The sequence below is a fragment of the Caloramator sp. genome (assembly GCF_020054765.1).
In the GTDB taxonomy this organism is placed as follows: domain Bacteria; phylum Bacillota; class Clostridia; order Clostridiales; family Caloramatoraceae; genus Thermobrachium; species Thermobrachium proteoclasticum.
The window spans coordinates 1-57,671 of record NZ_JAIHAO010000008.1; the positions used below are offsets into that span (position 1 = coordinate 1).

Annotated in this window: 53 protein-coding genes, 2 pseudogenes and 3 riboswitches (1 of these 58 running past the window's edge); of the genes and pseudogenes, 39 read left to right on the top strand and 16 right to left on the bottom strand. The window is 31.0% G+C overall.

What is annotated here, in order from left to right; genetic code table 11:
- Positions 1-134 precede the first annotated feature (134 nt).
- From JG776_RS04270 to JG776_RS04280, 3 genes are read right to left on the bottom strand one after another with little or no spacing between them, the layout of a single operon-like run.
- The gene (locus JG776_RS04270) at positions 135-1,298 is read right to left on the bottom strand and encodes a hypothetical protein (RefSeq protein WP_291965011.1); all 1,164 of its coding nucleotides are present in this window, start codon (positions 1,296-1,298) and stop codon (positions 135-137) included.
- On the bottom strand, positions 1,295-2,407 hold the full coding sequence (locus tag JG776_RS04275; RefSeq protein WP_291965013.1) for a DUF58 domain-containing protein: 1,113 nt from the start codon (positions 2,405-2,407) through the stop codon (positions 1,295-1,297). Before JG776_RS04275 ends, JG776_RS04270 begins: the two co-directional genes overlap by 4 nt.
- Before the next feature lie 11 nt (positions 2,408-2,418).
- Positions 2,419-3,351 (bottom strand): MoxR family ATPase, encoded by a 933-nt coding sequence (locus JG776_RS04280; protein ID WP_027307569.1) that lies wholly within the window; start codon positions 3,349-3,351, stop codon positions 2,419-2,421.
- A 276-nt stretch (positions 3,352-3,627) separates the two neighbouring features.
- On the opposite strand from JG776_RS04280, the gene JG776_RS04285 reads away from it, so the two are divergent.
- Positions 3,628-4,512 carry a MerR family transcriptional regulator gene (locus JG776_RS04285; protein WP_291965017.1) on the top strand — a complete coding sequence of 295 codons (885 nt, stop codon included), beginning with the start codon at positions 3,628-3,630 and terminating at the stop codon, positions 4,510-4,512.
- 72 nt (positions 4,513-4,584) lie between these two features.
- Here JG776_RS04285 and JG776_RS12410 read toward each other — a convergent pair whose 3' ends face one another.
- The 6 genes from JG776_RS12410 to JG776_RS04310 form a co-directional block, all read right to left on the bottom strand.
- On the bottom strand, positions 4,585-4,965 hold the full coding sequence (locus JG776_RS12410; protein WP_366934188.1) for a hypothetical protein: 381 nt from the start codon (positions 4,963-4,965) through the stop codon (positions 4,585-4,587).
- Positions 4,966-4,970: 5 nt separating this feature from the next.
- Complete coding sequence (locus JG776_RS12415; RefSeq protein WP_366934189.1) at positions 4,971-5,351, bottom strand: PHP domain-containing protein; 381 nt, start codon at positions 5,349-5,351, stop codon at positions 4,971-4,973.
- A gap of 423 nt (positions 5,352-5,774) precedes the next feature.
- The gene (locus tag JG776_RS04295; protein ID WP_291965020.1) at positions 5,775-6,419 is read right to left on the bottom strand and encodes a deoxynucleoside kinase; all 645 of its coding nucleotides are present in this window, start codon (positions 6,417-6,419) and stop codon (positions 5,775-5,777) included.
- 104 nt (positions 6,420-6,523) lie between these two features.
- Complete coding sequence (locus JG776_RS04300) at positions 6,524-15,007, bottom strand: glucoamylase family protein (RefSeq protein ID WP_291965022.1); 8,484 nt, start codon at positions 15,005-15,007, stop codon at positions 6,524-6,526.
- 17 nt (positions 15,008-15,024) lie between these two features.
- Positions 15,025-17,469, bottom strand: a complete 2,445-nt coding sequence (locus tag JG776_RS04305) for a sugar phosphate nucleotidyltransferase (RefSeq protein ID WP_291965024.1) — start codon at positions 17,467-17,469, stop codon at positions 15,025-15,027.
- Positions 17,470-17,541: 72 nt separating this feature from the next.
- Positions 17,542-17,985: a DMT family transporter gene (locus JG776_RS04310; RefSeq protein ID WP_291965026.1), complete on the bottom strand. Its 444-nt coding sequence runs from the start codon at positions 17,983-17,985 to the stop codon at positions 17,542-17,544.
- Between the two features lie 67 nt (positions 17,986-18,052).
- Between JG776_RS04310 and JG776_RS04315 the strand changes: the two genes are divergently transcribed.
- Positions 18,053-18,586 (top strand): M15 family metallopeptidase, encoded by a 534-nt coding sequence (locus JG776_RS04315; protein ID WP_291965029.1) that lies wholly within the window; start codon positions 18,053-18,055, stop codon positions 18,584-18,586.
- Positions 18,587-18,670: 84 nt separating this feature from the next.
- On the opposite strand, the gene JG776_RS04320 is transcribed toward JG776_RS04315, so the two are convergent.
- Positions 18,671-18,835, bottom strand: a complete 165-nt coding sequence (locus JG776_RS04320) for a zinc-ribbon domain-containing protein (protein ID WP_027308107.1) — start codon at positions 18,833-18,835, stop codon at positions 18,671-18,673.
- 206 nt (positions 18,836-19,041) lie between these two features.
- Between JG776_RS04320 and JG776_RS04325 the strand changes: the two genes are divergently transcribed.
- From JG776_RS04325 to JG776_RS04380, 12 genes and pseudogenes are all read left to right on the top strand, one after another.
- Positions 19,042-19,641, top strand: coding sequence for a CoA pyrophosphatase (locus tag JG776_RS04325; RefSeq protein ID WP_291965033.1), 600 nt, complete (start codon positions 19,042-19,044; stop codon positions 19,639-19,641).
- 167 nt (positions 19,642-19,808) lie between these two features.
- Positions 19,809-19,907: riboswitch (glycine riboswitch) on the top strand.
- Positions 19,908-19,975: 68 nt separating this feature from the next.
- Positions 19,976-21,016, top strand: a pseudogene (locus JG776_RS04330) (PTS sugar transporter subunit IIC).
- Between the two features lie 38 nt (positions 21,017-21,054).
- On the top strand, positions 21,055-22,203 hold the full coding sequence (locus JG776_RS04335) for an amidohydrolase (protein ID WP_291965037.1): 1,149 nt from the start codon (positions 21,055-21,057) through the stop codon (positions 22,201-22,203).
- A 155-nt stretch (positions 22,204-22,358) separates the two neighbouring features.
- On the top strand, positions 22,359-22,616 hold the full coding sequence (locus tag JG776_RS04340) for a hypothetical protein (RefSeq protein WP_291965039.1): 258 nt from the start codon (positions 22,359-22,361) through the stop codon (positions 22,614-22,616).
- 48 nt (positions 22,617-22,664) lie between these two features.
- Positions 22,665-23,549, top strand: coding sequence for an ABC transporter ATP-binding protein (locus JG776_RS04345; protein ID WP_027308103.1), 885 nt, complete (start codon positions 22,665-22,667; stop codon positions 23,547-23,549).
- Entirely contained in the window at positions 23,536-24,297 is a 762-nt protein-coding gene (locus tag JG776_RS04350) for an ABC transporter permease (protein WP_073249071.1), read from the top strand. The genes JG776_RS04345 and JG776_RS04350 overlap by 14 nt, the downstream gene beginning before the upstream one ends.
- A gap of 19 nt (positions 24,298-24,316) precedes the next feature.
- Positions 24,317-25,027, top strand: a complete 711-nt coding sequence (locus JG776_RS04355; protein WP_027308101.1) for a tetratricopeptide repeat protein — start codon at positions 24,317-24,319, stop codon at positions 25,025-25,027.
- A 216-nt stretch (positions 25,028-25,243) separates the two neighbouring features.
- Positions 25,244-25,597 (top strand): 6-carboxytetrahydropterin synthase QueD, encoded by a 354-nt coding sequence (queD, locus tag JG776_RS04360; RefSeq protein ID WP_291965043.1) that lies wholly within the window; start codon positions 25,244-25,246, stop codon positions 25,595-25,597.
- A 3-nt stretch (positions 25,598-25,600) separates the two neighbouring features.
- Positions 25,601-26,371, top strand: a complete 771-nt coding sequence (gene folE2 / locus JG776_RS04365) for a GTP cyclohydrolase FolE2 (protein WP_027308099.1) — start codon at positions 25,601-25,603, stop codon at positions 26,369-26,371.
- The gene (gene folP / locus JG776_RS04370; RefSeq protein ID WP_291965047.1) at positions 26,368-27,204 is read left to right on the top strand and encodes a dihydropteroate synthase; all 837 of its coding nucleotides are present in this window, start codon (positions 26,368-26,370) and stop codon (positions 27,202-27,204) included. The genes folE2 and folP overlap by 4 nt, the downstream gene beginning before the upstream one ends.
- On the top strand, positions 27,201-27,668 hold the full coding sequence (gene folK, locus JG776_RS04375) for a 2-amino-4-hydroxy-6-hydroxymethyldihydropteridine diphosphokinase (protein ID WP_291965049.1): 468 nt from the start codon (positions 27,201-27,203) through the stop codon (positions 27,666-27,668). The genes folP and folK overlap by 4 nt, the downstream gene beginning before the upstream one ends.
- A gap of 145 nt (positions 27,669-27,813) precedes the next feature.
- Positions 27,814-29,682 carry an LTA synthase family protein gene (locus JG776_RS04380; RefSeq protein ID WP_291965051.1) on the top strand — a complete coding sequence of 623 codons (1,869 nt, stop codon included), beginning with the start codon at positions 27,814-27,816 and terminating at the stop codon, positions 29,680-29,682.
- On the opposite strand, the gene JG776_RS04385 is transcribed toward JG776_RS04380, so the two are convergent.
- Complete coding sequence (locus JG776_RS04385) at positions 29,679-31,349, bottom strand: FAD-dependent oxidoreductase (RefSeq protein ID WP_291965054.1); 1,671 nt, start codon at positions 31,347-31,349, stop codon at positions 29,679-29,681. The genes JG776_RS04380 and JG776_RS04385 overlap by 4 nt on opposite strands.
- Before the next feature lie 124 nt (positions 31,350-31,473).
- Here JG776_RS04385 and JG776_RS04390 point away from each other — a divergent pair, with 124 nt between their 5' ends.
- Both JG776_RS04390 and JG776_RS04395 read left to right on the top strand, forming a co-directional pair.
- Complete coding sequence (locus JG776_RS04390) at positions 31,474-32,295, top strand: amidohydrolase family protein (RefSeq protein ID WP_291965056.1); 822 nt, start codon at positions 31,474-31,476, stop codon at positions 32,293-32,295.
- 35 nt (positions 32,296-32,330) lie between these two features.
- Positions 32,331-33,062: pseudogene (locus JG776_RS04395) on the top strand (amidohydrolase family protein); the annotation flags it as partial.
- Between the two features lie 50 nt (positions 33,063-33,112).
- On the opposite strand, the gene tyrS reads toward JG776_RS04395, so the two are convergent.
- Positions 33,113-34,333 carry a tyrosine--tRNA ligase gene (gene tyrS, locus JG776_RS04400; RefSeq protein ID WP_291965149.1) on the bottom strand — a complete coding sequence of 407 codons (1,221 nt, stop codon included), beginning with the start codon at positions 34,331-34,333 and terminating at the stop codon, positions 33,113-33,115.
- Positions 34,334-34,398: 65 nt separating this feature from the next.
- A complete protein-coding gene (locus JG776_RS04405; protein WP_291965058.1) occupies positions 34,399-35,556 on the bottom strand; it encodes a cation diffusion facilitator family transporter in 1,158 nt (385 codons plus the stop codon).
- 150 nt (positions 35,557-35,706) lie between these two features.
- On the opposite strand from JG776_RS04405, the gene JG776_RS04410 reads away from it, so the two are divergent.
- The 11 genes from JG776_RS04410 (at position 35,707) to JG776_RS04460 (ending at position 44,785) form a co-directional block, all read left to right on the top strand.
- Entirely contained in the window at positions 35,707-35,901 is a 195-nt protein-coding gene (locus tag JG776_RS04410; RefSeq protein ID WP_035165806.1) for a hypothetical protein, read from the top strand.
- Between the two features lie 112 nt (positions 35,902-36,013).
- Positions 36,014-36,181, top strand: a riboswitch (Lysine riboswitch).
- A gap of 69 nt (positions 36,182-36,250) precedes the next feature.
- On the top strand, positions 36,251-37,441 hold the full coding sequence (locus JG776_RS04415; RefSeq protein ID WP_291965063.1) for an aspartate kinase: 1,191 nt from the start codon (positions 36,251-36,253) through the stop codon (positions 37,439-37,441).
- Positions 37,442-37,614: 173 nt separating this feature from the next.
- Positions 37,615-37,926: a thioredoxin family protein gene (locus JG776_RS04420; protein WP_291965066.1), complete on the top strand. Its 312-nt coding sequence runs from the start codon at positions 37,615-37,617 to the stop codon at positions 37,924-37,926.
- A gap of 8 nt (positions 37,927-37,934) precedes the next feature.
- A complete protein-coding gene (locus JG776_RS04425) occupies positions 37,935-38,237 on the top strand; it encodes a metalloregulator ArsR/SmtB family transcription factor (protein WP_291965068.1) in 303 nt (100 codons plus the stop codon).
- 75 nt (positions 38,238-38,312) lie between these two features.
- Positions 38,313-39,350, top strand: a complete 1,038-nt coding sequence (arsB, locus tag JG776_RS04430) for an ACR3 family arsenite efflux transporter (protein WP_291965070.1) — start codon at positions 38,313-38,315, stop codon at positions 39,348-39,350.
- A gap of 86 nt (positions 39,351-39,436) precedes the next feature.
- A complete protein-coding gene (locus tag JG776_RS04435) occupies positions 39,437-39,676 on the top strand; it encodes a thioredoxin family protein (protein ID WP_291965071.1) in 240 nt (79 codons plus the stop codon).
- 10 nt (positions 39,677-39,686) lie between these two features.
- The gene (locus JG776_RS04440; RefSeq protein ID WP_027308086.1) at positions 39,687-39,923 is read left to right on the top strand and encodes a 4Fe-4S dicluster domain-containing protein; all 237 of its coding nucleotides are present in this window, start codon (positions 39,687-39,689) and stop codon (positions 39,921-39,923) included.
- Positions 39,924-40,104: 181 nt separating this feature from the next.
- A complete protein-coding gene (gene glpK, locus JG776_RS04445) occupies positions 40,105-41,601 on the top strand; it encodes a glycerol kinase GlpK (protein ID WP_291965075.1) in 1,497 nt (498 codons plus the stop codon).
- A 129-nt stretch (positions 41,602-41,730) separates the two neighbouring features.
- On the top strand, positions 41,731-43,155 hold the full coding sequence (locus tag JG776_RS04450) for an NAD(P)/FAD-dependent oxidoreductase (protein ID WP_291965077.1): 1,425 nt from the start codon (positions 41,731-41,733) through the stop codon (positions 43,153-43,155).
- 14 nt (positions 43,156-43,169) lie between these two features.
- On the top strand, positions 43,170-44,432 hold the full coding sequence (locus JG776_RS04455) for an FAD-dependent oxidoreductase (RefSeq protein ID WP_291965079.1): 1,263 nt from the start codon (positions 43,170-43,172) through the stop codon (positions 44,430-44,432).
- Positions 44,429-44,785 (top strand): DUF1667 domain-containing protein, encoded by a 357-nt coding sequence (locus JG776_RS04460; RefSeq protein ID WP_291965081.1) that lies wholly within the window; start codon positions 44,429-44,431, stop codon positions 44,783-44,785. The genes JG776_RS04455 and JG776_RS04460 overlap by 4 nt, the downstream gene beginning before the upstream one ends.
- Positions 44,786-44,803: 18 nt before the next feature.
- On the opposite strand, the gene JG776_RS04465 is transcribed toward JG776_RS04460, so the two are convergent.
- On the bottom strand, positions 44,804-46,006 hold the full coding sequence (locus tag JG776_RS04465; protein WP_291965083.1) for an FAD-dependent oxidoreductase: 1,203 nt from the start codon (positions 46,004-46,006) through the stop codon (positions 44,804-44,806).
- 59 nt (positions 46,007-46,065) lie between these two features.
- A complete protein-coding gene (gene uvsE / locus JG776_RS04470; protein ID WP_291965085.1) occupies positions 46,066-47,298 on the bottom strand; it encodes a UV DNA damage repair endonuclease UvsE in 1,233 nt (410 codons plus the stop codon).
- 111 nt (positions 47,299-47,409) lie between these two features.
- On the opposite strand from uvsE, the gene JG776_RS04475 reads away from it, so the two are divergent.
- From JG776_RS04475 to JG776_RS04505, 7 genes are all read left to right on the top strand, one after another.
- Entirely contained in the window at positions 47,410-48,741 is a 1,332-nt protein-coding gene (locus tag JG776_RS04475) for a DUF445 family protein (RefSeq protein WP_291965086.1), read from the top strand.
- 13 nt (positions 48,742-48,754) lie between these two features.
- Positions 48,755-50,443: an N-6 DNA methylase gene (locus JG776_RS04480; protein WP_291965088.1), complete on the top strand. Its 1,689-nt coding sequence runs from the start codon at positions 48,755-48,757 to the stop codon at positions 50,441-50,443.
- 46 nt (positions 50,444-50,489) lie between these two features.
- The gene (locus JG776_RS04485; RefSeq protein WP_291965090.1) at positions 50,490-51,248 is read left to right on the top strand and encodes an SDR family oxidoreductase; all 759 of its coding nucleotides are present in this window, start codon (positions 50,490-50,492) and stop codon (positions 51,246-51,248) included.
- 145 nt (positions 51,249-51,393) lie between these two features.
- Positions 51,394-52,641, top strand: a complete 1,248-nt coding sequence (gene dinB / locus JG776_RS04490; protein WP_291965091.1) for a DNA polymerase IV — start codon at positions 51,394-51,396, stop codon at positions 52,639-52,641.
- A complete protein-coding gene (locus JG776_RS04495) occupies positions 52,638-52,877 on the top strand; it encodes a hypothetical protein (RefSeq protein WP_027308076.1) in 240 nt (79 codons plus the stop codon). Before dinB ends, JG776_RS04495 begins: the two co-directional genes overlap by 4 nt.
- Before the next feature lie 57 nt (positions 52,878-52,934).
- On the top strand, positions 52,935-53,360 hold the full coding sequence (locus JG776_RS04500) for a nucleoside recognition domain-containing protein (RefSeq protein ID WP_291965094.1): 426 nt from the start codon (positions 52,935-52,937) through the stop codon (positions 53,358-53,360).
- 12 nt (positions 53,361-53,372) lie between these two features.
- On the top strand, positions 53,373-53,849 hold the full coding sequence (locus tag JG776_RS04505; RefSeq protein ID WP_291965096.1) for a nucleoside recognition domain-containing protein: 477 nt from the start codon (positions 53,373-53,375) through the stop codon (positions 53,847-53,849).
- Positions 53,850-53,862: 13 nt separating this feature from the next.
- On the opposite strand, the gene speE is transcribed toward JG776_RS04505, so the two are convergent.
- Positions 53,863-54,699 carry a polyamine aminopropyltransferase gene (speE, locus tag JG776_RS04510; RefSeq protein WP_291965150.1) on the bottom strand — a complete coding sequence of 279 codons (837 nt, stop codon included), beginning with the start codon at positions 54,697-54,699 and terminating at the stop codon, positions 53,863-53,865.
- Positions 54,700-54,856: 157 nt separating this feature from the next.
- Between speE and JG776_RS04515 the strand changes: the two genes are divergently transcribed.
- From JG776_RS04515 to sigF, 5 genes are all read left to right on the top strand, one after another.
- Positions 54,857-55,249: a secondary thiamine-phosphate synthase enzyme YjbQ gene (locus JG776_RS04515; RefSeq protein WP_291965098.1), complete on the top strand. Its 393-nt coding sequence runs from the start codon at positions 54,857-54,859 to the stop codon at positions 55,247-55,249.
- Positions 55,250-55,286: 37 nt separating this feature from the next.
- A riboswitch (yybP-ykoY riboswitch) is annotated at positions 55,287-55,416 on the top strand.
- 38 nt (positions 55,417-55,454) lie between these two features.
- Entirely contained in the window at positions 55,455-56,120 is a 666-nt protein-coding gene (locus tag JG776_RS04520) for a TMEM165/GDT1 family protein (RefSeq protein WP_291965100.1), read from the top strand.
- Between the two features lie 258 nt (positions 56,121-56,378).
- Entirely contained in the window at positions 56,379-56,714 is a 336-nt protein-coding gene (gene spoIIAA, locus JG776_RS04525; protein ID WP_027308070.1) for an anti-sigma F factor antagonist, read from the top strand.
- A gap of 13 nt (positions 56,715-56,727) precedes the next feature.
- Positions 56,728-57,153 (top strand): anti-sigma F factor, encoded by a 426-nt coding sequence (spoIIAB, locus tag JG776_RS04530; RefSeq protein WP_291965103.1) that lies wholly within the window; start codon positions 56,728-56,730, stop codon positions 57,151-57,153.
- 16 nt (positions 57,154-57,169) lie between these two features.
- A protein-coding gene (gene sigF, locus JG776_RS04535; protein ID WP_291965106.1) for an RNA polymerase sporulation sigma factor SigF crosses the window boundary here: on the top strand, positions 57,170-57,671 show its 5' portion. It continues 251 nt past the right edge of the window; 502 of the gene's 753 nt are visible here — the first part of the coding sequence; its start codon is at positions 57,170-57,172; the stop codon falls past the right edge of the window.

The following is a 57,671-nucleotide window of genomic DNA, read 5'->3' on the forward strand; positions in this document are numbered from 1 at the left end:
TTTTTATATGGAAAGAATTGGGGGAATAGGGTTAAGGTGAGAAGGGGCAAGGGTTTGATGAGGGTGGGGGTTTGACATGAGTTTTTTATTTATATACATCAAGATGGAACTTTTTTACTTGGAAACAGAGATATTTACTTTTTAAATATTTTATCCACCAATTCCTTATCCATACCAGTATTATTATACCTTGCTTTAATATAAATATTTCTTATTTCATCTAAATTATCCCATAAACCTTTGGCCTTATTATTTATGTCAAGGCTTGTATCAGATGAGAGTATATCAATCTTATTCTTCTTTAAGCTCTTTAAAAATTTAAAATACTTAAATCTGATATATTCAACCTTATCATCAAGGTTATATTTTTTTTGTTTCTTTTTTACTTCAGTAATCTTTATAGATTCTTTTAGTTCAACAAATTCATCATCAGAATTGCTGCTTATGCTTATTCTTTTTAAAATTGTGACCACAATCCAAATAAATATTAAAAATAATATAGCCTTTATAATAAGGCCTATAATATGTGAATTTAAAATAGCATCTATTAGAGTATTTTTGTTAGGTGCAAGTTTTATAAACTCATTAGATGAGTTCTTAATATTAGGCATATTATCTAAATTAAACTTAATATTTACTTCCCCAAATATTAATGTAAATATCTTAATAAAGGAAAATATAAAAAAGGCCAACACGTAGGCTATGGTTAATGTGGCATAATAGTATAAATAAAACAGCATTTTAAAGATAAATCCTCTTATCTGTGGAATTGATAAAATAATTGAGAAAGAAAGTAGAGAGGACATTAATATAGCATTAAGTTTATTTATTTTAACATCCCCTTCAATTTTAAAAACCCGTAGCATTCTTAGTAGAAGAACAGATGTTACTGTATAAAAAATTAAGAAAATACTACCGTAGAAGGTTATATCCTTAAAGGACATATAAATAATAATGTGAATAAAAATTGCAGTCCCAATTAATTTATTGGCTGTTTTAAAGTAGTCTTTAAAATAGTAATAGTCAAAAAGGCTTTTTCTATTTCTAAAAAGCCAATATAGCATTATTGTATAGGATAGTACAAATAAAAATATTTCACTACTTCTATAAAAAATAGCGGGTATAATAAGAAAAAGATATATATAAAAAGAATCTAAATCCATAATTGTAAAAATACTAACTGTTAATAACGTATATAAAAATAGTATATCTACCTCTTTTATAGTAAAAATAGAAAACAAAACCAAAAACACAAAGGAGACTCTGTTTAATACATTATTTAATAAAATCAATTTCAATTAAAATCGCCTCCTATTACGTAGGTTTCAATGTTGTTTGAACTTAAAAGCTCAAGATTATCCCTTGAGGCTGCAATTATTATAAGCTTGTTTACTTCTTTTGATATTTTTTCAATATTTAAAATATATTCCTCAAAAACCTTCGGAAGAATTAGGACAAATGAGCTGTAGTTTGAACATATAGGTATTAAATATTCTAAATAATCCTCAAAGGGCATTGATATATTATAATCTGCCATTCCAAGCAATTTTAAAACCCTGAACTTGTGGTGTTCAGTAAGTCCATAGTGAATTATTTCATTGTTTGAGCTTGTAATCTGTGAATTGATTGAAATACCATAGGGAATTTTACTATCGTGAAGTTTTTCACATATATCCCTTGCAATGGATATGCAGTCTTCGATTTTCTTAGAGTCAATGCTATAGTAAAAGGGCTTATAGCTTTCTACATTAACAACAATCATAACTGTACTATCTGTGGTGTAATCAAAATTTTTTACCATAAGCTTGTTTAATCTTAAGGAAGTAGGCCAGTGGATGTTTTTTTGAGGTTCAAAGCCTGTGTACTCCCTAAGTCCTACAATCATTGTTGGATCATCTAATATAAACCTTTTAACCGATATATTTCCCATAGTACTTCCATAAGGTATAAGAACCTCCTCAAAATTTAATTTATTCGGCAATACAATTACAGATTTATTTATATAAAAGGATATTTCCTTTGTAGAGAGGCCTAAAATATCTCCAACCTGCAGATACGCATTATTTATTACATAAAGTCCTCGTCTTTTAAAAAGGATAGTATATTCCCTAATCCTTCTTTGATAGGGCAAAAGTACTGTATGGAAGCTGAAATACATTTCATTTGTTATTTTATTTTTTTTATTTTTAAAATACATACCCTTTGGCACTTCTAAAAAAGCTTCAAGGAAGGTTATGGGTAGTTTTTTTCTATTTTCTAATTGAAAAACTAATTTAACTTCTTCACCAAACTCAATAACTTCCTTTGAAGGGTATATATTATAGAATAAATTCCGATAAATTATTTTTTGCATAATATTGTTTACAAAGAAAAAGAGGATTAATAAAAACAAAAGTACATAAAGCATATGAGTTCCTCCTAAATTTCCTCAAGTGGAACTTTAATATTGTCTAAACATTTTAAAACAAAGGAATACATAGACTTAGATTTTGTTTTAGTTATTATTCTATGGTTTAGGACATAGGGAGCAAGGAACTTTACATCCTCAGGAATAATAAAATTCCTTCCATTTATTGCAGCATAGGCTTGAGATGCTTTAAAAAGGCTCAAGGTTGCACGGGGACTTGCACCAAGTATAACTTCTTCAGAATTTCTAATAAACTCAATTAAATCAAGTATGTAGTCTAAAACTTCATCGGATGCCTTCACATATTTAAAATTTCTTTGAACATATTCTATTTCATCCTTAGTAACAACTTGCTTTAATTCCTCAAGAGGATTTTCTTCTTTGTATCTTTTTATTATATCCTTTTCCTCCTCTTTAGTTGGATATCCTAATGAAATTCTCATTAAAAACCTATCAAGCTGTGCCTCAGGGAGAGGAAATGTACCAAAGGATTCAATAGGATTTTGAGTTGCAAGAACCATAAAGGGCTTCTCAAGAATATATGTAATACCATCAACTGAAACCTGCTTTTCTTCCATAGCTTCAAGAAGGCTTGACTGTGTACGAGGTGTAGCCCTATTTATTTCATCTGATAGAAGTATGTTTGTAAAAATAGGGCCTCTTTTAAATTCAAATTCCATAGATTTTTGGTTATAATAATTTATACCAGTTAAATCAGAGGGCATAAGGTCTGGAGTAAATTGAATTCTTTTAAAATTAAGTCCTAAGCTTCTTGAGAAGGCCTTAACTAAAGTTGTTTTTCCAAGACCAGGGACATCCTCCAAAAGTATATGCCCACCACATATAAGGGAAACCGTCAAAAGGTCAACTATTTCCTCCTTGCCAACTATAACTTTACATACATTTTCCTTTATTCTATTAGAAAAATTAACAAATTCCTTCATTTGTTACCACTCCCTTCAGTAATATAATAACATATACATATAAATCATATCCACATTATTTAATTAATTTATTAATGGAGTGGGGAAATGAAAAAAGTAGTGGATTAGAAACAGCTTACTTCTATTTAGAGTGTTTAAGTTTTCAGAAATAATAACAGTAACTTTCAATAAAAAATAAATTATATGAATAATAGAATATTTATAATATATTACCAAAATAGGTATTGACTATCACCTTAGGGTTTAGTTTATGATATATTACAAGAGGTGATGGTTATGTATATAAAGGAAGTTTGTAAAGAATGTAAATTAACTAAAAAAGCAATTGAGTATTATGAACAACAAGGATTGATTTCTCCAGCAATAGAGGACAATGGATATAGAAACTATACAGAAGATGACGTGTTTATTTTAAAAGAAATAGGGGTTTTAAGGAAGATAGGTTTTAGTGTTAGAGACATTAAAGATATACTTGGTAGTACCAACAAAACTGCCACTCTGGAAAAATGTAGATATAAAATGGAGTTAGAAATTGAAAAGTCGTTGGCTAAGAAAAAATGTTTAGAAGATCTAATAAGGGATTATGATATAAATCAAGCTATGAAGTATATTGAAGAAAATATCGAAAAAAATTTTACAATTAGAGAGAAGTTGTTGCAATCATTTCCAGGAAGTTTTGGATTGTATTTAAGTATACACTTTGGACCATTTTTAAATGAGAAGATTGATACTCCTGAAAAGGAAGAAGCATATAAAAAAATTATTGAATATTTAGATACAGTTATAAATTTAGATTTCCCAACTGAACTGGAGGAGTTTCTAATTCAGGGACTTCAAGAGATGAAGGAAGAAGATATGCAAAGAATAAATAAAACAATAATGGATTTGATAGAAAATACAGATGAATATTTAGAAAAGAATAAAGAAGATATAGTTAAATATTTAGAAATTAGGAATACAGATGAATATAAAAATTCTTTAGGATATAAGATGCAGAAATTATTGTTGGAGTTTCAGCAGCAGAGTGGTTATTACGACATATTTATAGAAAATCTTAAAATATTAAGTGATTCCTATAGAGAGTATTTTGAAAAATTACAAGTTGCAAATGAAAAGTTTTTAAAAAATTATAACATTCAGGTTGAAAACTATTATAAGTAATAAGGCTTACAAATATTATCTAAAATTGAAGCCTTAATTTCAGGTAATAGTTACCTAAAATTAAGGTTTTTTTTATACATAATTAGGTTGTCTATTTTTGAAGTAAACTACACTTAAATCCGCTCTGTTTGCAAGGTCTATTGCTATATCAAAATTTGCACCTATTGAGTCAATATTATGGGCATCAGAGCCAACAGTAACATATTTTCCTCCAAGCTCTTTAAACCTTTTTAATATATCGAGCATATTAAGTGCAGCTATCTTATTCTCAAGTCTTCTTGTATTAATTTCTACAGCCTTTTCACGCTGTGCAATAATTTTTAAAATTTCATCTATTATTTCTTTAAAATCGTTATAATATAGTTCAGTATCCTGATATTTTGCATACCTTGTTACATAGTTTATATGACCTAAACTGTCAATGAAGTCACATTCCTTAATGCATTTATACATAAAATTTAGATAATGAAGATATGATTCTTTTTTTCTCTATTTTCGTAAAAGCCTGGTTGAAAAATATCCACTCCATCAACAACGTGAATTGATCCTATTACATAATCAAAGGTATATTTTTTAATTAATTCCCTGTTTTCATTAATGCAGTCATCTCTAAGTCCAAGTTCTATTCCTATTAAAAATTCTTTAGAACGATATTTTTCATATTCATTAAAATACTTTTCACAATCAAATATGAAATTACCTTCTAAAGGATAGTTAATATCCATATGGTCTGTTACAATAAGCCCAATTTCTTTTTCCTTTGCCTTTTTTATTGCAGCTTCAATTTGCATTTTAGAATCTGTTGAAAAGGTTGAATGTATATGACAATCATATATCATTTTTCTTACCCCCTAAAAAATACTACAAACAATATAATTATATCACATTTGTAGTCTATAAAGATAAAAATAAATTTTATTAAAAGATTAAAAAGATGAGGAGATATAATCCTCATCAAGATTGTTTATAAACCTACTTGTTAGATAAAGTATGAAAAAGCCCCATGAAAGGATTTCAATAGGCTCTTTCATGAGTTTTAGCAAATCTTGCTTTTCGGCTTTCAAAAAGTCCGTAATTCGGCACAGGACGTGCCGAGCCGAGCAGTCATCAGGACGATGACATTGCGAGGGTAGGACTTTTTGAAGCAAAGAAAAGCTTAGATTTGCTTAACGAAATGAACCGATGCCAAAGAAATCCTTCATGGGGCTAATCAATATATAACTTTTTCAACAGCCTGAGATAATGAGATATAATCCTCATCTTTATCTTAAATTTTGCTTTATTAAATTTATAATGTATTCTCTATCCTTTAAATTATTTTCAAAGTCAAGATTGTCCACATTTATTTTAAGAATAGGTGAAATAGAGTATTGTTCAAAATAATCCTGATAGTGCTTGTTTAGTCTTTCCCAATAAGCTCGTTCAACAACTTTTTCGTATTCTCTACCTCTTTGATATATTCTTCTAATGGCCTCATCTACTGAAACCTCTAAATAAACCATAAGCTTTGGAGGATGACAATGTTCAAGCATATTTTCAAATAATTCTATGTATAAGTCGAACTCTTCCCTTGACATTTCTCCGCTTTCCATAAGCATTTTTGCAAATATAACATCTCCATAAATACTTCTATCCATAACTGCATTTTCAATAAGGCTTGCTTCCTTTATATGTTTAAATCTTTTATTTAAAAAGAAAATTTGAAGTGGAAAACTATATCTATGTCTATCATAGTAAAATTTTTCAAGAATAGGATTGTTATATACTGGTTCTTCAAAGGGAATAAATCCTTCATTTTTTAATATATTCATCAAGGTAGTTTTTCCCGCACCTACAACTCCATCAATTACTAACATATTCCAAAATCCTCCTTTGTCTATCTTGCTGAGGGCCTGTTGATAAAACATAATATTCTCCCCTTTAAATTTAGTCAGTCTTTAATAGTATAATTTAAATATAGTATAAATTTCAAGGGGTAGAATTTTACAAAAAATTAAGGGGCATATGCCCCTTACATAAATACTATTATTTTATGTTCATTTTTATCATCAAGCAGAGGAATATAGTTAAATTCTAAAACCTTTCCATCAAGTTCAATTTTTTCAATTCCAGAACATTTTCCATTATTGTTTATAACTTTTATATTATAGGTAGTATCGTTGTAGGTGTAGGATATTTCATATTCCTTCCAGGATTTTGGGATACAAGGATTTATTACAATTCTATCTTGGAGTTTATTAAACCCTAATATACCCTCAAGGCCTACTTTATACATCCAGCCAGAAGAACCAGTATACCAAGTCCAACCACCGCGTCCAATGTGGGGTTCAACTGCATATACATCTGCCGCCATAACATAGGGTTCTACTTTATATTTTGAACATTCAAGTTGTGTAGTTGTGTGGTTTATAGGATTAATCATACCAAACAGTTTAAATGCTTTATCACCTAAACCTAATTTTGTGTAGGCAAGTATAACCCAAGTGGCAGCGTGGGTATATTGACCACCATTTTCACGAACACCAGGCACATAACCTTTGATGTAACCTGGATTTAAATCGCTTTTGTCAAAGGCTGGTGTAAAGAGTTTAATTATAGCGTCATCGTAGGAAATTAGGTATTTTTCAACTGCATCCATTGCTTTAAGGGCTCTTTCTCTATCTCCAGCATTTGATATCAAAGCCCAAGATTGTGCAAGGGAATCAATCTTGCATTCTTGGTTTATGCTTGAGCCAAGAGGAGTTCCATCATCAAAATATGCACGCCTATACCATTCTCCATCCCAAGCATTTTCTTCGATTGCATTTAATATCCTTTGCATATGTTCTTTGTATGTTTTAGCTCTTTCATAATCATTTAGCTTTTCGCAAATAGGTATAAATCTATTTAGTATGTCAATCAAAAACCATCCGAGCCATACGCTCTCACCTTTTCCTTTGTTTCCTACGGTATTCATCCCGTCATTCCAATCGCCACATCCCATAAGAGGTATTCCGTGTTCACCATATCTTAGACTGCGTTCTATTGCCTTTATGCAATGTTCATAAACACTTCCTCTTATTTGTGATGTTCTTGGTATACCATATCTCTCGTCAGTTTTTTCATCAAGTGGTTCATCCTCTAAATAGTTAACTTCAATATTTAGAATGTCGTAATCTCCTGTTTTGTAGATGTATTCAGCTGTAACATAGGGTAGCCATAACAAATCATCTGAGAACTTGGTTCTTATTCCTTTGTCGTGACTTCCAGGATGCCACCAGTGTTGAACGTCTCCCTCTACAAATTGGTGTGCACAGTGGAGTAGAATTTGTGTTTTAGCTATTTCAGGCTTAATATTTATAAAGCTTAAGACGTCCTGTAGCTGGTCTCTAAATCCATATGCACCACCAGACTGATAGAAGGCTGATCTTGCCCATATTCTGCAACATAAAGTTTGATATAACAACCAAGTATTCATTAGTATGTTAAATGGTTTGCTTGGGGTAGAGACTTTAATGGTGTTTAGTAATTTATTCCACATAGATATTGTTTCGTTGAGCTTTTGCCTACATATACCAACATCTTTGTACCTATCAATAATGTTACTCAAATCTTCAAAGTTTAGGCAATTACCTAAAAACAGGGATATTTCTTTTTCTTCATTTTGTTTTATCTCTAATTTAAGTTGAACTACTGAACAAGGATTAAAACCGGCACCAGTAGTGTTACTTAAGGTTTCGTAATTTAGCCCATCAGGGCAATCAAGTTTATTTTCGTCATTAAGAAATTCATTTAAATTACCAGTATAGCTAACTATTTTTTCTGAGGATGAAACAAACATCAACCTGTTTGTAAAATCTGTGTTGTAGCTGTTCTTAAATATAAATGAGTTAAGGTCTTTATTAAATTGACTAACGATAAATTGATTGGTTAAATAATGGGTTACTCCCATAACAGGTCTTACGTAATAGAATATAGATAATTTTCTTTTTGTGCTACTAATATTTTTTAAATTAAGTAAAGATACTTTTAGCATATCATCCTTTGGAACAAAACAGTTTAGTTCACCAATTAACCCATTATATTGATGCTTATATCTGACATAACCAGTACCATATGTTATAACATATTCAGTTTGATGTCTTATAGGCTTTGGAGTTACAGTAAAGTAATCTCCAGTATCATCATCGCGTATAAATATAGTTTCGTATATTGGATCAATAATAGGGTCATTACTCCAGGGAGTTAATTTGTTTTCACGGCTGTTTTCAGCAAAGATATATCCGCCGCCAGATTCTGTTGAAATAAACCCGAATCTATTATTTGCCACAACATTTATCCAAGGCATAGGGGTGTGGGTATTGTCGTTTAATTTAATTACATATTCGCGACCATCTGTATTAAACCCACCATATCCGTTGAATATTTGTAGTGGTTCATTGTAAATAGGTAGTTCCTTAAACTCATAAACCCTATTTACTTTATTAAGCTTTACTAAATTTAAAGGAGTTTCTTCTAAACTTAGTTGCTTGTGTATACTGCCTAAATCTGCATCTATACATATTCTTGCAACTGAATAAAATAGGTCTATGTCTTCCTTTGGCATTGAATTTATGCTTCTTATAAATATTCCTCCGAATTTATCAAGTTGATCTAAATTGTTGTTGTATCTTATTAAATCCCTTATTTGAGATTGTAGAGGTTGTAAATATCCACCTTCCTCTTTAACTAAAATTACAAGGTCGGTTAGAAGACCTCTAACTTTAAAATATTCGTGGCATTTTACTAATGTCTCAATTATGTCAATATAGTCAGATTTACTTATCTTAACAAGCATTATAGGCAAATCTCCAGATATTCCATATGCCCAAAGTGAAGATTGACCCTTTTGATTGTTCTTAATATGTTCTTCATACCTTCTTCTAATTTCTGTTACAAAAAGTATGTGATTCAATATTTCTGAAAAAATTTCCTTTTCATTTAATGTGAGGGATAAATATTTATCCTCCATTTGTGCCCTAAGGTATGCAGAACTAAAGCTTCTGTCAATGTTGTAAAATTCTGAGTACTTTTTACATAATTCAATGCAATGTTCTTTGCTGTCAGCAATTCCTGTTATATATGCAAGTGTAACAGAAGAATTTGGCTTCAATATAATTCTTTTTCTAATGCTGAATATTGGGTCTAATACAGCACCAGTTGTATTAGTAAGAGGCGTATTCAATGCTTTAGGATTTAAAAGAGTGTTGCCTCTTCCAATAAATTTAGAGCGGTCAGTTTCGACTTCAATATTTTCAGAGAACTCACCTGTACATAAGGTATGGAATGCCCATACTGTCTTTTTACCGTGTTCTCTTGGCCTTCTTGATGCAATAATACTGTTGTATTGTTCTAAAAATTCAGTTCTAATAAATAAATTATTAAAGCTTGGGTGAGCGATATCTGCCATTAAACTTGATAGTGTGATTTCCATATAACTTGTTACTTCTATTGTTTTTTCATAATTTGATAGATTGCTTATTATGATTTTTTCAACTTGGCAGTTATCTTCTGCACTTATACATACTTCTGTTGTAGTTTCAATATCTTTATCAGCTCTTGAAATTTTTACATTGTCATCATTAAAAACAATTTCATATTTATCAGGTATTTTTGATGTAGGTTCGATTGTATTTGACCAAATTACATTTTCGTTTACATCCCTTAGATAGACGAACAAACCATATTTTTTGTTTGTTAGGCTATCTCTCCATCTATTTAAGTATATGTCTTTAAATTTTAAAAAGTTGCAGCCGTAGTCGCTAAGCATAGCGGAAAAGTCACCATTTGTAATTAAGTGGCATTTAGGAATTATACTATCTGGCATACCAAGCTTTTTAGTAAAGTCCACGTGCATAAATTGTGGTTTTTCAAGTGGTTTTATTTCTTCCTTAATATTTTTAGTGATTATTGTTCTAACTGGTATCTTTTCTTGTAGTAGAAATTCACCTGCAATTACTTTTGGATTCGAATGAAATCTTTCAATTAAAATATTTTTATTTAAATAGTTGTTTATAGATGTAAGTATCATACCTTGGTGGTGTGCCATAAAGCTTTGGACTATACCATAGTTTGAAGTTTTATCAGTTCTATCAGGTGTAAAATCAATTGCTTCATATAGTCCATATTTTCCTAAAAGATTGTACTTTAGCAATTCCTTTATATTTTCTATGGCAACACGTGGTTTAAAGGGTAGAGCAAGTATAGTAGAGTAGGGAGATATAACCATATCCTTAGATAAACCACGTTTTAAACCAAGTGCTGGTACCCCAAAGGCTTTGTATTGAAAATTAAGTAATATATCAAAACCATAAAATCCCGATTCTGATGTTCCCCAAGGAACTTTTCTATCCCTACCATAATTTATTTGAGCTCTTATTACAGTTTTATATGTTTCATCAATTAAGCTGTTTGTATAATTTTTCATAATTATGGCGGGCATAAAGTATTCAAACATAGTTCCAGTCCAGGAAACAAGACTTAGATATCCATCAATTTCTGTTAAAGACCTTCCAAGCTTAAACCAGTGATTAACAGGAACTTCACGGTTTATTACAGCAAGATAACTTGCTATTCTTGCTTCTGATGCAAGAAGGTCGTAGTAGGAATTGGTTAGACTATTATTATCTGCATCAAATCCTATAGAGAACAGACCACGTTTTTTATCGTATAAAGGAGCAAATTGTGTATTTGATACGAAGTTGTTTAGTCTTTCTCTTAAACTATATAATGAATTTATTAAAGACTCCACATCTTGTCTACATAGGTTCAGTTCTTCATTAAGTAATTTAAGTATTTCAAATTCAATATTACTAATTTTATCTTTTAGATGAGATATTTCATAAGATATATTTTTGTACAAAAGAGGAAGTTCTGCCAATTTTGCAGTCTTTATTTCTTCAATAAGATTTAATAATTTTTTATATTCATCCTTGTGATTTAAGAACTCAAGCTTATTTGTATTTATTAAACTTGGATAAATTTTAGTAAATTGTACTAAATCCTTTATACAGTCTGATATATGTTCTTCGTTAATGTTGTTATTTAGCTTGTTTAATAGGGTAAAGATGTCAAAATCCTTTGAAATGTCATAGTTGTATTCGTAGTAATCCATTATATCTTGAAGTCCGCTGATAAAATCATATGATAAAGGATTTTTGCTTAAAAATTCATCAATTGAGGATGATGCAACCATAAGGTATGCAACAAGGTTTCCACTATCTACTGTTGATACATATTTTGGATGAAGTACCTGTAGAGTTCTTGTATCGTACCAGTTGTAAAGATGTCCGTTCCATTTATCAAGCTTTTCTAAAGTAGACATTGTTTTATCAAGCATATATACAAATTTTTTAAGTGATATATATCCAAGGTCAACAGCACTACACATAGATAGTATCAAAAATCCTATATTTGTTGGAGATGTTCTATGTGCTATTTTAGTTGTAGGTACTTCTTGAATATTATCAACTGGTAAGTAGTTGTTTTCTTCATTAAAAATGTCTTCATAGAATTTCCAGGTTTTTATACCTATCTTTCTTATTAGTTTAATGTCTTCTTCAGGTGCCTTATAAATTGGCTTTAAATCGAGTTGACTTATTTTATAGGCAACTATAGGAGAAAGTATCCACAGCAATATAAATGGTACTGCTAAAATTAAGTTATTTATATTGATAATTATACTTAATAAAGTGATTAAACTTAAACTTGCAGCAGAAGGCAACATAGTCTTAATATAACTTTCCAAAGTGTTTTTAGTATTTCTTTCAACATCAGCAGCAGTTACCCACTCAAGAAGGTTTTTATGTGATATATATACCCTATAGATAGTTTTTAAAATAGCGTGGAGGGATATATAAGTAACATATGGTAAAAAGATAATTGTTAAAATAGCTTGACATAAAATATTTTTGAATCCATAAATAATGTTGTTATTTAATCTTCTGTTTATATTTTTGTAGTATTTAAGTTTAATATAGTCAAAGAAATTAAATATTACAGGAAGAAATACATCAAACAATGCAAGAAGGATAAAATAAATTGACTTAAAGCCAAAGAGGTAAAGAGACAAAATGATAATCAAGCTGTAGTTTATTGGAAGAAGACTTCTTCTTAAATTATCAAATATCTTCCACTTAGATATGGAGTTAATAGGGTTCAAAATCCTTTTACCATAGGAATTTTTCACAAACCTATTAAGCCAATGGATTGTTTGCCAATCTCCTCTTATCCATCTGTGCATTCTTAATATGTATGAATTGTATTTTTGTGGGAAACCATCAATAAGCTCTATATCCGTTGCAAGTCCTACTCTTAAGTAGCTTCCTTCTATAAGGTCGTGGCTTAATAATGTATTATCTGGAATTGCTGTATCGAGTGTTTCCATAAAGGCATCCACATCATAAATACCCTTTCCAGTAAATATACCCTCTTTAAACAAATCCATATAAACATCAGATATAGCACCACTGTAGGTATCTATACCACCTTCAGAAGCATATATTCGAGTAAATTTAGATTTAATACTGCTCTCTATATCAATTCCTATACGTGGTTGAATTAAGCCATAACCATCAATAACAACTTTTCTTTCGTGATCAATAAAAGCTCTATTAAGTGGATGAGAAATTGTTCCTATGAGCTTTTGGGCATAGTTAATTGGTAGTTTTGTATCTGCATCGAGGGTTATTACATATTTTGCATCCATTATTTTTTCAATATCACCCACTATAACATTAAAGGTGGTGTCATTAAAGCCTCTAATTAACCTATTAAATTCACATATTGCTCCTCTTTTTCTCTCATATCCCATATACCTATTTTGTGATGAATTAAACACCCTTTTTCTACATAGAAATAGGAACTTATTATCTTGATATTTTTCATTAAGATTTTTTATCAATTTAACAGCAGTATCAATTATTTCTTCATCTTTTTCTTCAACTTCTTTTTCACTGTCCTTTAAATCTCCAAGAAGTACAAAGAAGATGTTGTCACTATTATTAGATACATAAGTTATTTCAAGATTATTAATTAACTCCTTAACCCTGTTAACGTTTGGTATTAGTGTTGGAACTATTACTACTGTTTTACATTCGTCTGGAACACCTTCTGTGAAATCAAGCTTTGGCAAAAAACTTGCTTCAACGTTATTTAAAATATATCTGTTTACAATGTTTATAGATAAATTTAATGCTATTGGTAGTGTTATTAATATTGATATTATTAAATACAAGTTTTCTAAATCAATTGGTGAGTTATTGTAGGCAAATTTAGAGTATAAAATAGCTATTAACATTGATAAAGAGAATATAGGGAGTAGATAAGAGGTTAAACCTATCTTTGATATTTTCTTATGTATACCCAATCTATTTAACAGTTCTTCAAGGCCATCATCAATTAAATAGTAACCTATATGATTATGCTTAATATTATCTTTCTCAACATCACAGCATTCAAGGGCAGTTTTAGCAACAAAGGTTTCTGATAGGTTGTATTTTTTAGAAATCTGCATTACTTTTTTACGGTAGTAACTTCTTGTTTCAAAATCCTGTTTAGGGTAGAAACCTGATGGATCCTGCCTTAATATTCTTTCTACATATGATAGTTCTTCAAATAAATCTTCAAAATTTAGAGCTATAACAAATCTTAAACTACAAATTGCATTTCCAATAGACATCTGTAGTTTTGCCTGTTCTTGATGTTCGTGATGGATAATATCATCGACAGTTATGTCGTATTCAAATAGTTTATCATTAATAATTTCCATTATGGATTCATTTGATTTGTTTGATTTTTTCAAGTAAATCAAAACTCTTTCTAAAAAATGATAGTCAATACTTTCCATATTATCAAGGTGCTCATATAAAATTTTAACTATTTCTTGATTATCTAAATTATTAAATTGACTAACCTTATCCCAAGTCTTTTGAATTGTATAAAGTTTAATACATAAGGAGGATATATATTCTATTAAAGATAACTTAAACATTGGTTCAAGGCACCAAAGCTCCTGCATAGTAAGTGGTGCAACTCTTTGGTATGATTCAATAAAGGATGTTAAATTTTTTTTGTCTAATCTACCATCAGTATGACTTATCAATTCATAGCAAACTGCAAATATTCGAGGAAGACCTTTAAATATACTATTTTTCAAGTATAAAAGCTGTTTAAAAAAATTTTTATCTAACTGATGTGTTAATATTTTATATTGTTCCTCAATTACATAATAATTGTCTAAAATCCATTCTGAAGCAGAACATATAGGAACATTACTATTAGATTTTTCATAGAAATATTTATATACATCGGTTATGCTTTTGAAGTTATTATTTAATCTTGTTAAAAGTATATCATTGTGGTTTGGAGTTACTTTATGTTCTTTGGCAATATCAGTTGCATGCCTATTAAGTTCATCTGAGGATAAAATGCCTCCTTTAGTGGATAGTGGTTGAGTTTTGTCAAGATACAAAGCCACACTATCGCTCCTTTCCATTATGGATTTTTGAGCATTCTGTTTAATTTGTTTATTACATCCTCTGCAATATCATCAGCAAATTCTTGATTATAACCTTCAATGTAAATTTTAAGTACTGGTTTATGGTCATCAGGAAGAATTATTGCATAACCTTTATCTGAGATAAGCTTTACCCCTTCGTAAAGTTCCATATTGTCTTGTTTATTCTGTTCAATTATTTGTCTTATAATTCTTCCTCTATCAGAAAATGCACATTTAATTTCGTGGTGTTTAGTATAGAATTTTGGTAGTGTATCAACTGCTTCACTTAAGGTAATATTATTTTCAATCAAAAATGCGGTAATATAAGCAGTTGATAAAATAGCATCAAAGTTTAATATATATTGAACATTTAAATATAGATTATCTGTTTTGCTAAGCATTTGATTTAAAATTTCAGCATTATTTGATTTTACTCTGGTGATTTTAACATTATATTGCTTTGCCATATTATCAACAGCAAAAGAGGTTGTATATGGAACTATTAAGTCTTTTTCGCCAGATTTAATTGAAATTAAATAAGATAATAATTTATAAATATCCTGTTTTATTAAGTTGCCCCTTTCATCTATTAAAATAAAGTTTTCACAACTGCTGTTGATTATAGCTCCTAATAAAAAGTTAGACTTAACTTGTTCAGAAAAATATTTTATATATCCATCTATATTTGAAAATTTGTTTATGTTGTAGTCTACAGATACTTTACATCCGATTGATTCTAATAAAAGCGAAGCAATTAAAGCACCTCTTTCATCTAAGGCTGAAATAAGTATTCTTGGTGATTTTGTTCTTATTTTTTCAATTCCTTTGATGTTATTTAAGCAATTTTGTATGTATAATTCATAAAAGTTTTTTATGTTTATAATGTTTCCTATGTTGTAAGAACTACACCTTTGAAAATCTTCACGAATAAAAATCTGATCTATTTTCTTTTCGGATTTTCTATCTATATTAGCTCCATATTCATTAATAAATTGTATGTTTACTAAGTTATCTGTATTTTTAGATGAAATGTATATTCCGGCACTACCTTTATAAAATCTAACTGCATATCTTAATACATTTAATGGTTCGTGCTCTAAATCTAATACTTTGTATCCAGATGCTATAATTCCAGCAACAATAGACTGTTTAATTGCAATTGCTGAACGAGAACCATTTGTACAAATAAGTATTGGTAACTGTTTTTTACAAGTTGAGGCATATGCAGAGCCAATTAAAGATGCAGTTTCTGGTGTTATCTCTATATTAAATTCTCCCTCTATGCCATTTTCAGTAAATTTTATTCTTTGGGGCTTTGTTCCCCAAATTATATTTCTATTTACTATAGATGAAGAGGGGATTAGCTTCTCAGGCCAAATTTTAACACCTGGCTTTATGGTTGAATTTTTTTCAATAAGCGTATCTTTTCCTACAACTGTTGCCTCGTAAATATGTACAGAATCCTGTATTTTTGTAAAATCACAAATAATACTTCCTCTACATTCAACGGATTTTCCAAGTCTTACATTGTTCCATAATATTGTTCTCTTTAATGAAGTAAAGGCATCAATATAACAGTTATTGCCTATTATTGTGTAGGATTCAATTTTGCATCCTTCAGATATATAGGTATTGTCGCCAATTATACAAGGAGGTTTTAATATAACTTCTTCAGGTATAAACGTATTTTGGCCAACGTATATTCCTTCTTTAATTTTTGTATATTTATTGGATGAGAAGTTTTCAATTACATCAAAGTTTGTTTGCCTGTAGGAGTTTATATCTCCAATATCACACCAATACTCGTTTGTTATATATCCGTACATAGGTACATTGTCTTTTAAAAGTCTTGGGAAAAGATCTTTGCTAAAATCAAAGTTTTCTCCTTTTTTATAATAGTTAAATACTTCAGGTTCAAGTATATAAATGCCTGTATTTACAGTATCACTAAAAACTTCACCCCAAGACGGTTTTTCTAAAAATCTAACTATTCTACCTTCTCCATCTGTTATGACTATTCCATATTCAATAGGAATATTCTGTTTTTTAAGTATAAGTGTAGCCTTAGAGTTTTTAGATTTATGATATTCAACTGCTTTAGTTAAATCTATATTTGTGTATGCATCTCCACTTATTACAATGAATGTTCCATCTAAAAACCTATCTGTGTTTAAAACACTTCCTCCAGTACCAAGAGGAGTTTCTTCAATAAAATATTGAAGATTCACTCCAAATTTTGAGCCATCTTGAAAATAGTCAACAATACTGTCAGGCATATAATATAATGTAGCTGCAATCTCGTTTATGTTGTGTTTTTTTAGAAGATTTATAATGTGTTCCATAACGGGTGTATTTGCAATTGGTACCATAGGTTTAGGTATATGACAAGTTAGTGGTCTAAGCCTTGTTCCTTCACCACCAGCCATTATTACAGCTTTCATTAAAGTCACCTCGCAGTTTTTGTAAAATAATGTCTATATATTAGTTTTTAAATTAAAGGGGTAAATTATTCATTACCCCTTTAATTTAAAAATTATTATCCCCGCTACCATCAGAATGACTCCAATTATTTTAGTATAGTGAAATGGTACTTTTTCAGTTCCAAAAAGTCCGAAAAAGTCTATAGCAGCAGCCGTTATAAGTTGAGCTATAAGTATGGTTGAGATTGAATATGTTGGGCTAAGTTCAGAAATTCCTCTCATTACAAAATAGATAATTAGAACTCCAATAACACCACCAAGTAAATACAGCTTATTAACCTGGGTGATTTTTTTAAAATCACCATTACCAACTATAAGTAGAATAACAAGAGTAAAAATAAAACCCGTTATTTGTACTACTATATTTGTTTCCCAAAGTCCTATTTTTTCACTACAGCGGGTATTAAATACTCCCTGTATACTCATTAGAAAACCAGCTAAAATTGAAAAAACTATACCAAGTAAATTGTTTTGCATAACGTCACCTCAAAATATATTATTCCCAAAGATTTGTAATTTATTTATAATAAAAAGGGGTGATGATATGAGAAGTGATTTTGATTTAGTTGATGTATCGATTTTAACGGATAAAATCATATTTGATATTAGATATGCGACAGAAAGAAATTTTTTTAAAAGGAGATTTTATATAGATGACAGATGTTTATTAAGATATGCAACAGCTAAAAAATTAATTAAAGCTAATGAATATCTATTAAAATTAGGTTTTAAACTTAAGGTTTGGGATGCATATAGACCTTTGTCTGTTCAAAGGATAATGTGGGAAGCTGTAAAAAATGAAGACTATATTGCACCACCTTGGAGAGGTTCAATTCACAATAGAGGAGCTGCAGTTGATGTCACTTTGGTGGATATAAATAATAAAGAAGTAGAAATGCCTTCGGATTTTGATGATTTTTCTGAAAGAGCAAGTATAAATTATAGCTACTGTTCAATTGAAGCCATAAATAATAGAGAAATTTTAGCAGAAGCAATGATGAAAAATGGATTTAGAAGAATAGAGAGTGAGTGGTGGCACTTTTATGATGAGGAATTTAGTAAGTATGAGATTTTATAAAAATAGAGAATAGAGTACCGAATAGTTGTTTTAATCTATAAAAATGTAATTAATTAAAAAAGAAAAGGAGAGGTAAACTCTCCTTTATCTTCTTTCGAAGCTTCTTTTTTGTTGTTTTCTTGCTCTTCTGCAGTCAGGACATCTCTTTGGTTCGTTTTCAAAGCCTTTTTCTGCATAGAACTTTTGTTCACCTTCTGTGAAAACGAACTCTTTGCCACAGTCTTGGCAAACAAGTGTCTTATCAGCCATTGAACACACCTCCTATAAATGATAGGATTTAACGACTCAAAGACACAACCCTACCGATTTATAGGGCAGTGGGTCTTGATGGTTAAATCTTTTTTCTTAGATAATTATAACATTTATAATTATATTTGACAATAATATTATGTTTCGTATATTTTAAAATTATACATAAAATTTTTGCAATTCGGCAAAATAGGAGGAGAATTTAAATGAATATAGATTACTTAAAGGAAGTTTTAAGTAAAAGAGAAGTAAATATAATGGGACAGGATGAAGAATATAAAAAATATTCCGTTGTTATCCCAATTGTATATGATGATGAATACAAAATATTATTTGAGGTTAGATCCAAAAAATTAAAATTTCAACCCGGGGATATTTCGTTGCCAGGTGGAAAGATAGAAGAAGGAGAGATACCAAAACAGGCTGCTATAAGGGAACTTATTGAAGAACTTGGTATAAGTGATGAGAATTTTGAGTTTATAGGACAGTTTGATACATTAGTAACTTATCACGGAAAGATTATATATGTGTTTGTTGTTTTTTTAAAGGAATTAAATTTTAAATTATCAGTTGATGAGGTTGATGAAATATTTTTAGTTCCAATTTCCTTTTTTAAAGAAAATGTTCCAGATATGTATTATGCATCAATTAGTGCACGTTTTGAAAAAGAGAATAAGTATATAAATATGAACCAAAGGCTTTTATCATCAAGGAGTCCTATTTATTTTTATGGATATAACGGGCAACTCATATGGGGAATTACTGCTAAAATTATTTACAATTTTATTAAGAATATATTTGAATAATTTAAATTTTAAAAATATTGATGTTTTGGTAAATTCAGCATATCATATAATTAGAACAAAATATTGGTGGATGAAGGCTGTTGGAGACACCAGATTTGGTGACCGAAGAAGCAAAAAGTATTCTTTTCTCGGGAAACTTTGAAACTTTCAGGTTATGTACAATAGCTGGACACAACCCTGGAGAGACCTATTTTAGGCATCGAAGGAGTAACTTGCAAATAGTTTGTTTGCAAGAAGCTTTCAGATAAAAGGACAGGGGAAAGAGAAGCTTTTTTGTAGTGCTTCTTTTCCCCTGTCCTTTTATTTTTTAACATAAATTAGAGGAGGGGTATTTATGACAATTATAAAGGGGGTTTTATTACTAATTTTAGTTCTTGTGGCATTTTCGTTGTTTACATTTAAGGCACCTAAGGGTGAGGCAGCTATGTCTGGTCTTGCAGGTGCAGCAGTTGCTACATTTTTTATTGAAGCAATATTTAAGTATATACTTGGAGATTTTATAGGAATTGCTTTTTTAGGAGAAGTTGGCGAGGCAGCAGGAAGTATGGGAGGACCAATAGCAGCTATTTTAGTTGCTATTAATATTGGAGTAAACCCAATATATGCGGTTGTAGCTGGTGCAGTTTCTTTTAAATTGCCTATATTACCAGGTTTTGCAGCAGGATATATAGTGGGACTTTTTTCAAAAAAATTAGAAGACAAAATTCCGAGTGGGTTAGAAATAATATTTGGTGCGATGATAATTGCACCTATTGCAAGATCAATAGGTGTAATAACACAACCTGCTATAAGTAACACTTTAGTATCAATAGGAGAAGTTATAAAGGCAGCATCTGAACAATCGCCATATTTAATGGGTATGTTGCTTGGTGGAATAATAAAGATAATATGCACATCACCACTAAGTTCAATGGCTTTAACTGCAATGTTAAATTTAAAGGGTCTTGCTATGGGTATATCAGCTATAGCTTGTTTTGATGGTTCTTTTACAAATGGAGTAGTTTTTAAAAGGTTTAAAATAGGAGACAGGGGAAATTTAATAGCTGTTATGCTGGAACCGCTTACTCAGGCAGATCTTGTTACAAAAAATGCATTTACAATATATTTTTCAGATTTTATAGGCGGTGGGCTTGCTGGAATTGGAGCAGCATATTTTAAAATAATAAATAATGCACCAGGTACTGCATCACCAATTCCTGGTATGCTTGCACCCCTTTGCCTTTAATTCACTTTAAATGTTTTGAAGGCACTTATTTTTGGAGCAATAGGTGGCATAGTAGGAGGAGTGGTTGGAACACAAATAATAATTATGTATAACAAAATAAAAGGATACAAAAAGGAAAATAAAAAAGAACAAAAACTTAGTGTTAGTTGAAAGTGTTTGCTGTATAATAAAGAAAGGGGGTGGTATTTTTGAAAATACTTATTAAAAATGGTTATATTTATCCTATTGAAACAGAACCTTTTAAGGGCGATATTTTAATTGAGAATAGTAAGATTGTAAATATTGCTGAAAATATTGAGGACAAAGATGCACAAGTTGTGGATGCAGAGGGTAAGTTCGTACTTCCTGGATTTATTGATGCCCATAGCCATATAGGATTGTTTGAAGAGGGTGTTGGGGGAGGATATCAGGATGGTAATGAAGCTACAAACCCATTAACTCCTGAAGTTAGAGCAATAGATGCCTTTAATCCAGATGATGTTGCAATAAAGAGAGCTCTTGAGGGTGGAGTAACCACAGTTATGATTTTACCTGGTAGTGCTAATGCTATTGGAGGACAAGGAGCTATCTTAAAGCTAAAGGGGAATATAGTTGATAATATGATTTTAAAGGAACCTGCAGGACTTAAAATGGCACTTGGAGAAAATCCTAAAAGGGTTTATGGTGGTAAAAATCAAACTCCTTCAACAAGGCTTGGTACAGCAGCATTAATTAGAGGATATTTTATGAAGGTTCAGGACTATATGAACAAGAAAAGGCAGTGTGAAATTGAAAAGAAGGAGTTTGTTGATAGAGATATTAAATTAGAAATAGGAGAAAGAGTATTAAAGGGTGAAATACCTGCAAGAATACACTGCCATAGAAGGGATGATATATTAACAGCTATAAGGATATCAAAGGAGTTTGGTTTTAAACTTGTCTTAGAACACGCTACAGAAGGATATAAAATAGCTGATTATATTAAGGAAAATAATATACCATTAGTTATTGGACCATTATTTGGTTTTAGAACAAAATTAGAATTAAAGGACAAAACCTATGAAGCGGTTAAAATATTGAGCAATAAAGAAATATTAACATCTATAATGTGTGACCATCCGGTCATTCCTTTAGAGCATACAAATGTTCACGCGGGAGTAGCACTAAAATATGGTGCAGATGAGAAAAAAGTGTTAGAGATGCTAACTATAAATCCAGCAAGGATTTTAGGAATTGAGGATAGAGTGGGAAGTCTAAAGATTGGCAAGGATGCAGATATTGTAATTTGGAGCCATCATCCCTTTGATTTAAGAGCAAAGGTTGAAAAGGTTTATATTGATGGAGAGAGTTGTTTGTAATTAATACAAAAGTCCCTTATTATATAGGGGACTTTTGTATTAATAGAAAATATTTACAAAGAAAATATTGACAGTAAATACAATTATTATTATTATTATTATTATTATTATTATTGTAGAGCTCTACGTAAACCATATTAAGGGGGAGTAAAAGAATGAAAAAATACATATCAATGCTTTTAGCGTTAATTTTAACTTTTAATATTATAATTATAAATACAAATGTTCAAGCAATGAGTATAAATAATAATATGTATAATGTACAAATTAATAAAACGCTTGGCAATAAAAATAACCCTATTTTAGAAAAATATGATACTATTACTGTTAAAGGTCCTGAAGTTAGTTTTGGGGAAGATGTTTTGGTTTATGTAGTAATGGAAATCTTTAGCGAAGCACAAGTAAATATTTAGCTGGTACATATTTGATGTGTACCAGCTTTGTAAAAAAGGAGAGATAATATGAATTCTTTGGAAGTTAAATCAGTAACAAAAATAATAAAAAATAAAAAAATATTAAATAACATTAGTTTAGAAGCAAATGATGGACAAGTAGTAGGACTTATAGGACCTAATGGTTCAGGTAAAAGTACTTTATTTAAAGTAATAACTAATATATATAATCCAACAATTGGTAAAGTTTTTGTTGATAATATAGATTTGCAAAAAGAATATGAAAAAATATCATCTGAAATAGGTTTTTTAATTGAAGAACCAAGCTTGTATGAAAATTTAACTGGTAAAGAAAATTTGATGTTAATTAGTAAACTTTATAATAAATTTGATTCTAATATTTTTGAAGAAGTTTGTAATGAACTTGAGATAAATAAATTTTTAAACGTTAGATTTAATAAATGCTCAATGGGTATGAAGCAAAAGATAGGTATAGCAGCAGCAATAATACATAATCCAAAATATATAATATTAGATGAGCCTACAAATTCGTTAGATGCTGAATCTATTATTAAGTTTAAAAGACTAATAAAAACACTTGCCACAAGAGGGAAAACTATAATTTTATCAAGTCATATATTAAGTGATGTAGAAGAAATATGTGATAAAATATATATTCTTCAAAATGGTGAAATAATAGATTGCATTAATAATCAAGAAAATAAACATTGTATACAATATTTAATTTATACTGAAAAATTTAATTTAAGAATAGATCAAATACCAATAATAGAAAAAGATGGGCAAAAAGTTTTGATTGTAAAGGAAGAACAACTAAATGACATTCTAAATATGCTTAGTAGAAATAATATAAGAATTTTTAAAATACAAGAGAAAAGAAACACCCTTCAAGAAAAGTTTATTGAAAGGATTGGTTATAATGAATGTGATTAAGTTAGAAATTGAAAAGTGTATCAAGGAAAGAAAATATATTGCTCCTTTAATCTCCATAGTTTTTTTTATAGCTATTTCTGCTTATTTTGCAAGTCACGACCCACGAGGGAGAGATTATTTTACATATACATATTATGTGTTTATATTAAATTGTAGAGTTATATTTCCAATTATTGTGGCTATTTTTTTTACAAATGTTTTAGTAAAGGAATTTGAAAAAAAGACGGCAAGAATTCATTTCCTAAAACCATACGGTAGAGAAAAAGCTCTTTTGTATAAGTATATAGCTGGTTCAGTTATAATTAGTATTATTTTTATATTGACGTTTTTTGTTTATGAACTAATTTTACTAATTGTATTTAAGATAAAAGGACTTGAAATTTTTAATATTTATGAGTTTAGCTTTAAGGAATTTTATTTAAGGGCATATAGTACATTGCTTTTACAGATAGTATTCCTAATAACTTTTGGAGCTATGGTATTTATTATTGGTATAATTACTAAAAAAGGAATAATTACAATATTAATATCTTTGCTAATACTTATATCAGAACAAAGAGGGTTATTTTTAGATATAATTCCAAAGCGTATATTATTTCTTTCAACAGCAGCAAAATATAACTACATGTTACAATTAGATAAGATGGTGTATATTTCTTATCTATATGATTTAATGCTGAATATATCCACGTTGTTAGGTTTCATTTTAATATCATTTTTACTAATAAGAAGAATTGAATTGGATTGATGTATGGGGAGATGATATTGTGCATAATAAAAAAATATATATAACTGTTATTACTTTATTTTTTATTTCAGCTTTAGTAACATTTTTTTTATATGAATATGAAATGTATTTAATTAATTCGGGTAAGAACTTTATGAGTGTTAACGAAACAATTAACTTATATAAAAAGAAAAAAAATATCAATGAAAATGTTGATGATTTAATTGAACTTGCAAGATTGTACTCTGTAAATAAAGAATATGAAAAATCTAAAGAATATTTATTAAAAGCATTAGAGAAAGAACCTAAAAATACAATTGCATTACATAGATTAGCGTTAGTTTATGAAAATTTAAATGATTTTAATAAAGCAATTGAAACAAGACAAAAATTGGTTGATATTGAACCACAAAAACCTGAAAATCATTATTATTATGCTATCTTATTATTAACTAAAGATATTAATGTATCTATAAATGAAATAGAGTTAGCTGTGAAGTATGCTGATGAAAGTGATAAACAGTTTTATATGGAGATGTTAGAATTATTTAAAAACAGTAGTAAATTTATTGATGAAGAGAAGTATGATGGTTATATAGATATAATTAATAGTAAATTTTTGGAGAGTAATAATAATGTAAAATTAGAAATCATAAAAAATATACGAAGCAAATATAGAAATTTAAAGATAGAAGACATAAATAAATTGGAGAATTTAGAAAAAGAAATAAAAAATAATAAAATCAATTAAAATTAAATATAATGTAATTTAATTTAGCCTTTTGTTTGGTAGTTGCCAAATAAAAGGCTATTTATAATTAGTAAGTTATTAAAAAAGTTATTGTAAAAGGGATATTTACTTGATGTCTCGAATTTGATAAAAGGTTTATTTAACTATTTTGTTGAATTGAGAATTTATGTTCTTTATGCTATAATCTTGATAAAATATTAAGAATGGAGTGAAGTTATGATTCTTATAAAAGAATTTGAATTTGATGCAGCTCATAACCTTATACATTATCACGGAAAATGTGAAAGATTGCACGGGCATACATATAAACTTGTTGTAAAGTTAGAGGGAGAACCAGATACCGAAGGGATGGTTTTTGATTTTGTTCAATTAAAAAAAATAGTTAAAGAAAGAATTATTGATAAGTTTGACCACGCATATTTAAATGATATAATAGAACAGCCAACTGCTGAAAATATCGCTATATATGTATGGGATGAATTATACGATGTATTAAAAAGGGATAATTGTAGATTATATGAAGTAGAGGTTTGGGAGACAAAGACAAGCGGAATAGTTTATAGGAGGTAATTTATGAAGGATGTACAAAACGAAAGAGACTTTAGAAATATACCTTTGAAGCACGTTGGAATAAACAATTTAAAATGGCCTGTTGTTGTGAGAGACAAGAAGAACGGCACACAAAATACAATAGCAAAGGTATCTCTATCTGTTGATCTTCCTCATTTTCAAAGGGGAACTCATATGAGTAGGTTTGTTGAGGTTATAAAGGAGTTAAAATCGGTTTCACCAAAGGATATTGAAGCAATGTTAACTGATTTAAAGGAAAAACTTGAGGCACAGGTTGCACACTGTAGAATGGAATTTGATTATTTTATATCAAAACCATCTCCAGTTACGCAGATAGAATCTCCCTATGATGTTCAGTGTGCCTTTGAGGCAACTAAAAACCATAACTTTGATTTTATATTAGAAGTGAAAGTCCCTGTAACAACATTATGTCCTTGCTCAAAGGAGATTAGTGAATTTGGAGCACACAATCAAAGGGCAACAGTCGATATAAAAATAAAGACAGACAAGATGATATGGATTGAGGATATTGTAAAGGTAGCAGAGGAAAGTGCAAGTACACCTGTGTTCTCACTTTTAAAGAGAAAGGATGAGAAATGGGTTACAGAAATGGCATATTTAAATCCAAGATTCGTAGAAGATGTTGCAAGGGAGGTTGCCTTAAGGCTTGAGAAAAATGAAGATATTAAATGGTATAGTGTGTGTGTCGAAAGTATAGAGAGTATACATAACCATAATGCCTTTGCGTATACAGAAAAGGGGATGATGGAATGAAATATATAACATTAAGGGATGGAAGAATATATGTGTTTGATAAAATGAAGGTTATGGGGATACTAAATGCAACACCAGATTCATTTTATTCAAATTCAAGGGTAAGTGGGGTAGAAGAAGGAGTAAAACGGGCACTTGAGATGATAAAAAACGGAGCAGATATAATTGATGTTGGTGGAGAATCAACAAGACCAGGTTCAGAACCTATTGGATTAGATGAAGAATTAAATAGGGTAATACCATTAATTGAAGGGATAAGAAGAGAAAACAAAGAAATATTAATATCAGTAGATACATATAGAGCTGAAACTGCAAAGAAGGCAATTGAGGCTGGTGCGGATATTATAAATGATATAAGTGGAATGACATTTGATAAGGATATGGTAAGGGTTGTTAAGGATTATAATGTTCCGATAATAATAATGCACATAAAAGGTACTCCTAAAAATATGCAGCAAAATCCACAATATGAAAATGTATTAAAAGAGGTAAAGGAATATTTTAAAGAGAGAATAGAATACGCAATAAAAAATGGAATATCAAAGGATAAGATTATTATTGATCCTGGCATAGGATTTGGTAAAACCTATGAGCATAATATTGAACTTATAAAAAACATTGAGTTTTTTAACGATTTAGAAGTTCCTGTACTACTCGCGGTATCAAGAAAATCAAGTATAGGAATTGCACTTGGGAATGTACCACCTGAGGAAAGACTTGAGGGTACAATTGCTGTTACCTGCTATGCAAGTATGAAAAATATTCATATTATAAGAGTTCACGATGTATTGGAGAATAAAAGAGCACTTATGATGATGGAGGCATTAAAATGAATAGAGTATTTATTGCCTTTGGAAGTAATATAGGGGATAGGTATGAAACAATAAAAAGAGCCTTTGAGCTTATTGAAGAGAATGAAATGAAAATAATTAAAAAGTCAAGTATATATGAAACTGAACCCTATGGTTATAAACAGCAGCCTCAATTTATAAATGGAGTTATTTTAGTAGAAACAGAGCTTAGCTGTAGAGAGGTTCTACAAAGATTGCTTAAAATAGAAAAACAGTTGGGAAGAGAAAGAATAATAAGATGGGGCCCAAGAACCATTGATTTAGATATTATATTCTACAATAATGAAGTATATAACGAAGAGGATTTAAAGGTTCCACATCCTGATATGCAAAATAGGGAATTTGTGTTAAAACCCTTATGTGACATTGAACCAGATTTTGTTCATCCTTTATTAAATAAAAGTGTTAAGGAAATGTATATGATGTTAAAAAATAGAAATGAGTAAAAAATAGACATCACATTAGAACGTGATGTCTATTTTTTGTAAGCTTGGATTTTTTAATATTTTATTAATAATACAAAAAACTATTTATTAAAGATTCTAAAAGTATTATAGTATTTGTTGTGCAAAAAATAATGGAGTGATATTTATGGCAAGAAAAGTTTTATTTAAAGAGTTTGATATTTTATTGTTTATACTTATTGTTTTTTCTAAACTAGTGATTTTTAATTATGTATTGAAGTTAGTTGACCTACAAAAGCTTTATTTAATTATTGGATGTTTTGGTTCAACATTAATTATTGCATCTATCTTTAGCTTCATTAGACAAAATAAAAGAGTAAAGGGACTTATAATTGCTGATTTTATAATAAGTTTGATATTGCTAACTGATGTTGTATATAACAGATATTTTTGTGATGTTACATCAGTTGTACTTATAAAACAGGTAAGATTGGCTGCAGAAGTGAAGGATAGCGTGATTTCTCTCATTAATTTCAATGATTTGTTGTTCTTTGTAGATATAGTTCTATTTACTATTTTATATATAAGAAATAAAGATAAGTTAGATAATAAAAAACCAAGAATTACTTTTAGAGCGTTAAAATTCATATCAATATTATCATTAGGACTTATTTTTTCAATTACCAGTGTTAAAGCACTTGAAAAGGAACAGCCAGGTATAACAAAAACAATGTACGATAAGAAATATATTGTTAAAAGGGTTGGGAGTGTAAACTTTCACGCAGTTGACTTTTATAGGTATATAACCTCAAATGTATTAAAAAAGGGGCATATATCACAGCAGGAAATAGATGAAATTAATAAGTGGATTGATGAAAAAAATTTATCAAAGGGAATAAAGTACTATGGAAGTATGAAGGGTAAAAATTTAATTGTTGTTCAGCTTGAAGCCTTTCAAGGATTTTTGCTTAATAAGAAAATTGGTGGGCAGGAAATAACACCAAATTTAAATAATCTTGCAAAGGAAAGTTTAGTCTTTGATAATTGTTTTTATCAAACAGCCTTTGGAGGAACTTCCGATGCTGAATTTTTGATGAATAATTCTCTTCTGCCAATTAGAGAAGGGTCAGTGTATTATCAGTATGCTGGAAACTATTACGAAGCATTGCCTAAAAAATTAAAGGAAATAGGGTATTTTACTGCTGTTATGCACGCTAATAGACCAGGATTTTGGAATAGAGTAAATATGTATAACAGCTTAGGTTTTGATAGATATGAAAATGAAAATAATTTTAACATAGATGATATTCAGGGGCTTGGACTTAGTGATAAATCATTTTTTAAGCAGGCTGTATTAAAGATGAAGGAGTATGATAAACCCTTCTATACCTTTTTAATTTCTCTTTCAAGCCACTATCCATATAGGGATTCACAAAATAAATTGAGCAACATAATAAATACAGAAGAGTTTGAGGGAACAATAATTGGTGATTATATAAAATCTGCAAAGTATACAGATGAAGCAATAGGACAGTTTATTGATATGCTAAAAAAAGAAGGACTTTGGGAAAACTCGGTAGTTGTATTTTATGGAGATCATTATGCAATTCCTTATGATAGGAAGGATATTATGGGAAAACTTCTTTATGGAAGAGAAGATATTTCAGCACTTGAGTGGCAAGAGGCACAAAAGATAGTTGCAATGATTCACTTTCCAAAGCAAGAAATAAAGGGACATATAAAAGAGGTTACAGGACAATTTGATTTTTATCCGACAATAGCAAATTTGTTTGGCATAGATGCTAAATACACTTTTGGTAGAGATGTTTTAAATACAAATAAGGGATTTGTTGTTTTAAGAAACGGAACTTGGATAACAGATGATGTAGCATATTTGAATTTTGTTGATAAGGTTATTGATAGAAGAACTGGTAAAGAATTAAATAAGGATAAGTATGTAGATAATTTTGAAAGGGCATATAGGATGCTAAAGTTTTCAGATAGTTTAATAGAATATAATTTAATACCTAAATTAAAAAGTAAGGCAGAGAATTAATCTCTCTGCCTTATTGATTTAGCAATATTGTTGGCACAAAGCATAGCAGATTGGTATGAACCCTGTTGCCATCCGTGCTTTGTAGAGACGTGTTCTCCAGCAAAGAATACTCTATCATTCATTTCAGGTAGAGTAGCTTCATACAGGAATAATTCTTTTTGACCAGGTGTAAGTAGGGATACTCCGCCCCATATAAATGGTATGTTTGACCAAAGTATTGTAGAGTAGTCGATGATATTATCTTCAATATAATTTTCAGGAAGTTTATGAATAGACTCAATACAATTTGATACTTCTTTTATTTTTATTAATTCTGGTTGACTTCCTAAACGGATAGCGTTTTGATGCCAATTATATGATGCAAGTAGCACCCCTGGAGTTTTATAGGATGTATTTTCGATTAGTCTATATTCAAATAGCCTATTTGGAATAGCTTCCATATGGTCAGAGCCATAGAGTGTTGAAATTGTTATTAAATCTGTTAGTGTTGTTCCAGATATAGGATTATCCTTTTCCCAAAAACGTTCTTTTAGGTATAAAAATGTTTTTTGACCTATTTCATAATTTAATTCATTTATTGCCTGCATTTTGAGAGTAGAAAAATTAGGTAATATTTTCACTCTTCTTAAGCTGGAGAATGGTATGCAACACACAACATAGTCAAATTCCCTATAGTAGACATTTTTATCGTTAAGGTCTGTAACCTCAAGTATAATTTTGTCTCTATATGGGGACTTTATAATCGAATTTACTAAGTGACCAAATTTAAATTGTACTTTACCAGGTCCGTCTGAAGAACTAAGTTCGTTGTAAAAGGATAGAGGTAGGTTAATCATACCGCCTTCTATAGTATAGTTATATGCAAAATCCACAGTATAAAGTTCACCTAATATTTCATATAAACTGATATGAAGTAAATCAGCTTCAAGGGATGATAGGTAGCTAATCATTGATATAGCATCCTGTGATAGATTGGTATTTTCGTATGCCTGTCTTAATGATAAGTTTTGTATTTCTTTTATTTTATGTGAATAACTTTGTTTAATTTTTATTAGTTCTGTTTTTTCATTTGATGTGAGGCTATAGAAATACTTGTTATACATTTGTGACATTAACTTGCTTGGAGTAAGTTTTTTCTCAAGTTTAGAAAGCTTAAATTTAGGGTATATGTTTTCCATAATGCTTTTTGCACTTGGTTCATTTAAGGCGTGGCTATCGCGTATATAAAAGAGAGAAGAGTAGCTTTTACTAATAAATGGACGAGTTTTAAGTTTAAATTTTTTTATATAGTTCCATACAGTTTCGTGTGCAATACCTATACGCATTGCACCAAGTTCAGCAAGTTGATTAGAATCTTTATCAAAATAGTGTGTTTTTATTCTTCCCCCTATCCGTTTAGAAGCTTCAAAGATAGTGATATCGCAGCCTATTTTGTTTAATTCATAACTTACACAAAGGCCTGCAGAACCTGCACCAATGACAGCAACTTTAACACCTTTACCTTGAAGCTTAGAACAGATTGTTTCAATATCTTCTGGGGGAGACATAAGTTTTATAATTTCATCAAAATCGTTTAATCTATTATCAAGCTTTAGTAAAAATTTTAGCATCTTATGCCTTTCTTCATCGGTAGGATTGAATGAATGAAGAGGTATAGTCTGTTGCATAAATTACCACCTTTAATGCTTTTAATAATTTATATGAATAAATTTAAAATAAAATGTTAAATAAATTTAAGTTGAAAGGAAGTAATGTTTTGTTATAGAACTATATAGGTAAGGGGGAGTGAGTATGTCAGGAATTTTGTTTAAAAATGCCAAAATTTACACAATGGATGGAAATGATAATATATTTTCATATATGTATATAGAGGATGGCAGAATAGTTGAATTATCAAATCAAAATTTAATAGAAAAGTATAAAGACTGCAAAATTATTGATTTAAATGGTAGAGCAGTTTTCCCTGGCTTTGTAGAGAGTCATATGCACCTTATAGAGGCTGCAAGAAGTATGGTTGAGATGGATTTTAAAAATGTAAAAAATAGAGACGACTTTGAACACGCATTATATTCTTTTAGTAAAACAAAGGAGCCAAACGCTTGGATAATGGGTTCGGGATGGAGTGAAATTGTTTTTGGTGGTATTATGCCCCACAGATTTGATATCGATAAACTTGTTAGTGATAAGCCTGTGTGCTTAATAAGACAGGATGGACACTCCCTCATACTTAATACCAAAGCATTAGATGTACTCAACTTAAGAAATAATGAATCGGCTATGGATTCAGAAACGGCAGTAAAGGATGAGTTTGGTCTAACTGGACTTTTTTACGAAAATTGGGTGTTTGAAATAATAGGTAGAATAATGGATATGATGCCAGATATCTATTATGAAATAGCCCTATTAAGAGTAGATAGTGAACTTATAAAAAATGGAATTACTTTAGTAAATGATATTATGACTCAGTATCCAAGATATTACAATACCTATAAAAGACTTCAAAATGAAGGAAAGATTAAAGTTAGAATTATTGCAGGAAGCCTTGGTAATTCAAAGGAGTACAGTGAATTTATTAAGCTTTCTGAAACAGAGAAGCTAAAAAAAGTCCAGTAAAATATTTTGTAGATGGTAGCTTTGGTTCAAGAACGGCATTATTGATTGAACCTTATGAGGATGATCAAAATAATATTGGATGCCAAAACTTGAGTGATGAAGAAATGTATAATATAATAGAAAATTCATTAAAAAATAGCATACCAATGGCTGCCCATATTATTGGAGACTTGGCTATGAAGAAGTTTTTAGATATATATGAAAGGGTATATAATATCTATCCAAATAAAGAAGTTAGAAATAGGGTTGAACATATTCAAATAATAAAGGAAGATGACATAGAAAGGTTTAAAAGATTAAATCTTATTGCATCTTTTCAACCTATATTTAATTTAGAAAGCAATTTAACATTAACAAGGCTTGGATATAGAAGAATAAAGGATACTTACAGATATAGAACATTTATCGAAAAAGGTATAACAACAATATTTAATAGTGATACACCCTTTGGTGCAGAGTATATGCAAAAAAAGGATGGAACATTTTTTAAGGGCTTTGAACCAATGTTGGGCATATACTGTTCGGTTAACAAATTAAACTTAAATATTGAAGAGAGGGTAACTGTAAAACAGGCTGTAGAATGTTATACTAAAAATCCAGCCTATGCAAATTATATGGAGGATGTCTACGGAACGTTAGAGAAAGGAAAATATGCTGATTTTGTAGTTTTAGAAGAGGATATTTTTAAAATTGATACTTTAAGAATTAAGGATGTTGAGGTTTATATGACTGTAATAGATGGTGAAGTGGTATATCAAAAGCAGTAAATTAAGATATAAAAAAGGTATAGTTAAAAACACTATACCTTTTTTATATGCTATACAAGCACAACTCTATAGAAGGTCTTTTTACCTTTTCTAACAAGCATTTCTCCATCTTTAAATAGAGAATCATCTATTACAAAATCCATATCAGAAACTTTTTCGTTGTTTATGTAAAGACCACCTTGTTGAATAAGTCTTCTTCCTTCGCTCTTTGAAGGAATAGCCTTTATTTCTACCAGCACATCAATAACCTTTTGACCAAGTAGGTTAGATGGCATTTCAAAGGTTGGAGCATTGCTTAAATCCCCACCAGATTCAAATAGTGCAATTGCAGCCTGTTCAGCCTTTTTAGCCTCTTCTTCACCGTGAACAAGCTTTGTAACTTCGTATGCAAGAACCTTTTTGGCCTCATTTATCTCTTTATCCTTTAATGAACCTAATCTTCTTACTTCATCCATTGGTAGGAAAGTTAAAAGAGCAAGACATTTTTCAACATCTGCATCATTTACATTTCTCCAGTATTGATAGAATTCAAATGGAGTTGTTTTATTTGCATCAAGCCATAATGCTCCTTTTTCTGTTTTACCCATTTTCTTTCCTTCGCTGTTGGTTAGAAGTTTAAATGTTAAACCATAGGCTGGTTTACCTTCTTTTCTTCTGATAAGGTCAGCACCAGCAAGTATATTTGACCATTGGTCATTTCCACCAAGTTCCATTATACAACCATATCTTTTATTTAGTTCTAAGAAATCATATGCCTGCATTAACATATAGTTGAATTCAAGGAAGGATAGCCCCTTTTCCATTCTAAGTTTAAAACATTCTGCAGTAAGCATTTTATTAACTGAGAAATGTACTCCTACATCTCTTAAAAATTCTATGTAGTTTAAATTCCAAAGCCAATCAGCGTTATTTACCATTATTGCTTTCCCGTCAGAAAAATCTATAAATCTTTCCATTTGTTTCTTTAAACATTCTGAATTATATTGTATTTCTTCCTTTGTTAGCATTTTTCTCATATCGGTTTTTCCACTTGGATCCCCTATCATAGCAGTACCGCCACCAATTAGTGCGATTGGCCTATGTCCTGCCCTTTGCATATGTGCCATTGCCATTAAAGCTATAAAATGTCCAACGTGAAGGCTGTCTGCTGTAGGGTCAAAACCAATATAAAATGTTATTTTTTCTTTTTCCAATAATTCCTTTATTTCATCTTCGTGGGTAAGCTGTTCAATAAAGCCACGTTCCATTAGCACATCAAAAGCTGACATTATTAAAACCCTCCTTAAAATAAGCTTGCATATATTTTACCAAAGTAAAAGTATAATTTCAAATAAAATTAGTAATCTGCATACATATTGTCAACGTGAACTATTATTTCATAGTTAGGAAGTATTTTATGCAAATCATTTATTATTTCGTGTGCTTTTTTGCTGATATCCTTATGTTTGATTTCATTTGAAAAGACTACATCAAATATAATATTTTTTTTATGTTTTCCATCAACTAATCTAATATCGTGAACATCAAGTACATATTTATATCTTGATAGTACATCTTTTATTTTAAATTTTATTATTTCCAGCTCTTCGTTATCAAGAACAACGGGATCCATATGTAGGATTAAAACGATGTTTAATTTTTTAGACACTTCGTTTTCAATTTTATCAATAAGTTCGTGTGCTTCTAAAATATCTGTTTTATAATCTATCTCTGCGTGAAGGGAGGCTATTGTTTTTTGTGCACCATAGGTGTGAACAATAAGGTCGTGTACTCCAATAATACCTTTATAGGACTTTACACTATCAACAATTTCCTTCACAAGTTCAGGGTCTGCAGCCTCACCAAGTAGAGGACTTATAGTATCGTTAATTAAATTATAGCCTGCATAAAGTATAAAAAATGAAACCAACAATCCTATATACCCATCAATTGTTATGTTAAAAAATTTTGAAATTAATATACTTATTAAAACAGTAGATGTTATTATTACATCACTAAAACTATCAAAGGATGTTGCGTTTATTGCTCCAGATGATGACACCTGTGATAGTATTTTATTAAAATAACCGAGCCAAAGTTTTATAATTATAGATACAACAAGGACTATTCCAGTATATATATTAAAGGTGAGTGGAGATGGATGCAGTATTTTTTCAAAGGACGATTTTAAAAACTCAAATCCAACTAAAAGTACAAGTATAGATACAATAAGTCCAGCTATATATTCTCCTCTTCCGTGACCAAAGGGATGTTCTTTATCGGCAGGCTTATCTGCAATCATAAAACCTATTATAGTTACAACTGAAGAACCAACATCTGATAAGTTGTTAAAGGCATCTGCAGTTATTGCTATGCTTCCACTTATTGTACCGAATATGAATTTGAATATAAAAAGCAGTATATTAACAAATATTCCTACACCACCAGATAGATAGCCTATATATTTTCTATCGGTTTTATTTTTTAAATACATTTCAATAAGCTTTCTTGTCATATTTATCAGTCTCCCTTAATAGATTCATAGATATATTTTAACCTAAAAGTACAAAAAATAGAATTATTGTTTCAATTAATTACCACGAATTTTAATTGAGAGTAGGGTAAAAATATTAATGTGTAAAACAACAAAATGGAGGTATGAAGTATGTTACAAAAGAATGCAAGACAAAATGTAGAAGAAAGCGTACAAAATCTACAAAACACTCTAAATAGTCTAAGACAGGCAGCAACAACTGTAGAAAATCAAAACACTAAGGCACAAATTGAACAGCAGATACAAAGTATCCAAAATACTTTAAATGCATGCCAAAACATAGCAAATACATTAAGGCAACAATAATAGGAGGGGATTACCCCTCTTAATTTATTGCAGAAAATTAATAAAAATACATTTGAAATGTATAAATATTTATGATAGTATAAATACAATAATTTAATAAAAAAATAACAATACCTTATGTAGAGGTGCCTAAGTCAAGAGTACTAAAGAGGAACTTGGCAGGTTATGAAGCTTTAGGAAAGGGGCTTTAGGCCGAAGGGGATAGTCGCCAAACTATTTACCTGGCTGTTTGCATAATATGCACTCAGCTGTCACCAAAGGGTGGAGAGCTACAAAGGTTTTGTTTGGGTATGCAAAAGCAGCTTGAACAAACCTTGCTGCTTTTATTTTTTTAAAGGAGGAATGGGAAATGGCAATTGTTGTACAAAAGTATGGTGGGAGCTCGGTTTCTACTACTGAAAAAATTAAAAGAGTTGCAAAAAGTGTTATAGATAAAAAAAACAAGGGATATAAAGTTGTTGTTGTAATATCGGCAATGGGAGATACAACGGATGATTTAATAGAGCTTGCAAAGGGTATTTCTAATAGTCCTGATAAAAGGGAGTTAGATGCCCTACTTGCAACAGGTGAAATGATTTCAAGTTCGCTTTTGGCGATGGCTATAAAGGACATAGGATATGATGCAATATCCTTTAATGCATTTCAAATTCAGCTAAAAACAAATGGAGTATATGGTAAATCGTTAATTGAAGATATAAATATTCTTCCTATAAAAAATGCATTAGATTTAGATAAAATAGTTGTTGTAGCAGGATTTCAAGGTATTTCAGATGAAGGTGACTTAACAACCTTAGGAAGAGGAGGTTCTGATACCACAGCTGTAGCACTTGCTGTTAAATTAGATGCTGAATGTGAAATATATACAGATGTTGATGGAATATATAGCGTAGATCCTCGTCTTTATAAAAATGCAAAAAAGATTGAAAACATAAGTTACGAAGAGATGTTGGAACTTTCAAGCCTTGGTGCACAGGTTATGCATTCAAGGTCTGTGGAACTTGGACAAAAATACAATATACCCATCTACGTTGGACTTAGTTGTAGCGATGTAAAGGGGACATATATAAGGGAGGTTGAAGAAATGGAAAATAAACCAGTAACAGGGCTTGCAGTTTCAGATGATGATGTTTCAATAACTTTACTTGATATTGATTATGATATTTATACCCTATCAAGTATATTTGAATCAATAGCTGCAAGGAAGATTAATGTTGATATGATAAGCCAGACTGCACCACAAAATGGCAGTGTCAACATATCCTTTACAATACCAAAGGCTGATTTAAATGAGTGCTTAGAAGTTGTCAGAGTATATACGGTTAAAAGGCCAATTATAGATGAGAATGTAACAAAATTTTCTATAGTAGGCATTGGTATGAAGACGACATCGGGTGTTGCAGCAAGACTCTTTAAGGTATTTAAGGAGAATAATATACAGGTTAAAATGATTACCACATCAGAAATAAGAATTACTTGCACTATAAATAGGGAGGATAAATTAAAGGCAGTTGAACTTGTGGCAAAAGAATTTAATTTATAAGAAATGTAAAAACTATAGAAAGAAAAACTTTCTATAGTTTTTTGTTATTATGTAAATTATATGTTAAAAATAAGTACAAATCATAAATATTTATATTTTTTATATTGCAAAAGTCATATAAAAGTATTATTATATGATTAAAGAATCATATACTTTATATGGAAGGTGATATAATGAAGTTGCAGGAAATTAATAAAGCACATTTTGAGGGAATGGAAAATAGCATAACTGGAGTATTAGAGCTTTATACTACGACCTGCCCAGTTTGTGTACAATTAAAGCCTGTACTTGAGGAAGTAGCACAGGAGATAGAAAATGTTAATTTCTATACAATTAATGCACAGGAAAATATGTCAGTTGCAAGAAAGTTTAAAGTAATGAGTGTACCTACTACACTTATATTAAAAAATGGAGAAGTTGTGGAAAAAGTAATAGGCTTTAAAAATAAAGAAGAATTAAAGCAGATAGTACAAAAGTATTTTTAGGTGAGGATATGGAGTTAGTTAATATTTTAAAGGCTTTATCAGATGAAACGAGAATAAGGATATTGAACCTTCTTATGGTTAAAGAACTTTGTGTATGTGAGCTTGAGGTGCTTCTTGGACTTAATCAGTCCAACGCCTCAAGACACTTAAATAAACTTTCTTCTGCTGACATTTTAAAGAGCTATAAAAAGGGACAGTATGTATATTATTTCATAAACTCAGATTTTATAAAAAAATATCAAAATCTATATGAAACCCTTAGACAAAACTTTAACAATTATGACATACTAATGAACGACAAAAAAATTTAGATAAATATATTTTAAGTGGTATATCCTGTGAAGATTTAAAGGAAGGTAAATTAAAATTTTAAGGGAGGTTAGTTTATGGAAAAGAAAAAGGGATTAGGCTTTTTCGAAAGGTATTTATCTATTTGGGTTGCTCTATGTATTGTTGTTGGTATTTTAATAGGAAAATACATTCCTATAATACCAAAAACATTGAGCCGATTTGAATATGCTAATGTTTCAATTCCTGTTGCAATTTTAATATGGCTTATGATTTATCCTATGATGCTTAAAATTGATTTTTCAAGTGTTGTGAATGCAACTAAAAAACCAAAGGGACTTATAGTTACATGTGTTACAAACTGGCTTATAAAACCATTTACAATGTATTTATTTGCATACTTTTTTATAAGAATAGTATTTAATAACTTTATTCCAGATAACCTTGCAACAGAATATATAGCAGGAGCAGTTCTTCTTGGCGCTGCACCTTGTACAGCTATGGTTTTTGTATGGAGCTATTTAACTGATGGAGATGCAGGATATACACTTGTTCAAGTTGCTGTAAATGACTTAATTATACTTGTTGCATTTACACCAATCGTTGCCTTTTTACTTGGTGTAAGCAATGTTAAAGTACCATATAATACTCTATTCTTATCAACTATTCTATTTGTTGTTATACCACTTACATTTGGTTATCTAACAAGAAGAAGTGTTATTAAGAATAAAGGACTTGATTATTTTGAAAATGTATTTTTAAAGAAGTTTAATAATGTAACAATAGTAGGACTACTATTAACACTTGTTATAATATTCTCGTTCCAAGGAGAGATTATACTAAATAATCCATTCCATATTCTATTAATAGCTGTACCACTTACAATTCAAACCTTCTTTATATTTGGATTTGCATACGCTTGGGCAAAGATTTGGAAGCTCCCACATAATATTGCGGCACCAGCATCCCTAATTGGTGCAAGCAATTTCTTTGAACTTGCTGTTGCAGTTGCGATTTCATTATTTGGATTAAAATCAGGAGCAGCCCTTGCGACTGTTGTGGGTGTTTTAACAGAGGTTCCAATAATGCTAACTCTTGTAAAGATTGCAAATAACACAAGACATTGGTTTAAGTAATAAAAACCCCTTTTAGGGGTTTTTATTGACTTTAATATTTAATTATTTTATAATATAGTTATAAAATATAGAAGGGAGATGTTTTTATGCAAATTAAAATACTTGGTTCAGGTTGTGCAAACTGTAAAAAGCTTGAGGCAAATGCAAGAGAGGCCATAAAAGAACTTGGAGTAGAAGCTGAAGTTATAAAGGTTGAGGATTTTAAAGATATTATGAAGTATGGAGTTATGAGAACTCCTGCAATAGTAATAAATGAAAAGGTAAAGATGTTTGGTAAGGTTTGTACAGTAGAAGAAATAAAGAATTATATAAAGGATGAAATGTAGGAGGAATTCTATGTCAAAAACCTGGTATCCAGTAATAGACTATGAAAAGTGTACAGAGTGTGGAATATGCTTTGACCACTGTAAACACGGTGTCTATAGTAAAAGAGAAAGCAGAATAATTGTAGTTGAAGGGGAAAACTGTGTTCACGGATGTAGAGGCTGTCAAAGTAAATGTCCTTCAGGTGCTATAAGCTATGTTGGTGATGACGGTACAACTAAGGGAGGTTGCTGCTGCAGCTGTTGTTAAAAAATAGTTTATCTATGTTAAAATTATAACTTTTCAAAATATATTGAAATTTATTTCGATATTTTGATAAAATAAAAATAGGCAGAGTAAAGAGAGCCACAACACATTTAATAGGGTGTTGTGGCTTTTTTTGAATAATTAATGCATATATTTTATTATCTAAAATTGAGGGGGATATAAAATGTCAAAGTATATTCTTGCATTAGATCAAGGCACAACAAGTTCAAGAGCAATAGTCTTTGATAATGGAGGACAAGTTATTTCTGTTGCACAAAAAGAGTTTACTCAAATATATCCAAAGGCTGGATGGGTTGAACATAATCCTATGGAGATATGGGCAACTCAAATAGGTGTAGCAAATGAGGCTATGGCTAAGGCTGGGCTAACAGCACAGGATATTGCAGCAATTGGTATAACAAATCAAAGAGAAACTACAGTTGTATGGGATAGGACAACAGGAAAGCCAATATATAATGCAATAGTATGGCAGTGCAGAAGGACAGCCGATATATGTGATGACTTAAGAAATAAAGGCTATGCAGAAATGATAAGAAATAAGACAGGATTAGTAGTTGATGCATATTTTTCAGGTACAAAGATAAAATGGATACTTGATAATGTTGAAGGTGCAAGAGAAAAGGCTGAAAGAGGAGAACTTCTATTTGGCAATATTGATACGTGGCTTATATGGAATTTAACAGGTGGAAAGGTTCACGTTACTGACTATTCAAATGCTTCAAGAACAATTCTATATAATATTTACGAATTAAAGTGGGATGATGAGATACTTGAAATATTAAATATTCCTAAATCAATGCTTCCAGAGGTTAAGCCTTCAAGCTGTGTATACGGATATACAGCAGTTGATGTAATAGGAGGAGAAATTCCAATAGCAGGAGATGCAGGAGATCAGCAGGCGGCTCTATTTGGACAGGGATGTTACAGAGAAGGTATGGCTAAAAATACATACGGAACAGGATGTTTTATGCTTATGAACACAGGAGAAAAGCCTGTTAAATCGAAGAATGGACTTTTGACAACAATAGCTTGGGGAGTAGATGGAAGGATAGAGTATGCCCTTGAGGGGAGTATATTTATAGCAGGTGCAGTAATTCAATGGTTAAGAGATGAGCTAAGAATGATAAAGACAGCAGCAGACAGTGAAGAGTATGCAATAGCTGTTGAAGATTCTAATGGAGTATATGTGGTTCCTGCATTTGTTGGTATGGGTGCTCCATATTGGGATATGTATGCAAGGGGAACAATAGTAGGATTAACAAGAGGAGCAAAGAAGGAGCATATTATAAGAGCCTCTCTTGAATCGATGGCATATCAAACAATGGATGTTATTAAGTCTATGGAGGAGGATTCTGGAATTTGCCTTTCAGCACTTAAGGTTGATGGTGGTGCAGCTGCAAACAACTTCCTAATGCAATTCCAATCAGACATATTAAATGTCGATGTTTACAGACCAAGGGTAATAGAGACAACAGCATTAGGTGCTGCATATCTTGCTGGATTGGCAGTTGGATATTGGAAAAATAAAGAGGAGATATTAAGTAATTGGGCTGTAGACAAAAAATTTGAACCTAATATGGATGAAGAAAAGAGAACAAAGCTTATTAGGGGATGGCATAAGGCAGTAAAGAGAGCATTAGAATGGGAAAAGGAAGAATGATTGATTTTTAATCTAAAATATGGTAAACTATAAATAATAGAATATTTTGGCGAGAGTTGAGAGCCGTGAAAATAGGCCACATAGGTGGTTCTGTTTTCACGGCTTAATTTTTTAAGGGGAGGTTTTTGTATGTATGATGTTGCAGTAATTGGTGCAGGTATAGTTGGCACAAGTATAGCAAGGGAATTATCAAGATATGATTTGAATATAGTGGTTATAGAAAAAAGCAGTGATGTAGCAAATGGTTCTACAAAGGCGAACAGTGGAATTGTTCACGCAGGGTACGATGCAAAGGAAGGTACTTTAAAGGCAAAGTTTAATGTTTTAGGAAGTGAGATGTACGAAGAGATATGCAGAGAATTAGATGTACCATATAAGAGAAATGGTTCTTTAGTACTTGCCTTTAATGATGAGGACTTAAGACATATAGAAATGCTTTATAAAAGAGGATTAACAAATGGAGTTAGGGAACTTGAGATAATAGACAAAAACAAGGTTTTATCTTTAGAACCAAACCTTCAAGATAATGTAGTTGGTGCACTTTATGCTAAAACTGGAGCAATAGTGTCTCCCTTTGAGCTTGCTATTGCCCTTGCAGAAAATGCAAATCAAAATGGAGTTGAATTTATGCTTTCAACTCAAGTTGTGAAGGTTTATAAGGAGAAGGATGTATTTACGATTGAGACAAGTCAAGGAATTATAAAATCAAGATTTTTAGTTAATGCGGCAGGGCTTTTTGCAGATGATATAAATGATATGCTTGGAGGAGAAAAATTTAGGATTATACCAAGAAGAGGAGAATATTGCCTATTTGATAAAGCAGTTGGAGGAATAGTTACAAGGACTATATTCCAAACACCTACAAGTAAAGGAAAAGGAATATTGGTGTCTCCAACAGTACACGGCAATTTGTTTGTTGGTCCTAATGCAGTTGAAATGGATAGAAAGGATGATGTTTCAACAACAAGAGAGGGGCTTGATGAGGTATTAAGGGGAGGAAGCAGAAGTGTAAAGGGATTAAATCAAAGAGATGTAATAACTTCCTTTACAGGCATCAGAGCAACACCGGATAATAGGGATTTTATAATAAATATACCAACTTCCAATGCTGTAAATGCAGCAGGTATAGAATCTCCAGGGCTTACTGCATCTGTTGCAATTGCTCCATATGTAGTATCACTTCTTGAGGAACAGGGACTTGTTCTTATAAAGAAGGAGCACTTTGTGGCTACAAGAGAAAATACAAAATTGTTTATAAATATGTCAGAGGATGAAAAGAGAGAAGTTTTAAGCAAAAATCCTATATATGGAAGGATAATCTGTAGATGTGAACACATAACAGAGGGAGATATAATAAGTGCCATAAGAAGACCTCTTGGAGCAAAAAGTGTAGATGGAGTCAAAAGAAGAGTTAGAGCAGGGATGGGAAGATGTCAAGGAGGCTTTTGTATGCCAAGGGTGGTTGAAATACTTGCAAGGGAGCTTAATATACCTCTAACCGAAGTAAAAAAATCAGATGAAGGCAGTTTTATTTTGACAGGTAAGACAAAATGATGGGAGGAGAAAAAATGAAGAGGGACTTGGTTATAATAGGTGGCGGGCCTGCAGGGCTTGCAGCAGCAATAGAGGCAAAGAAGAATGGGATAGATGATATTTTGATATTAGAAAGGGACAAAAGGCTTGGAGGCATATTGCAGCAGTGTATACACAATGGTTTTGGACTTCATATTTTTAAAGAACAGCTAACAGGCCCAGAGTATGCCCAAAGGTTTATAGATGAGGTAGAAAAATTAAAAATAGAATACAAGCTTGATACTATGGTATTACACTTATCTGAAAATAAGCATATTACAGCACTAAATCCAAAGGATGGAATTGTTGAAATAGATGCAAAGGCAGTAATACTTGCAATGGGATGTAGAGAAAGAACAAGGGGAGCCTTAAATATACCAGGAAGTAGACCGGCTGGTGTATTTACTGCAGGTGCAGCTCAAAGATTTGTGAATATGGAAGGGTATATGGTAGGCAAAAAGGTTGTAATTTTAGGCTCGGGTGACATAGGACTTATAATGGCAAGGAGAATGACGCTTGAAGGTGCAGAGGTTAAGATGGTTGTGGAGCTTATGCCATACTCCACTGGGCTTAAGAGAAATATTGTTCAATGCCTTGAGGATTTTGATATACCTCTTTTATTTAGTCACACAGTTATAAAGATACACGGCAGGGAAAGAGTAGAGGGAGTTACGATTGCAGCTGTTGATGAAAATAGAAGACCAATTGAGGGAACAGAGCAGTATGTAGAGTGTGATACACTTTTATTATCTGTTGGATTGATACCAGAGAATGAGTTATCAAGGGAGGCAAATATTAAATTAAATCCAGTAACTTCTGGGGCTTATGTTAATGAGCTTATGGAAACAAGTGTAGATGGAATTTTTGCCTGTGGGAATGTTGTTCACGTACACGATTTGGTAGATTATGTTACAGAGGAGAGCTATCTTGCTGGCTATGGTGCTTCTAAGTATATAAAGGGAGAATATATTAAGGATGAAACTGGATTTATAACTAAAACAGGATTTGGCATACGATATGTAGTTCCAAATAGAATAAATCCAAAGAATGTTAAGAACAGAGTAAACTTCTATATGAGGGTAAATGATGTATATCATAATGTTGATTTAGTTGTAAGGGATGGAGATAGAATTGTTTATAAAGTTAGGAGAAACCACGTTTCACCTGGAGAAATGGAAAGTGTTAAACTTTCAAAGGATGTTTTAGAAAAGGTAGAAGGTAGTGAACTTGTATTTGCATTAGAGGAGGTGGCAAAATGAAAAGGAAGATGACGTGTATTAGCTGCCCCTTAGGATGTCAGCTTGAGGTTGAAGTTGGTGAAAATATAACAGTATCAGGGAACAAATGTAAAAGAGGAGAAGAGTATGCTAAAAATGAAATAACAAATCCCAAAAGAATTATAACCTCAACTGTAAAGGTCTTAGGAGGAGATAGACCTCTTGTGTCAGTTAAAACAGATAGGGAGGTTCCAAAGAATTTGATATTTGAGATAATGAAGGAGATAAATAAAGCAGAGGCTGTAGCACCTGTTGAAATTGGAGATGTTATTATACAGAATGTTTTGGGAACAGGTGCTAACTTGGTAGCAACGTCAAAGGTATTGAAAATATAAAGGAGATAGCTTGGTTTGCTATCTCCTAAAACCATACATATGTATATCTTGATGAATTTTTTCTTCAGAAATCATATCCCTTATTATTTGACCTGCTATTATTGAATACAGTATCCCATTTGAACCATATCCAAGTGCAAAGTAGAAGTTTTTAAATTTTGGGTGTACACCTATATATGGAAGCCCATCCTTTGTATCTCCAAAAAGTCCGTGGAATTTATAATCAACTTCAAAATTTATATTAGGAAACATTTGGCAAAGTCTTTGTTCAAGCTTTTGATATTTATTTTGAGTTATAATTTGGGGAGGATTGATTATTGGAATATCCTCTCCACCGATTATAATTCTATTATCCTGTGTTGTTCTAAGGTAATTGTATGGTGTGCAGTCGTTTCTTATTATGCACCTATCATACCATCCTTCAAAACTACTAACAGGTTTTGTTGCTATTGTAAAACTTGTATTTAGTTTTACTATGTTTTCTTTTATTAAGTTTTTAGCCTGATATCCTGTTGCAACAACCACCTTTTGGGCAGTTATTTTTTTATGCTTATCTGTAAAGAGTATAACTTTATTGTTTTTATGCTGATATTTTAATATAGCAGTATTTTCATAGACTATAAGTCCCCTACTTTGACTATCCTTTATAAGTTCATGGGCAAATCTATATGGGTCAATTTCTGCACCACCACATTTTGAATATATTGCAGCCTCAATTGGGAAGGAGAATTTATCCTTTGCAGTATTTTTATCTAAAAATTCAATGTCAAAGTCTGCAGCCCTTCGTATTTTATATTCTTCTTTAAACTTTTGTATTTTTGATTTATCCTGTGTAAAATATAAGCTCTCTCTTTTTGTAAAGTCGCACTTATCCTTTAGAGTTTTTATAATTCTTTCAATTTCATAGACAGCAGCTTCGTTTGCCTTGTAGGCCTTTAAAGCATTTACTATGCCTATCTTCTTTTCAAGCTCCAAAATGTCGAAATCTACTTCGTACTGGAGTATGGAGGTTGACGCACTTGTGCTTCCATATCCTATAATATTTTTATCAACAAGTATAATTTTTTTACCTAAAAAAGAAAGATAGTAGCTTAAAATAGCTCCTGTAATTCCTCCACCTATAATCAAAATATCACAGTCTTCATTTTTGCTAAGGTATGTATATTTGTTTAGAACTGGATTTTTATTAGTCCAAATAGGATTGTAGGAGACGAGCTTCATTGTATCAACTCCCTTCTCCTATATTTTTATACCTATAATATCAAATTATTCATTCTAACTTAGCTGTTAATTATAAAATAGTAGGAGCTTAAAAGATATTGTTCATTGTATTTTTCAGAAAGCTTTTTTAAAAAAGCTTTTGCCTTAGTATATTCCTTTGTGGATAAGAGCTGATGAAATTTTACAAACTCTTTATCGTTTGCTCTATCTTTAAAATATCCCCATATGTGCTGTAATGTATTTCTTACGGCACCTTCATTTAAGGGAAGAGATAGAGCATAGTCTATGGTTTTATAGAATTCAAGCATATTAGTTTCGCTGTTTATTATACTACTGCATTTTTTATATAGTGCGTAGTTCTTTTCCATAACAACATATTTGTATTTTGCCCATTCATCATACATTACTGATTTTTTAACAGGAAAGATGGTATTTATGCATTTTATTGCAGATATATCCTTATCCTTTGTTTCAAGCATTATATCGCAGTCAAATTTACTTGCTATCTTATAAAACTCTAAAAAATTTTGAATTGATACATAGTCGGAATGGGCACCCTTTTGTTTTGTAGGGGATTGGTCTGAGTAGTGTAGCTTCATTGGGCCATCTTCTTTTTTCCAAGTTTCTAAACATTTTTTAAGTATTGTTTCAGTATTATCCTGAGTTGGGTTTATGCTGTGATGAAGAATATCGAATACTGTAGGTATGCTAATTCTATTAGATATATCTAAAACTTCATCTATGTTAAAATTTTTTTCATCATTTTCTATTACAAGTCTTTTTTTAGATGATTGACTTAGTAAATTAAAGTTTTTACAAAATCTCTCCATAGCAGAGGATTTATCTTTATAAACACCCCCAATATGAAGGACAACCTTATGGGTATAATCAAGCTCTAAGCTGTCTAAAAAGCGAGTGTGGTACTCTATTTCTCTAATTGAGTTTTCTACTATTGAATTGTCCGGTGAGTTTATTATGGTGTATTGCCCAGGGTGCATAGATACTCTAATGTTGTTATTTTTTATATATTCACCTATTTTTATCAATATATCCTTGAATTCAGCATCCCAATTATATGTATTTATCTTATGTCCACCAAAGGGTATTATGTCAGAACTTATTCTGAAAAGATAGATTCCCTTTGAAACGTTGTATTTTAATATTTTAAGTAAATCTAAAAGATTTTGTTGAATTGCTTCATAAAGTTTTTCTTTAGTAAAGTTTTTTATCATAAATCCTCTATTGGTTCTGTATTTAACTCCAAGAGGAATGCAAGCATACCCTATCTTCATAAATATGCCTCCCTTCTTAGTAGAATTTTAGCATAAAATAGTGATTTGTTGTATTGATATTATTTGACCACTTGGTATAATTAATTATGTATAAAGGAAGGAGTGGATAATATGAAGTTTTTAGTTCCAATGGTTGTAGGTGCACTAATAGGATATATAACAAATTATCTTGCAATAAAAATGCTCTTTAGACCCCACTATGAAAAAAGAGTATTTGGTATTAAAATTCCCTTTACACCAGGACTTATACCAAAGGAGAAGCAGAGAATTGCAAAGAGTGTAGGAGAGGCGGTTGGTACACATCTTTTGTCAACCGATGTGTTTGTGGATGCCCTTTGTAGTAATCAAGTAAAGGAGCAGGTTGTTGAATGGTTAAAGAATAGATTTTATTCCTTAAAGAATTCATCAAGGAAGGTATTCGATTTACTCAATATACTTGGTGATAAAAGAGATAAAGTAATAGATAATCTTAAGAATAGCTTTACAGGATTTATAGTAGAGTATATAAAAAAAGACAATAATAGGATTTTAGAGCTTATAAATGAACAAATCAATTTAAAGGAAACATTATTATCCATATTAGATAGTGTAGATGTTAAGTTGAAAATTAAGGATATTGTAAATAATGTGTCACAAAGTAATCAAGCATTAAAGGAAGTCATACCAAGTTCCTTAGATGGCTCCATAAAGATATACATATATTCTAATAAGGATAAAATTGCAAAGGGACTTTTAGAGGCACTTTCAAAGGAAAATGTAAGGGAAAAGATTTCTCACTCTGCCGCAAAAATGGTGGAAAATACATTGGGTAAATTTGCAGCTATGTTTTTAAGCCCTGAGCTTATAGGAGAAAAGATAATATCGTCTCTACAGGGTTATATAAGTAGTGAAGAAAATCATCACGATATAGCTATGATGGTAATTGCACTCTATGAAAAGCTTACAGAAACTAAAGTTAACGATATATTTATCTCCTTCTCCGATGATTCAAAGGAGGACATCGTAGAAAAACTTTCAAATGCAATTAATAGTTATGTAAAGGATTTAATTTATGGATTTAATATAGAAGAAGCGTTAACTAAAATGGCTTATAATGATGAGCTGTATAAGGTTGTGAATATGGCAGTTTCATATATTGTAGATAGTTTTATGAATATTGAGGTTTCAAGCTTATTGAGTAATATAGAAGAAGACGAGCTTGATGCTGCCTTTAATGCTTTAGATGGTATGTTTGAAGAATTTATAAGGGATAAGGCATCAAGGATAATAGGTTTAATCGATGTATCAAAGCTTGTTGAGGATAGAATAAATAGCTTTGATGTTGCCTTTGCAGAGAAGATAATTCTTGAGGTAGCAAGCAAAGAATTATCTGCAATAACTTGGCTTGGAGCACTTTTAGGTGCAATTATGGGAATAATATCTCCACTATTACAAACTCTTTAATATGGAGGATTTTATGTTAAAAGAATTTACTATTGATTTAAAGAAAACATATAAGGAGATTTTAGATGGAGAAGACAATATAGATGGATTTATTAATAAATGGGCGGTAGATGGACATATTGGTGAATTCTATGAAAAGATTAAGAACAAAGAGGAGAGAAAAAGTACAGGAAGCTTTTATACACCTAAAATAATAGTTGATTTTATTACAAAGGATTTAGCAGATAAAATTGACAGTTTAAGGGATGTAAAGATTTTAGACCCCTCCTGTGGAGGGGGATATTTTCTAATAGGGATGTATACTGCTCTATTAGAGAAGGGGTTTAATAAAGAGGATATTATAAATTCGATATATGGCTATGATATAGATGAGAATGCAGTTATGATTACAACACTTGAGCTTTATAGATTGAGTGGTATTTTGCCAAAGAATATAATATTGAAGGATTTTTTGTTTGAAGATAATTCAACCTATAGCTACATAATTGGAAATCCTCCCTATGTTGGTCATAAAATGATAGATAAGGATTATAGGGCAAAGTTAAAGCACAAATATTTAGATGTATTTTCGGATAAAGCAGATTTAAGTTATTGTTTTATAAAAAAGTCATTAGACTCCTTAAAAAGGGATGGTAGGCTTATCTTTTTTACATCAAGATATATGCTTGAGGCACTTTATGGTGAAGGTATACGGGAATATATATTAAAATTTGGCTCTATAGAATCTATAGTTGATCTTTATGGAGTAAGGCTCATAAAGGGTGTAGGTGTAGATAATATCATTTTAAGCGTTGTTAAATCAATAGATTTTAATAGTATAAATTATTTTAGATTAAAACCAGATGCAAAACATAAGGGACAGGAGGTTTTTGATGATATAAAAAGCGGTGAAAAAAGATATCACCTCTTTTTTAAGGTTAATAGGAGTAATTTAAAAAAGGACGGATGGATTTTTTTAGACGAAGTTGGGCTAAATATATTAAATAAAATAAAGGGAGTTGAACTTGGGACAATATGTAGTAGTTTTCAGGGGATTATAACGGGCTGCGATAAGGCTTTTATTTTAAATAGACAAGAAGTAGAAGAATATAATATAGAGAAGGAATTAATTAGAAGATGGATTAAAAGCAGTCATATCAATAAATTTAAAGTGGCTCCCTCAGATGAGTTTATAATATATAGTGATATGATTAAAAATGAAGAGGAATACAAGAATGCAATAGAATACATATCAGCCTATAGAGAAAAGCTTATGGAAAGAAGAGAATGTAAAAAGGGAGTAAGAAGATGGTTTGAGCTTCAATGGGGAAGAAATAGGGAGGATTTTGAGGGAAAAAAGATAATATATCCCTATAAATCAAATACAAATAGATTTGCTATAGATGAGGGAAGTTTCTATAGTGCAGATGTATATAGCTTAAAGATAAATGATATGTTTAAGGAAGTTTTTTCATATGAATTTATTGTTGGTGTCTTAAATAGCACAATATATGAGTTTTATATAAAAACAATGGCAAAGAAGTTGGGGGATGACCTATACGAATACTATCCTAATAAGATTTTAAAGCTGAAAATTCCAAACTACATAAAGGAAATTGAGGATATAGTAAAATCTAATAGGGATGAAAATGAAAAAATTAAAGAGATTGATAGTATATTATGCCAATATTTTGAAATAGAGTGCCACCCAGGTGAAATGTGAAATATTCCAAAAATTTCAATAAAAATATATTAAGGTGGTGAAGGTTATGCAAAAGTCTAAAAAGACAGTTATTATAACAGGAGGAGGACAAGGAATAGGCAAGGGTACAGCTAAAAGGCTCCTTATGGAAAATTACAATGTTGTTATTGCTGAAATAGATAAAGAAGCAGGGCAGGAAACAGTAGATGAATTAAAAATATTTGGGGATATAAAGTTTATTTGTTGTGATGTTTCTAAAGAAGAGGATATTAAGAGTTTAGTAAATAAAACTGTTGGTATATATGGTGGAATTGATGTACTTATAAATAATGCTGCTATTTCAATAAATAAACCAATTACAGAGTTAAGCCTTGAGGAGTGGAATAAAGTTATATCAATAAACCTTACAGGTGCATTTTTGTGTTCTAAATATTGTGCACCGTATCTAAAACAAACAAAGGGTTCCATAATAAATATCGCATCTACAAGAGCCTTTATGTCTGAAAAGGATACGGAAGCATATTCTGCCTCAAAGGGAGGTATTTTTGCATTAACACACGCACTTGCTGTGAGTTTAGGGCCAGATGTGAGGGTAAATTGTATAAGTCCTGGATGGATTGAGGTTAGTGAATTGAAAAAACAAGGCATAAGAAAAACACCAGTTTTAAGCGAAATGGACAATAAACAGCATCCTGCTGGAAGAGTTGGAAATGTAGATGACGTTGCTTCTATGATTTTATTTTTGATAGATGAAAGAAATTCCTTTATAACTGGTGCAAATTTTATTGTGGATGGCGGAATGACAAGAAAGATGATATATGTTTAATAGGATAGATAAGTGCTGACAAGGGTGTGACATTATCCATAATATGGATAATGTCACATTTCACTTGGGTGGCACTTTTTTTGTTTGATTTTTTGATAAAAGTAGTATAATATAATATACGAACAAATGTTCGGGAGGCGGTGTTGTGAGGAATATTTTACACGTAGATTTGAATGCTTTTTATGCTTCAGTAGAGCAGGCAGAGGATAAAAATCTCCAGGGAAAACCTGTTGCAGTTGCGGGGGATAAAGAAAAGAGGACAGGTATAATACTTACGGCCTCCTATGAGGCACGAAGATATGGTATAAAGACAGGTATGACAATAGGAGATGCACTTAAATTGTGTAGAGATTTAATATTAGTTAAGCCAAATTTTAGAAGATATGTAGAGTATTCTAACAGGGTTATGGATATTTTAAGAAGTTTTACACCGGATGTTGAGGTTTTTAGTATAGATGAGGCTTGGCTTGATGTATCAGGGTGTGAAGGATTGTTTGGAGATGGGATAGAAATAGCTAATTTAATAAGAAAAAAAATACGAGATGAACTTGGGATTACAGCAAGTGTGGGGGTATCCTACTGTAAATTAATGGCAAAGATGGCCTCAGATCTAAAAAAACCTGATGCCACCAGCATAATTGATGAACAGGATGTTCCAAACATAATTTGGCCTATGCCTGTTGAGGAACTTTTTGGAGTTGGTAGACGAATGAAAAGGAGGCTAAACGAGCTTGGTATTTTTACAATAGGAGATTTGGCAAATACACCCTTAAGCCTTTTAACTAATAATTTTGGTAAGGTTGGAAGATATTATTGGAATTATGCAAATGGTATTGATTTTTCAAAGGTAGAAAGTAGCTACGATTGTATAAAGGGAGTAGGTAATTCAATAACAACACCTAAGGATTTAGTTGATGTTAAAGAAATATCTGAAATTTTTATGGTTTTAGCAGAGAGTGTAGGTATGAGGTTAAGAAGGATGGGGTTTGAGGGAAATGTGGTAGAAGTGGTATTTAGAAAGAGTAGCTTTGAAACAATAGTAAGAAGGCATAAAGTAAGTCAATATATAGATACAACGGTTGATATACATAGTGAGGCATTAAATTTATTTTTGAAAAATTGGGATAGAAGCAAAATAAGACTTCTTGGAATTAGAGTAACTGGCCTTAGAGAAAAACAAAAATTTGAGCAGATAAGTTTATTCGAAGATGCAACAAAGAAAAAGAGAGAGAAATTGGATATGTGCTTAGATACCATAAGAGAAAAATATGGGAAATATTCTGTTTTTCGAGCAATAACAATGCAAAATGACAGCAATAAAACGATAAGAGTTTTAGATAAAGATGAGTGGATACCTATGAACTCCTTTAATAAAGGTGGTGGTAGGATATGAAACTTTTAAGAGAGAAGGCTAATGTTTTAGTATTGTTTCAGGATACAATAATGAATCCGATTATGATAATGTGCAGTATGGGGGTGTTTAAAGTAAACAGAGTAATAAATATAAACAAAGAACGTAGATATTTAAGGGATTGTTATATATTCCTATGTTCTGTTGAGGGGAGAGATGAGCCTATTGAGCTAAGATGGGATATAGAAGGTAATATATGGTTTTTAGAAAAATTCTAAAAAATAGTTAACAAAATTAGTATGAATAATTATAATTAACTTAGAGGGGGTGAAGTTATGATAGAGGCAATAAAGGCAGGAACAGTAAGGGGGGCTAAAAAAGGTATAGAAACAACTTTTAAAATAGGTAAAATATTGGTTCCTATATATTTTATAGTTACATTTATTAAATATACACCTATAATAAATTATATTGCAATTATATTTAAGCCAATTATGCATGTAGTTGGACTTCCTGGTGAAGCTGCATTACCATTTGTTGTTGGAAACGCAATAAATTTATATGCAGGGATAGCAGCAATTTTGGCCTTAAGTCTAACGCCAAAGGAGATAACAATTATATCAGTTATGCTCTGTTTTTCCCACAGCCTATTTTTAGAAACAGCTTTGTGTAAAAAAATAGGAGTTTCTGCTACGTTTATGGTAGTTTTAAGACAAATACTTGCATTTATAGCAGGTATTATACTTAATATTATTTTATAAGAGGTGAGTTTTTTGATTATAGATGTTTTAAAGGAAGCATTTTTAGGAAGTATGTCTTCAATGTGGACAGTTATTAAGATAGTAATTCCTCTTATGATAGTTATTGAAATTATAAAGGAGTTAAACTTGCTAAATAAAATTTGTGGTATCTTTAAACCCCTAACAAAACTTTTAAAGATATCGGAAACTACGATTTTACCATTATTTTCGGGACTTTTTTTTGGATTAGTATATGGTGCAGGACTTATAATAGATGCTGCAGAAGAGGGAAATATAACAAAAAAGGATATGTATCTTGTGGCGGTATTTTTAGGAGCCTGTCACGCAATTGTTGAAGATACTCTTATATTTGTTCAAATAGGTGCAAACGGCTGGATAATATTCTGCCTACGATTAATTTCAGCATTTATAGTAACATACATTTTTGGGTTTATTTTTGAAAAATCAAACACAGCAAAGAGAATTGTAAATAGAGAAATAGCAGGTTAGAACACCTGCTATTTTATTCTCCTATAACTTCTTTTATGTATTTTGGAAGTACAAAACAAGCCTTATGTATTTCTGGAGTATAGTACTTAGTATCCATTTCTGGAATTTTTGTAATATCTACTTGAGTTGGATCATATTTCTTTGAACCAACTGTAAAGCTCCAGTATCCTCCTGGGTAAGTTGGGATTGCAGCCATAAATAGTTTAGTAACAGGGAATATAGCCTTTGCATCGCTAAATACCTTTCTTACTGTATCTGGTAAGAAGAATGGAGTTTCTGTTTGTGCAACAAATATTCCATCTTCTGTTAGAGCTTCATATATATCCTTGTAGAAGTTTCCGCCAAATAGACCTTCAGCAATGCTAAATGGATCAGTTGAGTCAACTATAATTACATCAAATTCATTTTTATGTTCCTTAACATATTTTATTCCATCGCCTATAAATACTTCACATCTTGGATCATCAAGTGCACAGCTTATTTCAGGTAGATACTTTTTACAAGCATCCACAACGTCCTTATCTATTTCACAAAGAACAGCCTTTTCGACAGACTTATGCTTTAATATTTCTCTTATTGCACCACCATCTCCACCACCAACAACTAAAACCTTCTTTGGATTTGGGTGTGTAAATAGTGGAATGTGTGAAATCATTTCGTGATAAACAAATTCGTCTTTAATTGTTGTTTGAACTATACCGTCAAGTATAAGCATTCTTCCAAATACTTCTGAGTCTACTATTGCCATATCTTGGTATTCAGTCTGTTTTCTAAGAAGAGTTTCTTTAATTTTGTAGGACATAGCTACGCCTTCGCCCTCAAGTTGCATTTCCTTAAGCCACATATCCATTGCCATTAAAATCGCCTCCTTTTTGGGATTTTAGATACAAATAGCATTTTAGCATTAATTAGGATTAATTACAATATTCATATCAAAAAAATATAGTACAATTAATATACAAAGATATCTTATGTAAGATAATAGCAAAATATTCGGAGGTGTTCCTATGGAGTTTAGCTTAAAAACTTCAAAGACGGAGGAGTTTATTAACATAACTAATTATGTTAGAGAGGCAGTAAAAAAAAGTGGTGTAAAGGATGGATTAGCAGTTGTATTTATTCCACATACAACCGCAGGTGTAACTATAAATGAAAATGCAGACCCTGATGTTGTAAGGGATATGATTGTTACGCTTGATAAAGTTTATCCTGTAAAGGGCGATTATTGGCATATGGAGGGTAATTCCCACGCACACATTAAAGCATCTCTAATGGGTTCCTCCTGTAGTGTAATAATAGAAAATGGCGATTTAAAACTTGGAACTTGGCAGGGTATATATTTCTGTGAGTTTGATGGCCCAAGAACAAGAAAATTTTATGTAAAAATATTAAATGGATAGTGTTGACAATTTTTATTAAAGAATATATTATATATTAAGAGTGGTTAAAGGGGAGTAGCTGCCCATTTTGGGTTGATAAAGTCAACATACTGGTCTTTGACCTGGCTTTATCGGACGTTTGTCAAGTGAGACCTTTAACACAATGCTTTGCATTGTGTTAAAGGTCTTTAATTTTGTACAAAATAAAAAAGAAGGAGGAATGTATATGGCACTACTTAAAGCATTTTTATTTGTACTTGTAGCAGAGATGGGAGATAAAACTCAGCTCCTTGCAATGGCCTGTGCAAGTAAGTATAAATTAAAGCAGGTTATTGCTGGTGTTTTTGTAGCAACACTACTTTTAAATGGTTTGGCTGTTTTAATTGGAACATACCTTGGAAGTTATATTAAGTTTGAGTATGTGAAATTAGCAGCAGCCTTACTATTTATAGGTTTTGGACTTTGGGGATTAAAGGAGGAAGATGAGGAGGAGCTTGAAGGTGAAGCCTGTAGCTTAAAGGAGGATAAATTTGGTCCAATAATAACAGTAGGAACAACCTTTTTCTTAGCAGAACTTGGAGATAAAACACAGATTATGACTTTAACCTTTGCAGCACAAGAAAAGGCACCAATATTAGTTCTAATAGGTGCAACTTTAGGTATGATGGTGGCAGATACCTTAGGAATAGCAGGAGGAACTTTGATTTCTAAGTATCTTCCAGAGAAATATATAAAGTTTGGTTCAGCCTTTATATTTATTGTTTTTGGTGTGACAACCCTCTATGAGGTATTACCAATTCAATATATTACAGTTATAAACCAAATAGTATTCTATGCTATTTTAGCTATGCTTATTTATGTTATAGGGTTTAGAAGAAAAAATAAAAAGTAATATAACATAAAGAAGGAAAATTGTAATTTTTAGAGAATATATATAATGAATGCCACCCAGATGAAATGTGAAATTTACAGTATGTGGTAAATGAATGATTTGTGTCAAAATATCTGGCAAGTAAAAATGGACATTATATTTTACAATACAAATCTCTTGGGTACTAACACGGAGAAATAGTTAAGTTGATTAATACCTACAAAACTTATGTGTGTAGGTAGCCTATTATAAAAAAGATAAATATTTGGGGGGATGGGTATGCAGCTAAAGTTTAGTGTAGAAGATGGTTGCCTAATTGTTGAGATGCACGGTGAACTTGACCACCACTCTGCAGAAGGGGCAAGAATAAAAATTGATAATAAGATTGAAGAGCTTGGTATAAACAAGTTGATATTCGATTTTTCAGGGGTTAATTTTATGGATAGTTCAGGAATAGGAGTCATTATTGGAAGGTATAAAAAATTAAAGGACTATGATGGAAAAGTAGCTGTTGTAAATTTAAAGCCTCAGATAAAAAAGATATTTGAATTAAGCGGTTTGTTTAAAATTTTAAATGAATTCGAAAATACTAAAGAGGCTCTTTTAAATCTTTGATGGGGGGGATATTATGTTTAAAAATGAAATGAAACTGGAGTTCCCAAGTAAATCAGTTAATGAATCCTTTGCAAGAGTGGTAGTAGCAGCTTTTGCATCACAACTGGACCCTACTTTAGAAGAGCTTTCAGATGTAAAAACTGCGGTATCTGAGGCTGTTACAAACGCCATTATACACGGTTATGAGGATACAGAGGGAATGGTAACTTTAAGATGCAAAATTGAGGATAATAAATTGACTATAGAAGTTGAAGATAATGGTAAGGGAATTGAAAATGTTGAACTTGCAAGGCAGCCTCTTTATACTTCAAGACCTGAACTTGAAAGATCAGGTATGGGCTTTACAGTTATGGAAACCTTTATGGATAGTGTTGAAGTATTTTCTGAGCCTGGAAAGGGAACTAAGGTAATTATGACAAAAACTTTTAAATCGGCCTGATGCATGGGGGTAAAATATGAAAGAGGGTTTGGAGGATGTAAAGGTTAATTCTTTAGAGGATTTTAGGGAGCTCATATTAAAAAGCCAAGCAGGGGATAAAGAGGCGGAGGAAAAGCTAATAAAGAATAACATAGGATTAGTAACAAGCATAGTAAAGAGATTTTTAAATAGAGGTTACGAATATGAAGATTTATTTCAAATAGGTTGTATTGGTCTAATAAAGGCCATTAAGAAGTTTGATGTTTCATATGATGTAAAGTTTTCTACATATGCTGTTCCTATGATACTTGGTGAAATAAAAAGGTTTATGCGTGATGATGGCATAATAAAGGTAAGTAGAAGTGTAAAGGAAACCGCAAGAAAAGTTAAGTTGGCAAAGGACAAATTAGCCAAAGAATATGGGAGAGAAGCTACAATAGAAGAGATTGCAAATGAGTTAAGTATCACAGCAGAAGAAGTTATATTAAGTATGGACAGTATGAATTCACCAGAGTATTTATATGATACAGTACATCAAG

Coding starts and splice junctions, on each gene's coding strand:
- JG776_RS04275 (WP_291965013.1), bottom strand. CDS start 2,407: ATGCTTTATGTACTTTTGTTTTTATTAATCCTCTTTTTCTTTGTAAAC.
- JG776_RS04280 (WP_027307569.1), bottom strand. CDS start 3,351: ATGAAGGAATTTGTTAATTTTTCTAATAGAATAAAGGAAAATGTATGT.
- JG776_RS04285 (WP_291965017.1), top strand. CDS start 3,628: ATGTATATAAAGGAAGTTTGTAAAGAATGTAAATTAACTAAAAAAGCA.
- JG776_RS12410 (WP_366934188.1), bottom strand. CDS start 4,965: ATGTATAAATGCATTAAGGAATGTGACTTCATTGACAGTTTAGGTCAT.
- JG776_RS12415 (WP_366934189.1), bottom strand. CDS start 5,351: ATGATATATGATTGTCATATACATTCAACCTTTTCAACAGATTCTAAA.
- JG776_RS04295 (WP_291965020.1), bottom strand. CDS start 6,419: ATGTTTTATCAACAGGCCCTCAGCAAGATAGACAAAGGAGGATTTTGG.
- JG776_RS04305 (WP_291965024.1), bottom strand. CDS start 17,469: ATGAAAGCTGTAATAATGGCTGGTGGTGAAGGAACAAGGCTTAGACCA.
- JG776_RS04310 (WP_291965026.1), bottom strand. CDS start 17,985: ATGCAAAACAATTTACTTGGTATAGTTTTTTCAATTTTAGCTGGTTTT.
- JG776_RS04315 (WP_291965029.1), top strand. CDS start 18,053: ATGAGAAGTGATTTTGATTTAGTTGATGTATCGATTTTAACGGATAAA.
- JG776_RS04320 (WP_027308107.1), bottom strand. CDS start 18,835: ATGGCTGATAAGACACTTGTTTGCCAAGACTGTGGCAAAGAGTTCGTT.
- JG776_RS04325 (WP_291965033.1), top strand. CDS start 19,042: ATGAATATAGATTACTTAAAGGAAGTTTTAAGTAAAAGAGAAGTAAAT.
- JG776_RS04340 (WP_291965039.1), top strand. CDS start 22,359: ATGAAAAAATACATATCAATGCTTTTAGCGTTAATTTTAACTTTTAAT.
- JG776_RS04345 (WP_027308103.1), top strand. CDS start 22,665: ATGAATTCTTTGGAAGTTAAATCAGTAACAAAAATAATAAAAAATAAA.
- JG776_RS04350 (WP_073249071.1), top strand. CDS start 23,536: ATGAATGTGATTAAGTTAGAAATTGAAAAGTGTATCAAGGAAAGAAAA.
- queD (WP_291965043.1), top strand. CDS start 25,244: ATGATTCTTATAAAAGAATTTGAATTTGATGCAGCTCATAACCTTATA.
- folE2 (WP_027308099.1), top strand. CDS start 25,601: ATGAAGGATGTACAAAACGAAAGAGACTTTAGAAATATACCTTTGAAG.
- folP (WP_291965047.1), top strand. CDS start 26,368: ATGAAATATATAACATTAAGGGATGGAAGAATATATGTGTTTGATAAA.
- folK (WP_291965049.1), top strand. CDS start 27,201: ATGAATAGAGTATTTATTGCCTTTGGAAGTAATATAGGGGATAGGTAT.
- JG776_RS04380 (WP_291965051.1), top strand. CDS start 27,814: ATGGCAAGAAAAGTTTTATTTAAAGAGTTTGATATTTTATTGTTTATA.
- JG776_RS04385 (WP_291965054.1), bottom strand. CDS start 31,349: ATGCAACAGACTATACCTCTTCATTCATTCAATCCTACCGATGAAGAA.
- JG776_RS04390 (WP_291965056.1), top strand. CDS start 31,474: ATGTCAGGAATTTTGTTTAAAAATGCCAAAATTTACACAATGGATGGA.
- JG776_RS04405 (WP_291965058.1), bottom strand. CDS start 35,556: ATGACAAGAAAGCTTATTGAAATGTATTTAAAAAATAAAACCGATAGA.
- JG776_RS04410 (WP_035165806.1), top strand. CDS start 35,707: ATGTTACAAAAGAATGCAAGACAAAATGTAGAAGAAAGCGTACAAAAT.
- JG776_RS04415 (WP_291965063.1), top strand. CDS start 36,251: ATGGCAATTGTTGTACAAAAGTATGGTGGGAGCTCGGTTTCTACTACT.
- JG776_RS04420 (WP_291965066.1), top strand. CDS start 37,615: ATGAAGTTGCAGGAAATTAATAAAGCACATTTTGAGGGAATGGAAAAT.
- JG776_RS04425 (WP_291965068.1), top strand. CDS start 37,935: ATGGAGTTAGTTAATATTTTAAAGGCTTTATCAGATGAAACGAGAATA.
- arsB (WP_291965070.1), top strand. CDS start 38,313: ATGGAAAAGAAAAAGGGATTAGGCTTTTTCGAAAGGTATTTATCTATT.
- JG776_RS04435 (WP_291965071.1), top strand. CDS start 39,437: ATGCAAATTAAAATACTTGGTTCAGGTTGTGCAAACTGTAAAAAGCTT.
- JG776_RS04440 (WP_027308086.1), top strand. CDS start 39,687: ATGTCAAAAACCTGGTATCCAGTAATAGACTATGAAAAGTGTACAGAG.
- glpK (WP_291965075.1), top strand. CDS start 40,105: ATGTCAAAGTATATTCTTGCATTAGATCAAGGCACAACAAGTTCAAGA.
- JG776_RS04450 (WP_291965077.1), top strand. CDS start 41,731: ATGTATGATGTTGCAGTAATTGGTGCAGGTATAGTTGGCACAAGTATA.
- JG776_RS04455 (WP_291965079.1), top strand. CDS start 43,170: ATGAAGAGGGACTTGGTTATAATAGGTGGCGGGCCTGCAGGGCTTGCA.
- JG776_RS04460 (WP_291965081.1), top strand. CDS start 44,429: ATGAAAAGGAAGATGACGTGTATTAGCTGCCCCTTAGGATGTCAGCTT.
- JG776_RS04465 (WP_291965083.1), bottom strand. CDS start 46,006: ATGAAGCTCGTCTCCTACAATCCTATTTGGACTAATAAAAATCCAGTT.
- uvsE (WP_291965085.1), bottom strand. CDS start 47,298: ATGAAGATAGGGTATGCTTGCATTCCTCTTGGAGTTAAATACAGAACC.
- JG776_RS04475 (WP_291965086.1), top strand. CDS start 47,410: ATGAAGTTTTTAGTTCCAATGGTTGTAGGTGCACTAATAGGATATATA.
- JG776_RS04480 (WP_291965088.1), top strand. CDS start 48,755: ATGTTAAAAGAATTTACTATTGATTTAAAGAAAACATATAAGGAGATT.
- JG776_RS04485 (WP_291965090.1), top strand. CDS start 50,490: ATGCAAAAGTCTAAAAAGACAGTTATTATAACAGGAGGAGGACAAGGA.
- JG776_RS04495 (WP_027308076.1), top strand. CDS start 52,638: ATGAAACTTTTAAGAGAGAAGGCTAATGTTTTAGTATTGTTTCAGGAT.
- JG776_RS04500 (WP_291965094.1), top strand. CDS start 52,935: ATGATAGAGGCAATAAAGGCAGGAACAGTAAGGGGGGCTAAAAAAGGT.
- speE (WP_291965150.1), bottom strand. CDS start 54,699: ATGGATATGTGGCTTAAGGAAATGCAACTTGAGGGCGAAGGCGTAGCT.
- JG776_RS04515 (WP_291965098.1), top strand. CDS start 54,857: ATGGAGTTTAGCTTAAAAACTTCAAAGACGGAGGAGTTTATTAACATA.
- JG776_RS04520 (WP_291965100.1), top strand. CDS start 55,455: ATGGCACTACTTAAAGCATTTTTATTTGTACTTGTAGCAGAGATGGGA.
- spoIIAA (WP_027308070.1), top strand. CDS start 56,379: ATGCAGCTAAAGTTTAGTGTAGAAGATGGTTGCCTAATTGTTGAGATG.
- spoIIAB (WP_291965103.1), top strand. CDS start 56,728: ATGTTTAAAAATGAAATGAAACTGGAGTTCCCAAGTAAATCAGTTAAT.